General features: G+C 45.7%; 58 protein-coding genes and 1 pseudogene (1 of these 59 running past the window's edge). 5 read left to right on the forward strand and 54 right to left on the reverse strand.

Translation table 11 applies throughout. The features are described from left to right. Positions 1 to 109 precede the first annotated feature (109 nt). From JJQ88_RS10460 to mce, 5 genes are all read right to left on the reverse strand, one after another. Positions 110 to 763 (reverse strand): FMN-dependent NADH-azoreductase, encoded by a 654-nt coding sequence (locus JJQ88_RS10460; RefSeq protein WP_210365841.1) that lies wholly within the window; start codon positions 761 to 763, stop codon positions 110 to 112. Positions 764 to 965: 202 nt separating this feature from the next. Then, positions 966 to 1,445, reverse strand: a complete 480-nt coding sequence (locus tag JJQ88_RS10465) for a chemotaxis protein CheW (RefSeq protein ID WP_210365842.1) — start codon at positions 1,443 to 1,445, stop codon at positions 966 to 968. 129 nt (positions 1,446 to 1,574) lie between these two features. After that, positions 1,575 to 2,696 carry a tripeptidase T gene (locus JJQ88_RS10470; protein ID WP_210365843.1) on the reverse strand — a complete coding sequence of 374 codons (1,122 nt, stop codon included), beginning with the start codon at positions 2,694 to 2,696 and terminating at the stop codon, positions 1,575 to 1,577. Positions 2,697 to 2,770: 74 nt separating this feature from the next. Next, positions 2,771 to 4,321 (reverse strand): acyl-CoA carboxylase subunit beta, encoded by a 1,551-nt coding sequence (locus JJQ88_RS10475; protein WP_210365975.1) that lies wholly within the window; start codon positions 4,319 to 4,321, stop codon positions 2,771 to 2,773. A 1-nt stretch (position 4,322) separates the two neighbouring features. Next, the gene (gene mce / locus JJQ88_RS10480) at positions 4,323 to 4,736 is read right to left on the reverse strand and encodes a methylmalonyl-CoA epimerase (protein WP_210365844.1); all 414 of its coding nucleotides are present in this window, start codon (positions 4,734 to 4,736) and stop codon (positions 4,323 to 4,325) included. Between the two features lie 157 nt (positions 4,737 to 4,893). Here mce and prli42 point away from each other — a divergent pair, with 157 nt between their 5' ends. Further along, positions 4,894 to 4,989: a stressosome-associated protein Prli42 gene (gene prli42, locus JJQ88_RS10485; RefSeq protein ID WP_210365845.1), complete on the forward strand. Its 96-nt coding sequence runs from the start codon at positions 4,894 to 4,896 to the stop codon at positions 4,987 to 4,989. Between the two features lie 66 nt (positions 4,990 to 5,055). Here prli42 and JJQ88_RS10490 read toward each other — a convergent pair whose 3' ends face one another. From JJQ88_RS10490 to JJQ88_RS10510, 5 genes are all read right to left on the reverse strand, one after another. After that, entirely contained in the window at positions 5,056 to 5,571 is a 516-nt protein-coding gene (locus tag JJQ88_RS10490) for a L,D-transpeptidase (protein ID WP_210365846.1), read from the reverse strand. A gap of 23 nt (positions 5,572 to 5,594) precedes the next feature. Then, a complete protein-coding gene (locus tag JJQ88_RS10495) occupies positions 5,595 to 6,596 on the reverse strand; it encodes an aromatic acid exporter family protein (protein ID WP_210365847.1) in 1,002 nt (333 codons plus the stop codon). 241 nt (positions 6,597 to 6,837) lie between these two features. Continuing rightward, the gene (locus tag JJQ88_RS10500) at positions 6,838 to 7,560 is read right to left on the reverse strand and encodes an amino acid ABC transporter ATP-binding protein (RefSeq protein WP_210365848.1); all 723 of its coding nucleotides are present in this window, start codon (positions 7,558 to 7,560) and stop codon (positions 6,838 to 6,840) included. Continuing rightward, on the reverse strand, positions 7,553 to 8,212 hold the full coding sequence (locus JJQ88_RS10505; RefSeq protein WP_210365849.1) for an amino acid ABC transporter permease: 660 nt from the start codon (positions 8,210 to 8,212) through the stop codon (positions 7,553 to 7,555). The genes JJQ88_RS10500 and JJQ88_RS10505 overlap by 8 nt, the downstream gene beginning before the upstream one ends. An 82-nt stretch (positions 8,213 to 8,294) precedes the next feature. Then, complete coding sequence (locus tag JJQ88_RS10510) at positions 8,295 to 9,083, reverse strand: transporter substrate-binding domain-containing protein (protein ID WP_210365850.1); 789 nt, start codon at positions 9,081 to 9,083, stop codon at positions 8,295 to 8,297. A gap of 357 nt (positions 9,084 to 9,440) precedes the next feature. Here JJQ88_RS10510 and JJQ88_RS10515 point away from each other — a divergent pair, with 357 nt between their 5' ends. Together JJQ88_RS10515 and JJQ88_RS21860 are read left to right on the forward strand one after the other, a co-directional pair. Beyond that, positions 9,441 to 9,671: a glutaredoxin family protein gene (locus JJQ88_RS10515; RefSeq protein WP_210365851.1), complete on the forward strand. Its 231-nt coding sequence runs from the start codon at positions 9,441 to 9,443 to the stop codon at positions 9,669 to 9,671. Positions 9,672 to 9,923: 252 nt separating this feature from the next. After that, positions 9,924 to 11,111 (forward strand): annotated as a pseudogene (locus JJQ88_RS21860) (translocation protein TolB). Between the two features lie 282 nt (positions 11,112 to 11,393). On the opposite strand, the gene JJQ88_RS10525 reads toward JJQ88_RS21860, so the two are convergent. From JJQ88_RS10525 to JJQ88_RS10580, 12 genes are all read right to left on the reverse strand, one after another. Continuing rightward, entirely contained in the window at positions 11,394 to 11,831 is a 438-nt protein-coding gene (locus JJQ88_RS10525; RefSeq protein WP_210365852.1) for a BrxA/BrxB family bacilliredoxin, read from the reverse strand. 330 nt (positions 11,832 to 12,161) lie between these two features. Then, positions 12,162 to 13,295: a methylmalonyl Co-A mutase-associated GTPase MeaB gene (meaB, locus tag JJQ88_RS10530; RefSeq protein ID WP_210365853.1), complete on the reverse strand. Its 1,134-nt coding sequence runs from the start codon at positions 13,293 to 13,295 to the stop codon at positions 12,162 to 12,164. Beyond that, positions 13,295 to 15,457 carry a methylmalonyl-CoA mutase gene (scpA, locus tag JJQ88_RS10535; protein ID WP_210365854.1) on the reverse strand — a complete coding sequence of 721 codons (2,163 nt, stop codon included), beginning with the start codon at positions 15,455 to 15,457 and terminating at the stop codon, positions 13,295 to 13,297. The genes meaB and scpA overlap by 1 nt, the downstream gene beginning before the upstream one ends. Then, complete coding sequence (locus JJQ88_RS10540; protein WP_246861065.1) at positions 15,444 to 17,393, reverse strand: methylmalonyl-CoA mutase family protein; 1,950 nt, start codon at positions 17,391 to 17,393, stop codon at positions 15,444 to 15,446. Before JJQ88_RS10540 ends, scpA begins: the two co-directional genes overlap by 14 nt. 483 nt (positions 17,394 to 17,876) lie before the next feature. Continuing rightward, positions 17,877 to 19,190 carry a dihydrolipoamide acetyltransferase family protein gene (locus tag JJQ88_RS10545; RefSeq protein WP_210365856.1) on the reverse strand — a complete coding sequence of 438 codons (1,314 nt, stop codon included), beginning with the start codon at positions 19,188 to 19,190 and terminating at the stop codon, positions 17,877 to 17,879. Positions 19,191 to 19,234: 44 nt separating this feature from the next. After that, entirely contained in the window at positions 19,235 to 20,218 is a 984-nt protein-coding gene (locus JJQ88_RS10550; RefSeq protein ID WP_210365857.1) for an alpha-ketoacid dehydrogenase subunit beta, read from the reverse strand. Between the two features lie 12 nt (positions 20,219 to 20,230). Next, positions 20,231 to 21,226 carry a thiamine pyrophosphate-dependent dehydrogenase E1 component subunit alpha gene (locus JJQ88_RS10555; protein WP_210365858.1) on the reverse strand — a complete coding sequence of 332 codons (996 nt, stop codon included), beginning with the start codon at positions 21,224 to 21,226 and terminating at the stop codon, positions 20,231 to 20,233. 30 nt (positions 21,227 to 21,256) lie between these two features. Then, a complete protein-coding gene (lpdA, locus tag JJQ88_RS10560; RefSeq protein ID WP_210365859.1) occupies positions 21,257 to 22,678 on the reverse strand; it encodes a dihydrolipoyl dehydrogenase in 1,422 nt (473 codons plus the stop codon). Between the two features lie 12 nt (positions 22,679 to 22,690). Continuing rightward, entirely contained in the window at positions 22,691 to 23,788 is a 1,098-nt protein-coding gene (buk, locus tag JJQ88_RS10565; RefSeq protein WP_210365860.1) for a butyrate kinase, read from the reverse strand. Between the two features lie 129 nt (positions 23,789 to 23,917). Further along, on the reverse strand, positions 23,918 to 25,012 hold the full coding sequence (bcd, locus tag JJQ88_RS10570) for a branched-chain amino acid dehydrogenase (RefSeq protein WP_210365861.1): 1,095 nt from the start codon (positions 25,010 to 25,012) through the stop codon (positions 23,918 to 23,920). 32 nt (positions 25,013 to 25,044) lie between these two features. After that, entirely contained in the window at positions 25,045 to 25,950 is a 906-nt protein-coding gene (yqiS, locus tag JJQ88_RS10575) for a phosphate butyryltransferase (RefSeq protein WP_210365862.1), read from the reverse strand. Positions 25,951 to 26,076: 126 nt separating this feature from the next. Further along, on the reverse strand, positions 26,077 to 28,146 hold the full coding sequence (locus tag JJQ88_RS10580; RefSeq protein WP_210365863.1) for a sigma 54-interacting transcriptional regulator: 2,070 nt from the start codon (positions 28,144 to 28,146) through the stop codon (positions 26,077 to 26,079). A gap of 161 nt (positions 28,147 to 28,307) precedes the next feature. On the opposite strand from JJQ88_RS10580, the gene JJQ88_RS10585 reads away from it, so the two are divergent. Beyond that, positions 28,308 to 28,568 (forward strand): DUF2627 domain-containing protein, encoded by a 261-nt coding sequence (locus JJQ88_RS10585; protein ID WP_210365864.1) that lies wholly within the window; start codon positions 28,308 to 28,310, stop codon positions 28,566 to 28,568. Between the two features lie 4 nt (positions 28,569 to 28,572). Here the strand turns inward: JJQ88_RS10585 and JJQ88_RS10590 are convergent, their stop codons facing one another. The 24 genes from JJQ88_RS10590 to spoIIIAA all read right to left on the reverse strand — a co-directional run bounded on the left by JJQ88_RS10590 (position 28,573) and on the right by spoIIIAA (position 50,628). Further along, positions 28,573 to 29,304, reverse strand: coding sequence for a glycerophosphodiester phosphodiesterase (locus tag JJQ88_RS10590; RefSeq protein ID WP_210365865.1), 732 nt, complete (start codon positions 29,302 to 29,304; stop codon positions 28,573 to 28,575). A gap of 460 nt (positions 29,305 to 29,764) precedes the next feature. Then, positions 29,765 to 30,559, reverse strand: coding sequence for a sporulation transcription factor Spo0A (spo0A, locus tag JJQ88_RS10595; protein ID WP_210365866.1), 795 nt, complete (start codon positions 30,557 to 30,559; stop codon positions 29,765 to 29,767). 269 nt (positions 30,560 to 30,828) lie between these two features. After that, positions 30,829 to 32,121, reverse strand: coding sequence for a SpoIVB peptidase (gene spoIVB, locus JJQ88_RS10600; protein ID WP_481748295.1), 1,293 nt, complete (start codon positions 32,119 to 32,121; stop codon positions 30,829 to 30,831). A gap of 120 nt (positions 32,122 to 32,241) precedes the next feature. Next, on the reverse strand, positions 32,242 to 33,933 hold the full coding sequence (gene recN / locus JJQ88_RS10605; RefSeq protein WP_210365867.1) for a DNA repair protein RecN: 1,692 nt from the start codon (positions 33,931 to 33,933) through the stop codon (positions 32,242 to 32,244). A gap of 16 nt (positions 33,934 to 33,949) precedes the next feature. Continuing rightward, positions 33,950 to 34,399, reverse strand: coding sequence for a transcriptional regulator AhrC/ArgR (gene ahrC / locus JJQ88_RS10610; RefSeq protein WP_210365868.1), 450 nt, complete (start codon positions 34,397 to 34,399; stop codon positions 33,950 to 33,952). Positions 34,400 to 34,942: 543 nt separating this feature from the next. Beyond that, positions 34,943 to 35,785, reverse strand: coding sequence for a TlyA family RNA methyltransferase (locus tag JJQ88_RS10615; protein WP_210365869.1), 843 nt, complete (start codon positions 35,783 to 35,785; stop codon positions 34,943 to 34,945). 3 nt (positions 35,786 to 35,788) lie between these two features. After that, the gene (gene dxs, locus JJQ88_RS10620; protein WP_210365870.1) at positions 35,789 to 37,681 is read right to left on the reverse strand and encodes a 1-deoxy-D-xylulose-5-phosphate synthase; all 1,893 of its coding nucleotides are present in this window, start codon (positions 37,679 to 37,681) and stop codon (positions 35,789 to 35,791) included. A gap of 204 nt (positions 37,682 to 37,885) precedes the next feature. Continuing rightward, on the reverse strand, positions 37,886 to 38,779 hold the full coding sequence (locus JJQ88_RS10625; RefSeq protein WP_481748296.1) for a polyprenyl synthetase family protein: 894 nt from the start codon (positions 38,777 to 38,779) through the stop codon (positions 37,886 to 37,888). Positions 38,780 to 38,781: 2 nt separating this feature from the next. Next, on the reverse strand, positions 38,782 to 39,015 hold the full coding sequence (locus JJQ88_RS10630) for an exodeoxyribonuclease VII small subunit (protein ID WP_210365871.1): 234 nt from the start codon (positions 39,013 to 39,015) through the stop codon (positions 38,782 to 38,784). Then, a complete protein-coding gene (gene xseA, locus JJQ88_RS10635; protein WP_210365872.1) occupies positions 39,005 to 40,363 on the reverse strand; it encodes an exodeoxyribonuclease VII large subunit in 1,359 nt (452 codons plus the stop codon). Before xseA ends, JJQ88_RS10630 begins: the two co-directional genes overlap by 11 nt. 199 nt (positions 40,364 to 40,562) lie before the next feature. Then, positions 40,563 to 41,435 (reverse strand): bifunctional methylenetetrahydrofolate dehydrogenase/methenyltetrahydrofolate cyclohydrolase FolD, encoded by an 873-nt coding sequence (folD, locus tag JJQ88_RS10640; protein ID WP_210365873.1) that lies wholly within the window; start codon positions 41,433 to 41,435, stop codon positions 40,563 to 40,565. Between the two features lie 44 nt (positions 41,436 to 41,479). Continuing rightward, a complete protein-coding gene (gene nusB, locus JJQ88_RS10645; protein WP_210365874.1) occupies positions 41,480 to 41,872 on the reverse strand; it encodes a transcription antitermination factor NusB in 393 nt (130 codons plus the stop codon). 521 nt (positions 41,873 to 42,393) lie between these two features. After that, the gene (locus JJQ88_RS10650) at positions 42,394 to 42,804 is read right to left on the reverse strand and encodes an Asp23/Gls24 family envelope stress response protein (protein ID WP_210365875.1); all 411 of its coding nucleotides are present in this window, start codon (positions 42,802 to 42,804) and stop codon (positions 42,394 to 42,396) included. Positions 42,805 to 42,818: 14 nt separating this feature from the next. Next, entirely contained in the window at positions 42,819 to 44,174 is a 1,356-nt protein-coding gene (gene accC, locus JJQ88_RS10655) for an acetyl-CoA carboxylase biotin carboxylase subunit (RefSeq protein WP_210365876.1), read from the reverse strand. Positions 44,175 to 44,186: 12 nt separating this feature from the next. Next, positions 44,187 to 44,708 carry an acetyl-CoA carboxylase biotin carboxyl carrier protein gene (gene accB, locus JJQ88_RS10660; protein ID WP_210365877.1) on the reverse strand — a complete coding sequence of 174 codons (522 nt, stop codon included), beginning with the start codon at positions 44,706 to 44,708 and terminating at the stop codon, positions 44,187 to 44,189. Positions 44,709 to 45,160: 452 nt separating this feature from the next. Then, on the reverse strand, positions 45,161 to 45,376 hold the full coding sequence (locus JJQ88_RS10665) for a hypothetical protein (RefSeq protein ID WP_210365878.1): 216 nt from the start codon (positions 45,374 to 45,376) through the stop codon (positions 45,161 to 45,163). Between the two features lie 106 nt (positions 45,377 to 45,482). Beyond that, on the reverse strand, positions 45,483 to 46,031 hold the full coding sequence (locus JJQ88_RS10670; protein WP_210365879.1) for a SpoIIIAH-like family protein: 549 nt from the start codon (positions 46,029 to 46,031) through the stop codon (positions 45,483 to 45,485). Between the two features lie 3 nt (positions 46,032 to 46,034). Continuing rightward, positions 46,035 to 46,700 (reverse strand): stage III sporulation protein AG, encoded by a 666-nt coding sequence (gene spoIIIAG, locus JJQ88_RS10675; RefSeq protein ID WP_210365880.1) that lies wholly within the window; start codon positions 46,698 to 46,700, stop codon positions 46,035 to 46,037. Next, positions 46,690 to 47,319, reverse strand: a complete 630-nt coding sequence (spoIIIAF, locus tag JJQ88_RS10680) for a stage III sporulation protein AF (protein ID WP_210365881.1) — start codon at positions 47,317 to 47,319, stop codon at positions 46,690 to 46,692. The genes spoIIIAG and spoIIIAF overlap by 11 nt, the downstream gene beginning before the upstream one ends. A gap of 10 nt (positions 47,320 to 47,329) precedes the next feature. Further along, positions 47,330 to 48,529 (reverse strand): stage III sporulation protein AE, encoded by a 1,200-nt coding sequence (spoIIIAE, locus tag JJQ88_RS10685; protein ID WP_210365882.1) that lies wholly within the window; start codon positions 48,527 to 48,529, stop codon positions 47,330 to 47,332. A 28-nt stretch (positions 48,530 to 48,557) separates the two neighbouring features. Continuing rightward, positions 48,558 to 48,947 (reverse strand): stage III sporulation protein AD, encoded by a 390-nt coding sequence (spoIIIAD, locus tag JJQ88_RS10690; RefSeq protein WP_210365978.1) that lies wholly within the window; start codon positions 48,945 to 48,947, stop codon positions 48,558 to 48,560. A gap of 15 nt (positions 48,948 to 48,962) precedes the next feature. Continuing rightward, on the reverse strand, positions 48,963 to 49,169 hold the full coding sequence (gene spoIIIAC, locus JJQ88_RS10695; RefSeq protein ID WP_210365883.1) for a stage III sporulation protein AC: 207 nt from the start codon (positions 49,167 to 49,169) through the stop codon (positions 48,963 to 48,965). A gap of 19 nt (positions 49,170 to 49,188) precedes the next feature. Continuing rightward, complete coding sequence (gene spoIIIAB / locus JJQ88_RS10700; RefSeq protein WP_210365884.1) at positions 49,189 to 49,704, reverse strand: stage III sporulation protein SpoIIIAB; 516 nt, start codon at positions 49,702 to 49,704, stop codon at positions 49,189 to 49,191. After that, positions 49,705 to 50,628 (reverse strand): stage III sporulation protein AA, encoded by a 924-nt coding sequence (gene spoIIIAA, locus JJQ88_RS10705; protein WP_210365885.1) that lies wholly within the window; start codon positions 50,626 to 50,628, stop codon positions 49,705 to 49,707. Positions 50,629 to 51,024: 396 nt separating this feature from the next. On the opposite strand from spoIIIAA, the gene JJQ88_RS10710 reads away from it, so the two are divergent. Continuing rightward, positions 51,025 to 51,675, forward strand: coding sequence for an SIMPL domain-containing protein (locus JJQ88_RS10710; protein ID WP_210365886.1), 651 nt, complete (start codon positions 51,025 to 51,027; stop codon positions 51,673 to 51,675). Positions 51,676 to 52,045: 370 nt separating this feature from the next. Here JJQ88_RS10710 and JJQ88_RS10715 read toward each other — a convergent pair whose 3' ends face one another. The 8 genes in view from JJQ88_RS10715 to JJQ88_RS10750 are tightly spaced (at most 45 nt apart) and all read right to left on the reverse strand, a layout consistent with a single transcriptional unit that may run on beyond the window. Then, positions 52,046 to 52,558, reverse strand: a complete 513-nt coding sequence (locus JJQ88_RS10715; protein WP_210365887.1) for a TlpA family protein disulfide reductase — start codon at positions 52,556 to 52,558, stop codon at positions 52,046 to 52,048. A 45-nt stretch (positions 52,559 to 52,603) separates the two neighbouring features. Further along, on the reverse strand, positions 52,604 to 52,729 hold the full coding sequence (locus JJQ88_RS10720; RefSeq protein WP_210365888.1) for a CcmD family protein: 126 nt from the start codon (positions 52,727 to 52,729) through the stop codon (positions 52,604 to 52,606). A gap of 12 nt (positions 52,730 to 52,741) precedes the next feature. Further along, complete coding sequence (locus tag JJQ88_RS10725; RefSeq protein WP_246861066.1) at positions 52,742 to 53,503, reverse strand: cytochrome c biogenesis protein; 762 nt, start codon at positions 53,501 to 53,503, stop codon at positions 52,742 to 52,744. A gap of 2 nt (positions 53,504 to 53,505) precedes the next feature. Continuing rightward, positions 53,506 to 54,186, reverse strand: coding sequence for a heme exporter protein CcmB (locus tag JJQ88_RS10730; RefSeq protein WP_210365889.1), 681 nt, complete (start codon positions 54,184 to 54,186; stop codon positions 53,506 to 53,508). Then, positions 54,183 to 54,887, reverse strand: a complete 705-nt coding sequence (ccmA, locus tag JJQ88_RS10735; RefSeq protein WP_210365890.1) for a heme ABC exporter ATP-binding protein CcmA — start codon at positions 54,885 to 54,887, stop codon at positions 54,183 to 54,185. Before ccmA ends, JJQ88_RS10730 begins: the two co-directional genes overlap by 4 nt. 18 nt (positions 54,888 to 54,905) lie before the next feature. After that, complete coding sequence (locus JJQ88_RS10740; protein WP_210365891.1) at positions 54,906 to 55,904, reverse strand: SHOCT domain-containing protein; 999 nt, start codon at positions 55,902 to 55,904, stop codon at positions 54,906 to 54,908. Further along, positions 55,905 to 56,276: a hypothetical protein gene (locus tag JJQ88_RS10745; RefSeq protein ID WP_210365892.1), complete on the reverse strand. Its 372-nt coding sequence runs from the start codon at positions 56,274 to 56,276 to the stop codon at positions 55,905 to 55,907. A gap of 41 nt (positions 56,277 to 56,317) precedes the next feature. Continuing rightward, positions 56,318 to 57,671, reverse strand: partial view of a heme lyase CcmF/NrfE family subunit gene (locus tag JJQ88_RS10750; protein ID WP_210365893.1) — the 3' portion only. The gene runs 629 nt beyond the window's last position; the window shows 1,354 of its 1,983 coding nt (coding positions 630-1,983); its start codon lies off the right edge, out of view; it ends in the stop codon at positions 56,318 to 56,320.

The following is a 57,671-nucleotide window of genomic DNA, read 5'->3' on the forward strand; positions in this document are numbered from 1 at the left end:
TCCTTTGAAAAATCCGATGAAATCCAAAAAGGGGTTCGGAATGAGAGCATTCCGAACCCCTTTTGTCTACAAACTGAGGTCCCCTAAAGGGACCTGTTTTATCCTGCCATCATTCTTCTGATGCCATTCTCTTTGCTGTTTCAACGGCCAGCCGCTTCGCTTTCTCCATGATTTCCGGAGCTTGTTCAGGAAAATGGTCCATTCCCTCCGCAACCAAGGAATCCATCACTTCCATGCCAAGGAACCCAAGTGCTTTCCGGAGATATCTATCTCCAAACTCATACTCAGCCATCGGCCCGGTGGAGTATATCCCGCCGCGTGTCTGGATGTGGACTGCTTTTCTGTCCGTAAGCAGTCCTTCCGGGCCATGTTCCTTATTCGTGAACGTTTTATCGACAATGAATAAATTATCCATGAATGCCTTCAAGACGGCTGGAGCGCCGAGATTCCAAAGCGGTGTCACGAAAACATAATAATCAGCATCAATGAATCTGTCTGCAAGCTCATGCATCCTCGTTATCTTTTCTTGCTCAACCATGGTAAGCTGATCGAATGTTTTCCCCATGAACGACAGTTTTGCCCTGGCATATAAGAGGTCCATATCGATTTCAGGAATATCCATATCATAAAGATGCATCCTGACAATTTCGGTTTCCGGCTTTTCCTTTGTGAATGCTTCGAGAAATGCCTCCCCGATTTGCGCTCCTTTTGATAGAGCAGCAGAAGTCTTCGGATTTGCAGTAATATACAACAATTTCGGCATTGCTGTCTCCGCCCTTCAATTGAAATTTTTGGGATTAATATAATTATAGTAACGAATATTAATTTGTTCAGAATTGAACAATAAGTGACGATTCCGAACTTTATGTGAATGCCAGCCCATTATTCTTTAAAAGGCATTCACATTGCGAACCATCAAAAAGGCAACCCGATCGGATGATCAGCTTGCCTTTTTCCTATACTTATCAAACTTCCTGTTGGTGCAGCTCATTCATATAATCTTTGATTTGCTTGATCCCTTCCAGCGATTCAATCAGCGATTCCGGATCCAGCACCATGATCATCCGTTTGTCGAAGCTGGCGACACCAGTAATGAATCCGGTCTTTTGATAAGCAATCAAACCAGGCTGTTTCAACTGGTCTTCCGAGATTTCAAGGATTTCCTTCGCGTCCTTGACAAGGATACCTATCGATATCCCGCTTGTCTGCAAGACAATCAATTTCGTTTTATCATTGGTTTTGATATCACGGTCATAAAGCACTTTTTCCAAGTCGATTACAGGGATCAATTCCCCCCTTACCTTTGCAAGCCCTGTCACATACTCTGGCATGTGAGGCACTGCCGTCATCCCATCAAGCTTTTCGATTGAAATGACATAGAGGATCGGAAAAGCGTACTCCTCTTTACCTGCCTGGAAAACGACCGTCTTACTGTGATCAACCATTGAGTTCACACCCTTTACGAATATCTGTCAATTCTTCTATCAACAATATACCATTTATTTCCCTTTAACATAAGACAGTTTAGGTTATGAATATAAAAGAGCCTCCATTTGCTGGAGACTCTCCTATTCTTATTGGGCAGCAACTTCTTTGATAAGCGCAATGACCATTTCACCAAGTTTTTCAAGCTCTTCAATTGGCATTCTTTCATTCGTCGTGTGTATTTCTTCATAACCGACTGCCAGGTTGACTGTCGGCACTCCAAACCCGGCAATGATATTGGCATCGCTTCCGCCGCCGCTGTGGAGCAGTTCACAGTTCCTGCCAATCTTCGCCGCGGCTTTCTTTGCAAGCTCAACCACGAGATCGCCTTCGCCGAATTTGAAACCAGGATACATGACCTGCACGTCAACATCTGCCTTGCCGCCCATTTCCTGTGCGGCTGATTCGAATGCATCCTTCATTTTCTTTACTTGGGCTTCCATCTTATCTGGCACTAAAGAGCGGGCTTCCGCAAGGATCTCAACGAGGTCGCAGACGATATTCGTCTGTGTGCCGCCCTGGAAGCGCCCAATATTGGCCGTTGTTTCCTGGTCAATGCGTCCAAGCGGCATCCTTGCAACAGCTTTGGCCGCAATCGTGATTGCTGAAATCCCTTTTTCAGGCGCCACGCCTGCATGCGCAGTTTTTCCGTGGATGACAGCAGCGATTTTTGCTTGTGTAGGCGCAGCCACAACAATATTCCCAACCTTCCCATCACTGTCAAGCGCATAGCCATATTTAGCCTTGACAAGCTTAGGATCAAGGACTTTGGCACCCACGAGTCCGGATTCTTCCCCGACGGTGATGATGAATTGGATGGTGCCATGCGGGATCGATTGTTCCTTCAAAACACGGACCGTTTCCAGCATAACGGCCAATCCTGCCTTATCATCCGCTCCCAGGATCGTGGTCCCGTCTGTGATGACATAGCCATCCTTGATCGAAGGCTTGACACCATTGGCAGGAACGACTGTATCCATATGAGAAGTAAAATAAATTGGATCAACGCCTTCCTTTGTTCCTTCAAGCGTGCAAATCAGGTTGCCTGCACCATGGCCAGTTTGCGCGGTCGTGTCATCCTCAAACACATCGACCCCCAAATCCGTGAATTTTTTCTTGAGGACACGGGCGATTTCCGCTTCATGTTTTGTTTCTGAATCAATTTGGACAAGCTCCAAAAATTCGTTCAACAAGCGTTCTTTATTTATCATTCAAGCCGACCTCCAAATATGTATATACTACTTGAGTATACCGTTAAATGATTTCCATCGGCAAATACAAAATATCATAGCGGGATGTTTCCATGCTTTTTACCCGGCCGGTCCTCTTTTTTCGTCCAAAGCATCTCAAGGGCCTGGATGAGTTTGATCCTTGTATCGCGCGGGTCAATGACATCATCGACCATTCCCTGGCTTGCAGCGACATATGGATTGGCGAATTTTTCACGGTATTCATCGATTTTTTGCTGGCGTGTCTGTTCCGGGTTTTCGCTGTTTTGGATTTCCCTTGCAAAGATGATGTTCGCTGCTCCCTGTGGTCCCATGACAGCTATTTCGGCATTCGGCCATGCGAATACCAGATCTGCGCCGATCGATTTACTGTTCAAAGCTACATATGCCCCTCCATAAGCTTTCCTGAGAATGACGGTCAACTTCGGGACAGTAGCCTCTGAGTATGCATAAAGGATTTTCGCCCCGTGGCGAATGATCCCGCCGTGTTCCTGCTTGATCCCAGGGAAGAAACCTGTAACGTCTTCAAAGGTGATGATCGGGATATTGAAGGAGTCACAGAACCTGATAAACCTGGATGCTTTATCAGAAGAATCGATATCGAGGCCACCCGCCATCACTTTAGGCTGATTGCAGACGAGCCCTACGACTTCACCCTTGATCCTTGCAAGCCCGATGACAATGTTCTTTGCAAAATCCTTCTGGATCTCAAGGAAAGAATCGGCATCGACAACCTGTTCAATCACCTTTCGTACATCGTACGGCCTGATCGCATCAAAGGGGATGATGTCCGTTAAATCCGGACGGTAATCATCTGTCCCGTCCGCTTCAAGGCGAGGCGGTTTCTCCTCATAATTTTGCGGCAAATAGCTTAACAGTGTACGGACCTGCTGGAGTGTTTCTTCTTCCGATTGTCCGTGGAAATGGGCGTTGCCACTGATCGTATTATGGACAATCGCACCGCCAAGGTCCTCAGCAGTGATTTTCTCGCCCGTTACTGTTTCGATTACCTTCGGCCCCGTAATGAACATCTGGCTCGTTTTTTCAACCATAAAGACAAAATCGGTAATTGCTGGAGAATAAACAGCGCCGCCTGCACACGGCCCCATGATGACTGAAATTTGGGGGATCACTCCAGAATAGATCGAATTGCGGTAAAAAATTTGACCGTAGCCATCGAGTGAAACAACGCCTTCCTGGATCCTCGCACCCCCTGAATCATTAAGGCCGATGAAGGGTGCTCCATTTTTAGCGGCAAGGTCCATGACATTGGCGATTTTCTTTGCATGCATTTCACCAAGGGCGCCTCCGAAAACGGTGAAATCCTGGGAAAATAAATAAATCGGCCGCCCATTCACTTTGCCGTAACCCGTAACGACACCGTCCCCGGGACCTTTTTGATTTTCGAGTCCGAAGTCCTTGCTCCTGTGCTGGATGAATGGATTCAATTCAACGAAACTGCCTGGGTCGACAAGCAGGTCGATCCGTTCCCGGGCAGTCAGTTTTCCCTTTTCATGCTGCTTTTCAATTCGTTCATCGCCGCCGCCAAGTTCAATCTCCCTGCGACGGTCATACAATTCATTAAGTTTCTCGTAGATATCCACCAATTCATTCAGCCTCCCTGTCTTTCTCACAAAGTTCAAACAAAACGCTTCCTGTCGATTTAGGATGTATGAAAGCCACTTTCGCTCCGCCCGCACCTCTTTTTGGTTCATCCTGGATCATTCGGATTCCTTTTTGCTTGATGTCATTGATCCGTTCCTGGATAGAATCCACTCCCAAAGCAACATGGTGGATGCCTTCACCTTTTTTCTCGATGAAGCGGGCGATAGCGCTTTCATCCGATGTTGGCTCCAGGAGCTCGATCTTTGTGTCCCCGGCTTTCAGGAACGCAACCTTTACCTTTTCACTCTCCACCTCTTCCACTCCCAACATGGGAAGCTTAAGGATGTCCGTATAAAAAGGGAGGGCTTGTGCGAGCGATCTCACTGCAATCCCGATATGGTCCACTTTTTTAATCATGCTAATCCCTCCAAATACTATTCAAACATATTTTAAATGATTTAAATATTCAATACAATTGTCACAAATCCTTCTTAATTAAAACTGTTGTTGATTTACCTCCCAAAATGTAAAATAATATAAAAAGGATTCGCAGCAATGGAAGGGGGATTTCTTTATGCGTAAGCGCAATACCAGGAAGGTTGTCGTGTATCTTATGCTTTTTGCCATGCTTGCTTCAACCCTTCTGATGGGGATTTCAACATTTTTATAAACGGGGAAAGGACTGTCAGCGACAGTCCTTTTTTATGCGCATAATGTTGAAACGTTCACCGCTTTTTTATTTTCTGATGGCCCCGTGCTCGACTGCCAATTCCAGGTAGCTTCTGGATGAAGTGGTCACAAGTATTTTCGTTCCCAAAGGGATGTAGTCGTACAATGATTCAACCGCTTCATTCTGCAGCCTGATGCATCCCTGGGATACTCTTTTGCCGATACTTGATGGATCATTCGTACCGTGGATTCCATAGATCCTTCCATCCGTCCCCCTGGCATCGAATCCAATCCACCTGCTTCCGAGCGGATTTTCCGGGCTGCCCCCTGGAATATCCTTTTTACGGTAGTATGGATGCTGCGCCTTGACGGTGACCGTGAACAAGCCTTCAGGTGTAAGGTTATCGGTTGTTCCGGTTGCGGCGCCGACGACAGTCTGGACCCTGTTCCCATTGATGAAGGCGACTTCATTCGTCTGTTTATTCACTATGATGAATGGATCACCCGGGAGCGGATTCGGTCCAAGCGGCCAGATCGGCGAGAATGCTAAAGCGAGCAGCAAAACAGAAATGAATCCTTGCATACTCAACCTCCAAGAGTTTTTTGTTAGTTTGCTCCGGAAAATTCTTTTTCATTCCTGCTCTTTTCTATCCTTAACCCTTTGAACGACTTTTTCAGCAACAGGTATTGCTCCAATTCGTTCACAATATTTAGCAGCGCTGCCCTCGCTTCGAATTCTTCTCTTGTCCTGGGAAGCTCCATATTCTCGAATTCCGACTTCATCCTCAACAATTTCTCAAGATAGAAGAGGGATGTGTTGCCAGGATTGATTCCTTTAGCGAGCCTTTCTATGAATTCAGCAACCATCTGCTCCTGCTCCACCTGATGATGGATCGAAGTCGCAGCTGGAAGGATGCGCTCAATGATTTCGAATTGTTTTTCCCTGATTTTAAAGTATTGATAGTACAAATCTTCATCTCGGGTGAAATGGTTTTCAACATCCTGGAAAGAAAGCATTTTCGCCTTTTCAATCAAACTTGCCGTCTCTGTCAGTTCATGGCCGTCCCAGCTGCTGTCGTGAGTACGCAAATAAAACGCGATTTCCTTGAAAATCATCCTGAAATGATCTTCGATTTCTCTTTGGTATTCTTCCAATTTGTTATCGACGCTCGGCATATAAAGGTTCATCACCAAAGCGACGCCAATCCCGACTGTGATGATTCCGAGTTCATTCAAAAGCAGTTCACCGGTCACACTTCCGGCAGAATAGATATGGAGGATAATGACACTGCTCGATACGATTCCTTCCCTTGCTCCTGCCATGACTACAGTGGGAATGAAAAAAAGCATCATGAGGCCGATCACAATAGGATGATACATGATTCCTTCAAAGAATACGGCTGAGAACCCCATCGCAATGATGCAAGCAAAGAAGCGGTGCCATGAAGCACGGAGCGATCTTTTTTTTGTAACCTGGATGCAAAGGATCGTAAGGATCCCAGCAGAAACATAATTCCCAAAACCGAAGGCTTCGGCAATCATGATCGAGAGCGCCGTCCCCAGTGCCGTTTTCAAGGTTCTATAGCCAATTCTGAATTTCTTGGACATTATTATCCGGACTCCTATCTAAATTAACACTTCGTTTAAAACCAACGCACTTTCATAGCTGTATGAAATAGCCATTTCGATTCCATCACAGTTCCTTTTTTGGAAAGCAGGGCTTGGTGCATCCCCGATTCCCTATTTCCTATATTACCGAAGCAAAAAAATAAAATGATCATACCATCAATGATATGATCATTTTACAATTTTACCAGATTGAAAAGCCAATACAAAAGACAACCTGCCTTTAAAGCATTTTTTCAAGGAATTCCTTTGCCCTGACACTTTCCGGGCTGCTGAAAAATTCGGCTGGAGGTGCGTCCTCCACCAAAACCCCGCCGTCAAGGAAAAGGACCCTGTCAGCAACTTCACGAGCGAAGCCCATCTCATGGGTCACGATCGCCATCGTCATCCCAGTATGCGCCAGCGATTTCATAACTTCCAGAACTTCTTTGACCATTTCGGGATCTAGTGCTGAAGTGGGTTCATCGAACAGCATGACTTCGGGATTCATCGCAAGCGCGCGCGCGATGGCAACCCGCTGCTTTTGCCCACCGGAAAGCCTGCTTGGATACTCATTCGCTTTCTCGGACAACCCCACCTTTTCTAATAGGGCAAGCCCCTGCTGCTCAGCATCGCTCCTTGACTGTCCTTTGACCTTTATTGGTGCATATGTGATGTTTTGGAGGACCGTCATATGCGGGAAAAGGTGGAAGTGCTGGAATACCATACCGACATTTTCCCTAACTTTATGGATGTTTGTTTTACTATCTGTCACTTCAACGGACCCAATCATGATTTTTCCGCTTGTCGGCTTTTCCAAAAGGTTCATGCAGCGCAGGAAGGTTGATTTGCCTGAACCCGATGGCCCGATGATCGCTACGACTTCCCCGTTTTCAATCGTAGTCGAAATTCCTTTTAACACTTTCAGCTTCCCAAATGACTTATGAAGGTCGTTTACTTTAATCACTTTGTCTCATTCTCCTTTCAATTGCCTTCCCAATCACAGTCAAGGAGATCACCATCAGATAATAGATGAGTCCAGCGAAGATCATCGGTTCGAAAAACCTGTATTGTTCCCCGCCGACAATATAGGACCTTCGCATAATATCATCCACGGCAATGACAGTCACAATTGCCGATTCCTTTGTCAGTGTAATGAACTCAATCATCAAAGCTGGCAGGATATTTTTCATCGCTTGTGGAAGGATGATATCCCGCATCATCCTTGTACCAGGTACACCAAGTGCCATAGCCGCCTCCCTTTGCCCTTTATCCACCGCCAGGATGCCTGCCCGAATGATCTCGGAAATGTAGGCAGCAGAATTTAGCGAGAATGAGACGACTGCGGCCGTATAGGCATCAATCTGGAATCCCAATATTTGAGGAGACCCATAGTAGATGATCATGACCTGCAATATCAACGGCGTACCGCGGAACACCGAGGTATAAATATCAGCAAACCAGTTCAACGCCCTGGAACGGCTGATTTTAAAAATGGCAAGGACAATGCCAAAGGCAAAGCCAAGCAGCCCCGCTACCAGGACGATTTTCAGTGTGACGCCAATCCCCTTCAAAATGTAAGGCATCGAAGGGACGATGGCGGTAAAATCAAGATTCATAGATTAACAGCCCTCTCTGACAATGACTTTGAAAAGAAAGGCGTCCAGAAGGCAAGAGCATTCTGGACGCCTCGTTCCAATCTTACTTTTCTCCACCGAACCATTTAACGACAAGCTTGTCCACTTCACCGTTTTCCATTTTTTCCTTGAGTACTTTATTGAATTCTTCTGTCAACTCGCTGTCTTTCGGAAAAGCAATCGCGGAACCAGCTTCTTCTTCCGAGTCTTCGAGTGTGAAGCCTGCAAGGTCCGGATTGTTCTTGAAGTAACCAGCTGCGACCGTATCTTCAATGATAGCAGCATCGATCCGCCCTGCCTTAATTTCCTGGACTAATTCAGGGATCCGGTTCCTTTTTTCAATTTTGATTTTCATTTCCTTGGCAATTTCCTTTGCCTTGTCTTCCTGGATCGAAGAAAGCTGGACACCCAGTGTCTTTCCGTCAAGGTCCTCGATTGACTCAATTTTGCTGTCCTTTGACGAAACGATCATATGCTTAGCAGTATAGTAAACATCTGAAAAGTCAACGCTCTTCTTACGCTTCTCTGTTGGTGTCATCCCGGCCATTACTAAGTCTACCTGATCAGCCTGGATTGCTGCGATCAATCCATTGAACTCCATATCCTTCACTTCTACCTCGTATCCGAGTTCCCCTGCGACCAAGTTTGCCAAGTCAATGTCAAAACCAATGATTTTGTCGCTTTTTGCCGTATCCACATATTCAAATGGAGGATAGTCAGCAGATGTACCCATCACTAATTCTTTCTTTTTTCCTCCATTTTCTCCCGAATTTTTATCATTGTTTGTTCCGCATGCCGCCAAAATTCCAATTATGAACATGCCAATCAGAAAAATAAATAGTCCCTTTTTCATTTCTGTTTCCCCCTGTTTTTATGCAAAAATATGAATGTATTAGTTAGAAATACGGTTTATTTATGCGTATTAACTAATAATTATTAACTAAGTTGTATTTTAACACAAAGTTATAATTATGCAAATATATTTTTAAATATAAATAAAAAATTGTCCATATCATGTTTTTCTTCAAATTCGGGGGTAATGTATTCTTGTGATTTTCCTCTTTATATGCAGGATTCCTCCAGGACTGTTTTTTTTCTGATAAAAAAGGGAAAAACATAGATACATCCCAGTTATTTTTATAACGGCAGGGCCAATGGACAGCATTATTGGGATGAGTCCTATATACACTTTGATAAGGAGGCAGGCAGGATGAACGATATTACTGTTTATACAACCAACACTTGACCGTACTGCACAATGATGAAAGAATTCCTTGAGTCTCAAGGATTAAACTACAAAGAAGTTAATGTGCAGTTGGATCCGATAGCTGCCCAAAGGCTAGTCGAGGAAACCGGGCAGATGGGGGTTCCCCAGACGAAAATTAATGGCCACTGGGTCCTTGGCTTCGACCCTGAAACACTGATGCAGCATGTAAAATAGTTGTGCCTAAAGCTTGTGGACAATGTCTAGTCTTTCTGGACGAGTCCGCAGGCTTTTTTCGTTTAATAAAGGCAGAACTGTCAAGCTTGCATTCCTTGTGAAAAGGAAAAACCACTTTCCATTATTGAATGAATCGGAATTCAAGGCTGAGGGTCTCGCGGAAAATGGAAAACAGCAGCAGAATTTTCAATCTCTGTTTGGCTATCCTAAAGGGAGGAGGGGTGATATTGAAACTTCGGATAATATTCATGAATGATCATTTTCATCCATTTTTATTCAACGATTATTGTATCTGCAGGAACCACTCTCCAGGCGGCATTTATCCGTGACCATCAATTATGGTTCAAAAAGGAAGATGAAGAAATCCAAATCACAACGGATCGATATGCCCGTTCACCCAAGTGGTCCTATGATGGCCGGTTCATTGCATATATCGATGGCGGAGTGAACGGTAAAGACTCCAATTTGTTCATTTATGACACCAAGGAAAAAGAAAACTACCAGCCATACGGCAGCACCTCAACGTTTGACTTCAAATGGTCACCCGTCAAAAATCAATTAGCCTTTACAGACCAAGGTCTGTTGCAAGTTACCAAAACCAGGATGGCCGCCCTCACGGATTTGAAAATGTCTGATTAGGTGTTAGCGGCTTTGAATGGTATCCGGATGGGAAAGACTTTATCGTTTCCTCGCAACCCTGTTTACAACCGACTGGATGGGGTCCTGTGCACCTTTATCGAATTCCGGTTGATGCTAAATTTACTGCTGGAAAAGTAAAGGCTTTCTATACAATCCAAACGAAGGATCCAGATTTATTTGCCATTACAGCCAATCATTTCAAATGGAGCCCGGATGGAAACTGGGTCAGTTTTTTAGCTATTCCTACCGCTTCCCTGGCAGCAGACAGTAATCTACTATATGTCATTACTTCAAAAGGAGAAAAGTTCCATGTTGCAGGCAGAATGTTAGGATACGATGACTGGATGAAGTGGGCTTCTTCAGCCAATCAACTAGCCTTTATTTCTGGTGAAGGAAGGTTTCTTGTTGAAAACAAGAAAACCACGATTTTAACTATTCCTCTTTTCATGCAGAAAAAGGAATATACTCCAAACGGGTATGTCGACCTTGATTTGGAATGGTACTCTCCAGCAAAAGGAATCGTGGCTCGCGCCAAAGAGAACAAGGAGTGGAAGGAAGGGACCATCCCGACGATGCTCACTACACTTTTTGCCGTAGACATTAAACAGAAGAACAAAACAAATCACTTTTCCGGGGAAGGGTGAATTTGACGAAGATCCCAAAACAACTGGTTCTTATCTTGCGTGAGTTCGAAGGAAAGAAAAAGTTGGTCAGGCTGATGTTTCGGTAAAGGATGGAATTAGCGGACAAGAATATTTATGGATAAAGAAAGTTGATGCATCACCAGTCTTGTTGCATTGAAACCAGGAATGGAACCCAGTACATTGACGGACATGAATCGATGACGTTTGATCAAAAGGGCAGTTCCGCTCCAGTCGCTTATTTCCGTGGTGGCTCTCTGTATTATGCGCCATCGTGTATCCTGCCCATCTTTGGCAGGATATTGGATGGGCTTCCATGAGATGGAAAAGGGTTCAGAATGAAATCATCCCGAACCCTTTTTCTCAACAAAAGGAACGCTTGCAAACCAGTTTTTTTATTACGCAATATTTGTTGGCCAAACCGTTATGGATAATGATTTTCTTATATTTCCTCGCAATACTCTTCGAACGCCTGCTGAAGCTTGTTCACGACCTCCATTGGGTCATGCCCTTCAATCTCGTGGCGTTCGATCATTGTACATAGTTTGCCGTCCTTCAACAGGGCAAAGGATGGGGATGATGGCGGATAGCCTGTGAAATAGCTTCTTGCCTTTTCCGTCGCCTCCTTGTCCTGGCCGGCAAATACGGTAACAAGCTGGTCGGGCCGCTTATCGTAATGGAGAGCATGTGCCGCAGCTGGGCGGGCGATGCCTCCAGCACAGCCACAGACTGAGTTCACCATTACAAGGGTTGTTCCTTTCTTTGCGAAAGCCTGATCGACTTCTTCACTCGCCGTTAACTCTGTATATCCAGCGGCCACGATTTCCTGGCGCGCCTGGCGGACTACATCATTCATAAAAAAATTAAAATCCATGCTCATGCATACTCTCTCCTCTGCTGGAAAATGATCTCGTACAACACAATCATACCAATTTATAATTTTTTTTCAAAGTATGTTTAACTGTAAGGGGGACCGGGAAAGGTATGAGTACAGCTAGATCCATACCCCTAAACTCCCTAGATGAAGGACAGCGGCATGTGTACCGCTGTCCACTTTTTTTGCTATGGAGGTTTGTTTTTCTAATGTCTATGTTAAAGACCAGTGTTGATTTTTGAAAAATGCCTGTGGACTGGAGTGGAAATCAACAATCAAATTTAACATAGCCTTTTAATAATAATAGATAAAAAAAGGCTGCCCGCATGGCAGCCTTTAATTTTTGGAACCGAAGAACGATGTGAACAATTCGTCTACAGCGGATGCAACTGGCCGGGTTCCGGAAATGACCTCATTTTCAACCTTCGGCAGCAGCAACTTAATGGCCGGATGATGAAAAAAGTTCGCTTGCAGCTGATCGATGATCATTTCATGCAGCCACTCCTTCGTCTGGAGCCGGCGGCGGTCATTGAATACCCCGCTGGATTTTGTCGTGCTGACAAAACGATTCACCGCCTCCCATATATCCTCAATCCCTTTATTTAAAAGTGCGGAGCTTGTCAGTGCACGCGATTCCCAGCCGACTGTCGAGGGCTGGAGGAAATGGAGGATCCGGTTATATTCCTCTTTCGTCTTCTTTGCCGCCTGCTCATTTGGACCATCCGCTTTATTGACGATTACCGCGTCCGCAAGTTCCATGATCCCCTTCTTCATTCCCTGCAGTTCATCGCCGGCGCCTGTAAGTACGAGGAGCATGAAAAAATCGACCATGTTCCTGACGATCACTTCACTTTGGCCGACCCCTACAGTTTCAACCAGGATGACATCAAAACCCGCTGCCTCACAGACAAGCATCGTCTCACGTGTTTTTCGATGAACCCCGCCGAGCTTTCCGCCGGATGGAGAGGGCCGTATGAACGCCCGTGGATTTTTAGACAGGCTTTCCATCCGAGTCTTGTCTCCGAGAATGCTTCCTCCCGTCAGGCTTGATGTAGGATCAACAGCAAGGACAGCAACCCTATGCCCAAGATTGCATAAATGCGTACCGAAGCTTTCAATGAAAGTGCTCTTGCCTGCGCCAGGAACACCTGTTATCCCGATTCTTATTGATTTTCCTGCATAAGGAAGCAGAAATTTCAGCAAGGTTTGAGCAGACTCGAAATCATGTTCCGCATTGCTTTCGATCAAGGTAATCCCGCGAGCAAGAGCTGTCCTGCTTCCATTTTTGATATCAGCCGCAAGCTGCTCAGCATTTATGCTGCGCCCACTGCCTTTTTTGACAAATCGGCCCGGTTTTCGTAAATCCGCTTCATTTAACCTGCCATCCTGTTCCACTCCCTGCTTCACAATGCTGGAAAAGGAATCTTCTTTACCCGGTTCAAACCATTCCGGCCTTTTTTCATCAGCCATTAATTTGACACTTCCTCATAGCCAAGACGGTCATAAATCGTCCTCAGTACTTTTTGGGCCGCAACCGGGATGACTGTGCCCGGCCCAAAGATTGCGCTTGCCCCATTGTCATATAAATATTGATAATCTTGCGCGGGGATGACCCCTCCCACGATTACGACGATGTCTTCGCGGCCAAGCTTCTTCAACTCTTTTATGAGCAGCGGAAGCAAGGTTTTATGTCCCGCAGCGAGCGAGCTGATGCCAATGGCATGGACGTCGTTTTCGACTGCCTGGATCGCAGTTTCCGCTGGTGTTTGGAATAGCGGGCCGATATCGACATCGAATCCGAGGTCCGCGAATGCGGTGGATATGACCTTTGCCCCGCGGTCATGTCCATCCTGTCCCATTTTCGCGATCATGATTCGAGGTCTTCGCCCTTCATTTTCCAAAAACTCGTCTGTAAGGCGTTTCACTTCGGAAATTTCTTCCTCATTCGAGAATGCTGAACTGTAGACACCGCTGATTGACCGGATGACCGCTTTATGCCTTCCTGCCGCCCTTTCCACCGCATCGGAAATCTCACCCAGCGTTGCCCGTTCCCTTGCAGCCTGGACCGCAAGCTCCAGCAGGTTCCCGTTCCCGGTTTCGGCAGCCTTCGCAAGAGCATCCAGTGCTTGTGCCACTTTTTCATCATCCCGGTTATCCTTCAATTCATTGAGACGCGTAATTTGCTTGTTGCGGACAGCTGTATTGTCAATATCAAGAATATCTAAAGGATCTTCCTGATCAAGCCTGTATTGATTTACGCCGATGATCGTTTCTTTTCCAGAATCAATCTGCGCCTGCCTTCTTGCGGCAGCTTCTTCGATCCTCATTTTTGGCAGGCCAGTTTCAATAGCTTTAGCCATCCCGCCAAGGCTTTCAATTTCTTCAATGTGCTCCCAGGCCCGGTCAATCAATGACTTTGTCAGGCTTTCGACATAATGGCTGCCGGCCCATGGGTCAATGACCTTGGTGATTTCCGTTTCTTCCTGAAGATATAACTGGGTGTTCCTGGCAATCCTCGCGGAGAAATCGGTCGGCAAAGCAATGGCCTCATCCAGCGCATTCGTATGGAGCGACTGGGTGTGTCCCATGGCGGCTGCATGGGCTTCAATCAGCGTCCTGATCACATTGTTGAATGGATCCTGCTCAGTCAAGCTCCAGCCTGACGTTTGTGAATGGGTCCGGAGCGCCATAGTTTTTTCATTCTTCGGATCGAAGGCTTTCATCATTTTCGCCCAGATGAAACGGGCTGCTCTCATTTTAGCCACTTCCATGAAGTAATTCATGCCGATTGCCCAGAAAAATGACAGCCTTGGTGCGAATGAGTCGATACCGATGCCTGCCTTTAAACCTGTCCTTACATATTCAAGGCCATCGGCAAGCGTATAGGCAAGCTCGATGTCAGCCGGAGCGCCAGCTTCCTGCATATGGTACCCCGAAATGCTGATCGAGTTGAATTTCGGCATGTATTTTGACGTGTATTCAAAAATATCGGCAATGATTTTCATCGACATTTCCGGCGGATAGATATACGTATTCCGGACCATATATTCCTTGAGTATATCATTCTGGATTGTTCCTGAAAGTTTATCCTGTGTCACTCCCTGTTCTTCTGCCGTGACGATGAAAAAAGCCATGATTGGCAAAACAGCGCCATTCATCGTCATGGAGACAGACATCTGGTCAAGCGGGATGCCATCGAAAAGGATTTTCATATCCAGGATTGAATCGATCGCTACTCCCGCCTTACCGACATCCCCTTCAACCCGGGGGTGATCAGAATCATATCCCCGGTGTGTCGCGAGATCAAAAGCTACAGACAGGCCTTTTTGTCCCATTTCCAGATTTCTCCTGTAGAAGGCATTGCTCTCTTCAGCTGTCGAAAATCCTGCATATTGACGGACAGTCCATGGCCGGTTCACGTACATGGCAGGATAAGGCCCTCTTGTGAATGGAGGAAGACCAGGCAGGCTTGCCGCATGCTCTGCATCGCCTGCATCGTTCCCGGTATACAGCGGCTTGATCCTGATATTCTCATTTGTGTTAAAAAGCTGGCTGTCGCCAAATTCCGGCACAGAAACCTGGTCCCCTCCATTATCGAATAGTCGGACCTTAGTAAAATCAGGCTTTTTCATCTGCTGCTACCTCCATTTCATCCAGCATCGAAGTCAGGATTTCATGGACATCGCTCTTAATATGGATAAAACCTTCAACGCCCGCTTCCTTCCATTCCTCGATTTCCTTTCCATCCGGCAAGCCGGCAACAAACAATTGAAGCTCGGGATACTTCCTTTTCATTTCAACTGCGATCTGCACTCCATTTTGAGCATAATCTTCTGCGGAACCGCAAATGACAAACTGTTTGCCGCCTTGTGTTTCAATGAAGCTCCCAGCTTCCTCCGATGAGCAGATTTCCTTACTACGTTCGGTATGGATCCCGCCAGCTGCCATCATGCCCGAGATGAAATCAGCCCTAGCTTTATGGTTTTTCAGTGAGCCCAGGCATATTAACCCAACGATTGGCTTCAAGCCCGTCATCCTTTCAAGGCGGATTGCCCTGAAACGAAGCTGTTCAAACGGCTCGGCCAGCCTCTCCTCCATAAGGGGAGGAAAGTCGGCACCATCTTCCAGTTTGTTGAACGATTCTGCCAATCCTTCCTGAAGTGTGGCCATCATCTTGATTTCGGAAAGTTGGCCGTCCATAAAGAACGTCTGTTCAGTATGCTTGTCCGGTTCCTCCGGATGATCGGATAGATTGGCATATACATTCGTCCCTATAATGCTTTTCTTACGCTTATGGATATCCTTCTTGCGGAGTTCAGCCATGTTCCTTATGATGGTTTGAAGCCATCCTGATTTCAAAGCTTCATATATGCCTCCGCGGCTGTCGATTTCCAGGAAAAGCTCCCATGATTTTTCCGCTAGCTGGTTTGTGATGGTTTCAATGTACCATGCACCGCCTGCGGGATCCGCAACCCTTTCAAGTTGGGCTTCAGATTTTAAAATAAGCTGGGTGTTCCTGGCTATCCTTTCCCCAAAAGAATCAGTTTTCCCAGCAGCCTCAGCAAATGTGCCAGTGTGCAGGTACTGAATGCCTCCAAGGACAGCTGCAAAAGCTTCATTCCCGACCCTGAGCATGTTCACATATGGATCGAACACGGTCTTGGTATAAGCGGAAGTTTCCGCGGAAATCACCATTTTTCGATCTGGCTCGGCAGCCCCGAATGCCTCGACTGCCTTCGACCATAACAGCCGGGCAGCCCTTAGTTTTGCAGTTTCCATGAAAAAGTTCGAACCAACGGAAAAATTGAAAACGAACTTCGATAGTGCCCGCTCCAAATCCCACCCATTTTCCAACAGCCTTTGAAGCAGGTAAACGCCGGTAGAAACCGCTATTGCCAGCTCCTGCACCGCGTTCGCGCCACTGTTATGGTACGGGGAGGCATTGACAAGCACTGTCTTCAATTCAGGCATCAACTCATCAGCTTCCTCCAGCATGCTGGACCAACTCATATAAAACGCGTTTTCCTCTTTTGGGAGCCCGCCGGCAACACTTGCTTCCGCAACAGGATCAGATCCAATGAAACCCGTAAGTGTTTTTCCGGAAACCCTTTCGGCACTTGAAACAACTGCAAGCATAGGCCCCTGAAGAAATCCGGCATTCAGGCTGAATGGGAAGTCGCTCCCGACCCTTTCCACGAAAGATGCCAGCTTTTTGTTATCTTCAAACAAACTGGGTTTTACCTCAAAAGCAATCGCTGTCTGTCCTTTGGAAAGTGCCAGTTTCAATTTTCCTTCAAGCTCATCAAGTGATTTGTAAGAAAGACGATTGGCAACCTTCCACGGGTCGGTTTGGTAGCCCAGTTTCTCGATTCCCCGCCTGAAACCCTTCTCGCCAGGCTGGCCACAGCCCTCATTATCCTTCACGTCTTCTGCTGTATAGAATGGCTTGAGGACGATATTTTCATATGTATCTGTGTAAAGGGAATCCAGCGATTTCCCTTTGAGAGACGCGGATGCTTTTGCTTCCCAATCCTCCAGCGCCGGTTTTTGAAAAGAGGTTGTTTTCATCGATTCTATTCCCATACTTCACTGTCCTGGAGTACGGACAGCCTGCCCTCCTTCATCCTTGGATAATTTTGAAAAATCTAATTTTTCTTTTCTTCTTTATTTTATTATAATGCTGCTCATCTAGCAACGCACGGGTCCAGCAAGAAAATTCCATGCCTTTTCTAGGTAAAGAAAGCCGATTCTATAAGAAAAGCGCGTAACTCTTTTGTCAGCAAGTCAGCGTGAACAGGCAAAAGACGAGCCGTAAGGAGGCTGCTCTCTCCCACCAGGCTGCTCCGCCAAGAAGAAAGCGCTCTTGCTGCCTTGCGATACGGTGTGAGCAGAAGGACCAATTTATTCAGCTTAGTCCTGCGAATTTTTTTTGGTATTGCTTATGACTGCCGGGCTTGGCACTTGTAACAGGATATTTCTCATTGGTGATTTTATATTTTCCTCTCTCATAAAAAAATCCGCTGCTGAATAGGCAGCGGATTATAACCAACCTTAATAAATGGATGTGTTCCCCTTTGAGGTATTCTCCAAAATCTCTTTCACCCTCTGGAGGAAGCGGCCGCACACGAGGCCATCAAGGACACGATGGTCCAGGGATAAGCACAGATTGACCATATCCCTGACCGCAATCATGCCGTTGTTCATAACGACTGGACGCTTGACGATCGATTCCACCTGAAGGATGGCTGCCTGCGGATAGTTGATGATACCCATTGACTGGACGGAGCCAAAAGAACCTGTATTGTTGACAGTGAATGTTCCGCCTTGCATGTCCTCGGAACGAAGTTTGCCTGCACGGACTTTTTGGGCCATTTCCGTTATTTCCCGCGCGATGCCCTTGATTGTTTTTTCATCTGCGTTCTTTATGACCGGAACGAATAACGCATCATCCGTCGCAACAGCAATCGAGATATTGATTTCTTTCTTCTGGACGATCTTGTCCCCTGCCCACATCGAATTAACTTGCGGGAATTCTTTCAGCGCCTGGGCTGCTGCTTTCACAAAGAAAGCAAAGAATGTCAAATTGAATCCTTCTTTTTTCTTGAATTCATCCTTGATGTCATTCCTGTATTCCACAAGGTTCGTCACATCGACTTCGACCATTGTCCATGCATGCGGGGCTTCGTGCTTGCTTCTCAGCATGTTGGCCGCAATGGCCTTGCGGACGCCAGTGACAGGTATTTCGATGTCCCCTGCAGTCACCGGAACTGACAATGCCTGCGGCTGGGATGTTGAAGCCGCTGGCTCGGATTGCTGGGCTGGCTGTGAAGGGGCCTGTTGTTCAACAGCTGGCTGTTCCTTTTTGGAAGCATTTGCCGCATGCTGCGGGATACTGCCTGTCTCGATCAGTTTCAACAAGTCTTTTCTTGTGATGCGTCCGCCGGCACCGCTTCCATTGACCTGGCTGAGGTCGATATTATTCTCCTCGGCAAGCTTAAGGACAGCAGGAGAGTACCGTGCTTTATTCCCTTCATTTGCCACAGGGGCCTGGGACTGAGGATCGCTGTCTTGCTCTGCTTCAGCAGCAGGGTTTGATTCTGCACTATCCGGAGCTGCACCGCCGCCATCTATTTCAATCGTACAGATGATTTCGCCAACTTCCAGAGTGTCTCCTTCGTTTGCGATCAATTCCTTGATCGTTCCTGTAAAGGATGATGGGACTTCTGCATTCACTTTGTCTGTCATCACCTCTGCGAGCGGATCGTATTTATTAACATTGTCGCCGACAGAAACCAGCCATTTGCTGATCGTACCTTCTGTTACACTTTCTCCTAATTGAGGCATCTTGATTTGTTCGATTGCCAAAGGTTGACCCTCCTCTTCCGATTCATATCCATTATCCGTTCACGTTAAAATTCGGCAAGCTCTCTCATCGCCTTTTCCACTTTATCAGGGTTGATCATGAAAAACTTCTCCATTGTTGGGGCATAAGGCATCGCAGGGACATCCGGGCCTGCTAACCTCTTGATAGGAGCATCCAGCTCGAACAAGCAGTTCTCAGCGATGATCGCAGAGACCTCGCTCATGATGCTGCCTTCTTTGTTGTCCTCTGTCACAAGCAGGACTTTTCCTGTTTTCGAAGCAGCCTCGATAATGGCTTCTTTGTCCAAAGGATAGACAGTCCTCAAGTCAAGGATATGCGAGGTTATGCCATCCTTGGCCAATCGCTCTGCTGCCTGAAGGGCAAAGTGAACAGCGAGGCCATATGTGATGACTGTTATGTCTTCTCCCTCACGCTTCACGTCCGCCTTGCCAATTGGAAGGACATAATCATCCTCGGGTACTTCTCCCTTGATCAGCCGATAGGCACGCTTATGCTCAAAGAACAATACTGGATCTTCATCCCTGATTGCGGCTTTCAAAAGCCCCTTAACATCGTATGGAGTCGAAGGCATGACAATCTTCAATCCCGGCTGATTCGCGAATACTGCCTCAACCGACTGCGAGTGGTATAAAGCGCCGTGCACTCCGCCTCCATAAGGAGCACGGATGACCATCGGACAGCTCCAGTCATTATTGGAGCGGTATCGTATCCTTGCTGCCTCAGAAATGATCTGGTTCACGGCAGGCATGATAAAATCAGCAAACTGCATTTCTGCAATCGGGCGCATCCCGTACATGGCAGCCCCGATCCCGACACCGGCTATAGCCGATTCAGCAAGTGGCGCATCAATCACCCGTTCCTCCCCAAATCGATCGTAGAGGCCCTGGGTTGCTTTGAATACTCCGCCTTTCTTTCCGACGTCTTCTCCAAGAACAAAAACTCTTGGGTCTCTTTCCATCTCTTCTTTTATTGCCAATGTTACTGCATCTATATAAGAAATAACCGCCATCCTTGTTCCCCCTTACTCTTGAGCGTATACATATTTTAAGGCGTGTTCCGGCTCTGCATATGGTGCGTTTTCAGCATAGTCCGTAGCTTCATTGACCATTTTCATGATTTTATCATTGATTTCTTTTTCGGTGTCATCATTCATGATCCCATTTTCCTTAAGATAAGCACCGAATGTGATGATCGGGTCATTTGATTTAGCCTTGGCGACTTCATCAGGGGCACGATAGCTCCTATCATCGTCATCCGAGGAGTGAGGAGTCAGACGGTAGGAGACCGCCTCAATCAATGATGGGCCTTCCCCTCGGCGTCCGCGGTCAGCGGCTTCCTTGACAGCCTGATATACCTCAAGAGGGTCATTCCCATTCACCGTAACCCCGGGCATGCCATAGCCAATTGCCCTGTCAGACACTCTCTCGGCGGCAACCTGCTTCTCGTATGGAACCGAAATCGCGTATTTATTGTTTTCAACCATGAAGATGACAGGCAGCTTATGGACTCCGGCAAAGTTTGCACCTTCGTGGAAATCCCCCTGGTTTGATGAACCTTCACCAAAAGTAACGAAAGTAACCAGGTCCTTCTTTTCCATCCTCCCTGCAAGGGCAATTCCAACTGCATGAGGAACCTGCGTTGTTACAGGGGAAGATCCGGTCACGATCCTATTTTTCTTTTGCCCGAAATGGCCTGGCATCTGGCGGCCGCCTGAGTTAGGGTCTTCCGCTTTGGCAAAACCGGAAAGCATCAGATCTTTTGCAGTCATGCCAAAAGTTAAGACCACGCCCATGTCCCTATAGTACGGAAGAACATAATCCTTTTCCCGGTCCAGTGCGAACGCGGCGCCTACCTGCGCGGCCTCCTGCCCTTGGCAGGAAATCACGAACGGGATTTTCCCGGCGCGGTTCAGCAGCCACATCCGCTCATCAAGCCGGCGTGCAAGCAGCATTGTTTCATACATTTCCAAAACTTTCTCATCACTTAAACCAAGTGCAGCGTGACGGTTTTCTGCCATCGTTATACCTCCCAATTGTTCGTATTGCTCTTAAGAATGGATCGCAAGGCCATCAACAGCCAATGCGGCTTCACCAATCGCCTCGGATAGCGTCGGATGCGGATGGATTGTATGGGAAACTTCCCAAGGAGTGGCATCCAATACCTTTGCGAGTCCTGCTTCGGATATCATATCGGTGACATGAGGTCCGATCATGTGGACGCCAAGGATATCGTCGGTATTTTTATCAGCGACGATCTTGACAAAACCATCTGTCTCCCCATAGACAAGTGCTTTCCCGATTGCCTTGAACGAGAATTTCCCTACTTTCACTTCAAAGCCTTTTTCAATCGCTTCATCTTCGGTAAGACCGACGCTCGAAGCCTCTGGAGAGCTGTAGATACATTTGGATACGAGCGAATAGTCGATCGGCCGAGGCTCTTTTCCGGTGATATGTTCAACAGCCACTATTCCTTCATGTGACGCAACATGGGCCAGCTGCAGTCCGCCAATCACGTCCCCGATTGCGTAGATATGTGATTCCTTCGTCTGGAAAAATTCGTTGGTCTGGATGAAGCCTTTCTCAAGCTGGATTTCAGTATTTTCAAGACCGATGCCCTCTACGTTTGCCTGTCGTCCGACAGAAACGAGCAATTTGTCTGCAGTAAATTCCTTTTGTTCCCCCTTGATTTCTGCGCTGATGGTCACACTGCCGTTTTTTTGGAGGGTTTCTGGAAGCACTTTTGCTCCCGTGACGATTTTGACGCCTTTTTTCTTCATTGCTCTCTGCATTTCTTTCGAAACTTCCCTATCTTCTGTAGGGACGATCCGGTCAGCATATTCGATGACCGTTACTGATACGCCAAAGTCAGCAAGCATCGAAGCCCACTCGATTCCGATCACGCCGCCTCCGACGATGATGATTGATTCCGGAAGTTCTTCCATCTCTAGAGCTTCATCTGATGTCATGATGTATTCGCCATCAGCCTCAAGTCCTTGCAATGTCCTTGGCCTTGATCCAGTCGCGATAATCACATTCTTTGGAATGAGCATTTCGTTCTCTTCGCCATTATTCATTTCGACAGAGACCGTTCCAGGCATTGGCGAAAAAATCGAAGGGCCGAGGATACGCCCGTAACCTTCGAATACATCGATTTTCCCCTGCTTCATCAAATGCTGGACACCTTTGTGCAGTTGGGAGACAATCTTGCCTTTGCGTTCCTGTACCTTTGTGAATTTTACACCGACATCTCCTGTTGTAATGCCGAAATCTTCGCTCTTCTTGGCTGTAGCATAAACTTCCGCGCTTCTTAACAGCGCCTTGCTTGGTATACAGCCCTTATGGAGGCATGTCCCGCCAAGCTTGCCCTTTTCGACTATAGCAGTCTTCAACCCTAGCTGCGAAGCACGGATAGCCGCAACATATCCTCCTGTACCGCCGCCGATTATGACCAAATCGTATTCCTCTGCCATCTCTATCGCTCCTTAAAATCGATTTCCGTTTCCCGGATATTCTTTTACAGCTTCTTCACCGCGTAGAATTCTCAACGCCCCTTCCGACAGTGCTTGCAATTCATTCTCACCTGGTTTGACAATTACATCAGCGATCCAGTCGATCCGTTCCGAAATATCCCTTACGAACTCTTTTCCATATGCAAGCCCTCCAGTCAAGATAATCGCATCCACTTTTCCGGCAAGGACTGCGCTTGCGGAGCCTATTTCCTTGGCAACCTGGTATGCCATTGCCTTGTACACCCGTCTTGCCTTTTCATTGCCCTGCTCGATCATTTTTTCGACCTTAATCGCATCATTTGTCCCAAGATACCCTACAAGGCCACCCTGACCGACGAGCTTCTTCATAATCTCTTCTCGATAATAATCCCCAGAATAGCAAAGTGTGACAAGATCACCTGCTGGGACTGTACCGGCACGTTCCGGGCTGAATGGGCCCTCGCCGTGAAGTCCGTTATTAACATCGATTACCCTCCCCATTTTATGGGCGCCGACAGTGATTCCGCCACCAAGGTGGGTAACGATCAGGTTCGTTTCCTCATATTTCTTCCCAAACTCGCGTGCGACCCTTCGGGCAACTGCCTTTTGATTCAAAGCATGAAAGATGCTTTTTCTTTCAATCAATGAAAAACCCGAGATCCGGGCAATCGGATCGAGCTCGTCAACTACAACTGGATCGACGATATAGGAAGGAATATTCAGACCAGTGGCGATTTCATATGCCAGGATGCCGCCTAAATTTGAAGCATGCTGGCCTGAATAGCCGGCACGCAAATCAGCAAGCATTTTGCCGTTTACTGCATAGGTTCCGCCTTCTATTGGCCTCAGAAGACCTCCGCGCCCGCAAACAGCGCTTAGTTTCGAAATATTGATTCCTTCCATATCGAGCGTTTCCAGTATCATGTTTTTCCTGAATTCGTACTGATCGATGATTGTTTCAAATGAATTCGTTAATGCAGCATCATGGCGGATGGTTTTCTCCATTACGGAAACTTCATTATCAAAGACTCCGATTTTCGTTGATGTAGAACCTGGGTTTATCACTAGAATCCGATATTCTGTTTGTTGCACACAATGTTACCTCCAATTTAATAACGGACCTCATCCGGCTATCCGTATAAACCATCAAATTCCAATTTGGAAACAGCAAGGGCGCCGAATGACAGATTCAGCGCTCTTGCTGCTTATGCCTTTTCGATTTTATCGGCGGCTCAAGATGTGGTGGCCATTCTGAAGGAATTGGCTGCGTGAATTCCGCATTCTTTCGATACGCTCTTCTGCCATCAGGTCTGCGGCTTTATAGGTAGGGATTCCATCCCTCTTTGCAATCTCGATTACTTTTTCGATATTGTTGTAAATCGTTTCAACCTTCTTCAGGGCCCGTTCGCTGTTATAGCCATAAAGTTCATCGGCAACGTTGATGACGCCTCCGGCATTGATGACATAGTCCGGAGCATAGACAATTCCTAGTTCATGGATCAAATCTCCATGCTTCGTTTCCTTCAATTGGTTGTTTGCTGACCCAGCAATTACCTTTGCCTTCAACTGGGGAATTGTTTCATCATTGATGACCGCACCAAGTGCGCATGGAGCATAAATGTCACATTCAACTCCATATATTTCATCTGGCTCCACTGCCTTTGCACCGAAATCATCGACAGCTCTTTGGACAGCTTCCTTGTTAATGTCTGTTACGATCAGTTGCGCGCCTTCTTCATGGAGGTGGCGGCAAAGAGTGTAAGCAACGTTCCCTACCCCTTGGACAGCAACCGTCTTTCCTTCGAGTGAATCTGTTCCGTATGCTTCTTTGGCCGCCGCCTTCATTCCTCTATATACGCCATAAGCTGTTACCGGGGATGGGTTTCCGGAAGATCCGAATGCCGGGGAAATACCCGTGACAAAGTCTGTTTCTTCATGGATCATGTCCATATCCGCAACTGTTGTGCCGACATCCTCAGCAGTGATATACCTTCCGTTCAAACCCTGTACATAGCGGCCAAATGCACGGAACATTTCTTCATTCTTATCCTTGCGCGGGTCACCGATGATCACCGTTTTGCCTCCGCCAAGATTCAAGCCTGCAGCAGCATTTTTATATGTCATTCCTTTCGCAAGGCGCAGCGCGTCTTCAATCGCTGCTTCTTCGGACTCATAGGTCCACATCCGGGTGCCGCCAAGCGCCGGCCCAAGAGTCGTATCATGAATGGCAATGATTGCTTTCAATCCCGATTGTTTATCCTGGCAAAATACCACCTGCTCGTAGTCATACTGTTCAAGATACTTAAAGATTTCCATTCCTTTTTCCTCCCCTTATATATGTAGAGTGATTATTTTGATGCAGAGCATAACGCCAAAGCAAGAGAATACAGCTTGCTTTCGGCAGTGTCTGCCCTGGACGTCAACACGATTGGGGCCATTGCGCCGGCTATCACTGCACCAACCTTTGCATTGGCAAAATAAATCAATGATTTATATAGGACATTGCCAACTTCAATGGCAGGGACAAGCAGAATATCGGCCATTCCGGCAACCTCGCTGCTGATTCCTTTGTGTTCTGCAGCAGTCTTTGACACGGCATTGTCAAGGGCAAGGGGGCCATCGATGATGCAGCCTTTAATCTGTCCGCGCTTGTTCATCATAGATAGGGCAGCCGCATCAAGAGTTGCCTGCATGGCCGGATTGACCGTTTCTACTGCCGCCAGTGGTGCAACTCTTGGATACTCGATCCCGATTGATTGAGCAACCTTTACTGCATTTTTCACGATTTGCACTTTTTGCTCCAAATCAGGAGAAATATTCATCGCAGCATCTGTCACAATCGTGAACCTGTCGTATCCTGGCACTTCAAAGACTGCAACATGAGACAGGACTGCTCCAGTCCTCAAACCATATTCCTTGTTCAGGACAGCTTTCAAAATAGAAGCCGTCGGGATGTTTCCCTTCATTAAAACATTTGCTTCGTCCGACTTGACTGCTTTCACAGACATTTCCGCTGCAATATTAGTATCCCGGGCAGAGATGATTTTAATCGCATCATGATCAAGCAGTTCCCGATGTTCCGATGAAATGATTCTCTTGATTTCTTCATCATTTCCGAATAAAAGGAAGTCAGCTAGATTGTGATTGACTGCTTCTGCGACCGCTTCCACTACTTCGGCATCTTCCGCTGCAGCAACTGCAACTGTCTTTCTCCCGGCTTGTGATGCCTTTTTAAGCAGCAATTCCAATTCCATGTTTGCCTTCAACCCTTTCCTTTAATGGCGCATCACCCAAGTATTTTATAATGCAAGAACCGTGCCAAATCAAAAACATGAAAGCGCTTTATTTCTCCCACAAAACATTCTGCAATATTTTGCGCACTATGAATTATTTTGCATGCTAAAGATTTCAATTTTATACTTTTCTATTTTATAGTATAAATTGCGGACGGAGACACCAAGCATTTTTGCGGCTTTCGTTTTATTGCCATCTACCCTGTTAAGTGTTTCCCTGATGATTTTTTCTTCATGCTTTTCCATTTGGGATGTTAATGTTTCGGACACCGGGAATGAGTCCATTTTTTTCTGTGACTCCTTCGGCACACTTCCCTGTAAATCAGGCAAATGTTCTGCATCAATGATTGTTTCGTTAAAATTCAGGAAGATGATGGCTCTGCCAAGCACATTTTCCAATTCCCTTACATTGCCGGGCCAATCATAGTCCATCAGTTTTTTTATCGCCCGGTCTGTAACTCCCTCGACGTTTCGCCCATAATCCTGATTAATCTTATGAATCAATCTTTCGCACAGCAGCGGGATGTCTTCTTTCCTGCGCCTTAATGGCGGAATGTGGATTGGCATCCTATTTAGCCGGTAATATAAATCTTCGCGGAAATTACCATTGGCAATCCCTTTTTCCAGGTTCATGTTCGTGGCGGCTATCACCCTTACATTGATTTGAACAGCCTTTGTACCGCCAACCCGGACAATCTCATTCTCCTGAAGGACCCTTAACAGCTTGGCCTGTGTGTTGGCAGGCAACTCGCCAATTTCATCAAGGAAAATACTGCCGTTATTCGCCTCTTCGAAAAAACCGCGTTTGCCTCCTCTTTTAGCACCGGAAAAAGCTCCTTCTTCATAACCAAAAAGTTCGCTTTCAAGCAACGACTCAGAGATGGCTGCACAATTCACCCTTATGAACTTATTGAATTTGCGGTCACTGGCATTATGGATGGCATGGGCGAACAGCTCTTTTCCGGTACCTGATTCACCTCTTAATAAAACAGTTGCAGGCGTTTTAGCCCCAAGCTTTGCCTGTTCAATGGGAATAGTCATTTCCTCGGATTGACCAATTATATCTTCAAACGAATACTTCGCTTCCAACGTCCTGATGATCTGTCTGGCACGGTTAAGTTCCCGACTGAGATTCTTGATTTCTGACACATCGTGGATCACCCCTACGCTCCCCTTCAAGATTCCATCGACAATGATTGGGGCGACATTGACAACTACTTCTTTCTTATTCGGTCCAACCCTCATGGCTGCGCCTCTTACCGGCCGTCTTGTCTTCAGTACTTTCATATGCATGCTTTCACCTTCGGAAATATCAGCTGTCGCCGGCTTGCCAATGACTTCCTCTTCCTTCAGTCCGGTAATCCGTGTGTAAGCCGGATTGATCATCAGACCGCGGCCGTTCTCGTCTACGACCGAAATGGCTTCATCGCTGGAATGGATAATCGCCTGGAGCATCGTCTGGATTTCCTTAAGGTCCGTGATTTCCTCAGCAAGGTCAACTACTTCTGTTATGTCTTTAAAAACTGCAAATGCACCGATCAATTGATCATCCGCATCCAATATCGGTATTCTTGTCGTAATGATTTTCGAACCATTACCCAGCTCGAACTCCTGGTTATTCTCAACCTTCCTTGTCGTCAAAATCCTGGGCAGTTGGCTTGATGGGATGACTTCCAAAACGTGTTTCCCCTCTGCTTCCCGCTTTGGTATCCCAACGATTTTTTCGGCGCTCTTGTTAAACAGCGTAATAATTCCTTCAGTGTTGATCACAATCATTCCATCGCCTGTCGAGTTGAAAATCAAATTATGTTCATATGTAATCTTTCTCAGCGTCTGGATTAAATCTTCTTTCTCTTCAAGGAGCATGGCCAGAAGGAACGCAACACTGCCGGGGATCAAAACAGTGTTCTTGCTCCGGGCATCCCGCAATTCCCGAAAAACCTGCTCATCACCTGTCACTTCAATGATGATATCAAGATCATCAGATAAGAAATGCCGCCAATCGGTCCCAATTCGAATCCCTTCTTTTTTTGCGGCTTTGATTCCTGGCGCCGATGGATTGAGATCGACTACAGCTGTTATTTCAGCTGTCCTTTTAAATATGTCAAGGATCGCCATCCCGCCTTTTCCCGCTCCAACAATCAATATTTTTTGCATATTATCCTCCAATTACCCGGAAAAATATTTCACACCTTGCGTATATAGCCTGCAATATTCTTCAGGTCCATTGTAAATGTTTTTGACAGCCTTGACAAATTTCGTTATTGTTTTATCATTTAGGCGAGAAGAAATTATTTATTTGCGAAGGGAAATCATCCATGACAAGGATCATTGCACTCATCATCATGCTGATACCAGGATTTATCGCAGCATTGGGGATTAAATTGATGCGCGATATGGTATTTGGCATTTTGCAGTCACCATTTCCATACTTATGGCTCCAATTCCTCGCAGGACTTGTTTTTTTCCTTGCAGGTTTAGGCTTTGTGGCCGGGTTCATTCTCCACAGAGATCGAAAAAAGAATAAAGTCCAGGCAATCTTCAGGATTCCGGACAGCAAAAAACAAAACAGGCCATGACACATCAGGCCTGTTTTGCTTTTCTTTTAATTTTCCTTGCCTTAACCGGGTCATCCGTTATCACAGCACTGCAATCAACCTTGAAAAGCCGCTCAAGTTCCAGCTCACTGTTCACAGTGTACGGCCGTATTTTTATCCCATGTTCATTTGAAGCGAGGATGATTTCGTCCTTTGCTGCCCGATAATGAGGATGGAAGCCCTTTGCCCCGATGGACTCCGCATAAATCCATGGCATATACAGCCCTTCTGCCAGCAAAGGGGCAATCTCAATTTCCGGGGCAATCCTGCTGCAATATACGATGCTATAATGATTGAAGGATGAGAGGATGATCCTTTCAGACAAATTGAATTCCCTTACCATAGAAACAACCATTTCCTCCATCCCTTTGTAAGGAAATACCCCATTCTTCAGCTCGATATTGCAAAACAATTCCGTTCCGGATACCCAGTCGAGAACCTCTCTTAACGCAGGAATAGGCTCCTTTGCAGAATCGGCACCATGGAATCCCGCATCCAGTCTCCGGAGTTCAGATAAAGTGAAATCCTTGACGAAACCTGATCCATCTGTTGTCCGGTCAACTTTTTCATCATGAATGACAACAAGGCTGCCGTCTTTCGCCATTTGCACATCAAGCTCGATCCCATCCGCTCCGGCTTTTTCCGCCTCGGAAAATGCTTTCATTGTATTTTCTGGAAAAGCAGCTTTATATCCACGATGAGCGAAAATGTGTGTCACATGCAATCACACCTTTATCAAAAAAATTTGGAAGTTAAATTAAGGCTCCAGCGGCTTTCTTGATCGAACATGGATGGTCAAAGAATCCGTTCCGCGAGAAAAGTCCTGAATCATCCGTCCTGCCGCCAAGTGCATTGTCTTTTGACCCGGTCTGACTTTCACAAACTCGCAATGGCGCCTATGGTAAAAATAAAAGACCAACGCAGTCATTGGCCTTTTATCATCTTCTATTTCTGTTTCCTTCCATGCTCTCTCTTTCAACTTAGCACAGGGGAATGTTCTTAGGCACCCGGAGGTACTCCCTGCTCCGGATTTTCCATTAGTATTATCTCAACACAGCCTGGAGGTTAAGCAATTTTATTTTCAATCTGAGTTACATGCACTATGCTTCCATTCAGCATTGATAACAAAAACGATCTTCGTTTTTATAAATATTATGATGATTTCAAGCCTAACTCTTTCAAGAAGCTTTATGCTCAAGACGCAATTTGTCCGCAACCATCGCGATGAATTCGGAATTCGTCGGCTTTGCCTTGGACATCGAAACGGTGTAACCAAACAAGGAAGAAATTGAATCAATATTTCCTCTGTTCCATGCAACTTCTATAGCATGGCGGATCGCACGTTCCACACGGCTCGCTGTCGTATTGAATTTCTTGGCAATATCAGGATAGAGAACCTTCGTGATTGAGCCAAGAAGTTCAATATCGTTATAAACCATGGAAATCGCCTCCCTTAAATACATATATCCCTTGATGTGGGCAGGGACACCAATTTCATGGATGATGCTCGTGATACTGGCATCAAGATTCTTGGGCTTTGACTCAGTGTTCGATCTTCCGTAATTGAGTGAAGAGGACTTCCTGCCCGAGGTTTTTGCCTTGCCGCTAACCTGGCGGATATGCCCCGCAAGGTTATCCATATCGAAAGGTTTTAGAATGAAATAAGAAGCACCAAGCTCTACCGCTTTTTTTGTTACGTCTTCCTGACCAAAAGCAGTCAGCATGATCACGTTCGGGATGATAGCCTTCTCCATATCCCTTAGTTTCTCAAGCACTGCAAGCCCATCCAAATGAGGCATGATGATGTCCAGCAGCATGACGTCCGGATTTGTATCTTCAAGCATTTCCAGACATTCCTGGCCATTATGCGCAACCCCTACAACTTCCATATCATCCTGTGAAGAAATATATTCCTCCAGAAGCCTCACTAATTCTCTGTTATCATCAACGACGCTCACTTTAATTTTGTTCACTGCTTGGTTCCTCCTCAATCCGATATAATCACATTTTTTATTCTCTAATTCCTATTCTAAATGACTAATTCGACAATGCAACAGAAATTCCTCTTATTTTTAATTTTTTCTTGAAAATGCAATATTTTCTATTGATTGCTCTTGTTTCCTTCGTTTTTCGACTTATTTCGTCAGTTGACAAGAAGAATGATGGAGTTTTGTCGAATTTTCTTTATATTTTTGAATTATCCACAAAAAATGGCGGCAGCTGCCGCCATTTAATCCATGATTTAACTCGCTTGTTCTCTCGGTTTTTCATAAATATCGATTCCGGCTTCATTCAGCATCCATTCGATATGGACACCATACCCACTGGTTGGATCGTTCACAAAAACATGTGTGACAGCGCCAATCAGCTTGTTGTCCTGGATAATCGGACTCCCGCTCATTCCCTGGACAATGCCCCCGGTTTTTTCAAGGAGCTCCGGGTCTGTAACTTTGATGACCATTCCCTTTGTTGCAGGGAATTTTTGTGGAATCGTGCTGACGATTTCAATGTCAAAAAGCTTCACTTCATCGTTGTTCACAACTGTTAAAATCTTTGCAGGCCCTTCTTTCACCTGATGGGAAAGAGCAATTTGAAGCGGCCTATCAAAAACGCCATTTTTAATATCTTTGTTCAATTCACCAAAAATCCCAAAAGGGCTGTTCCTTTTAATATTCCCGATGATTTCCCTGTCAGAAGAAAATCGTGCCAGTTTCTCTCCCGGATCGCCTTTTCCGCCTTTTTCAATCGAAGTCACTGTGGAGCGGACAATCTGCCCATCTTCGACGACAATCGGCTTTTTCGTATCCATATCGGATATCACATGGCCGAGGGCTCCATATTTTTTTGATTCAGGATGATAAAATGTCATCGTCCCTATTCCGGCAGCCGAATCCCGGATATACAATCCGAGTTTATAAATACTTTCATGAACATCTTTTTTGGGCTGGATACGGGCTTTAATCTTTTCGTTCTCTCTTTTCAGCACGAGGTCCAAAGGCTTGCCATCCTGTCCTGCCTTTTTTACAATTTCACCAACATCAGCAAGTTTTTCAATTTGGCTGCCATTGATTTCAGTGATGATATCACCTTTTTGGACTCCGGCTTTTTCTCCCGGAGAAACTTTGCCTTCTTCCGCCTGTACTTGGTGGTGTCCGACCACAAGAACACCGATTGTATTCAATTTCACACCGATTGACTGTCCTCCCGGCATAACCCTGAAGTCCTTTAAAACATTCACATCGACTTTTTTCACAGGGAAACCAGCAAGCTCCAGAACCATTTCATTCTTTCCCGGTTCTTTTGCTTCCAGAGCCACAAGCTTTCCTTTTCGCTCAACTGCTATGCTTGAATTCCCTTCCGGGGCAGAAGCAGATACCGAGCTTGCCGGAAAATCAAATTTTTGACCCTCGAACAGGGTTATATCACCTGGAATTGACAAGTATTCATGTACTGGTTTAGCAAAGCCTAAAGCAATTAATGAAACAAGGAGAATTCCACCAATTAATTTTCTGAGAAAATCACTTTTCAAATCCATTCACTCTCCTCGCTTCTTGTCCACACACACATCGAAATGGCTACATCTTTAATTTTGCCTCGAGCCGTTGCATTTATAACCTGTATAACAATAAAAAAGCTACCCTTTATGGATAGCTTTTCAAGTCACAGCTTTCATTTTATGCGCAAGCTCCAGAAGTTCTTCTGCATGCTGCCTTGTCAGGTCGGTAATTTCCACTCCAGAAATCATCCTGCCGATTTCTTTTGCTTTTTCGTCCCTCGTTAGCGGTGTCACCGATGTCTTCGTCCGTCCATTCCTGATTTCCTTTGCGATATACAAGTGTGTGTCGGCCATTGCGGCAACTTGTGGAAGATGGGATATGCAAAGCACCTGTGATCCTGTCGAGACGTTATAGATCTTTTCGGCGATTGATTGGGCCACACGACCGCTGACCCCGGTATCCACTTCATCGAAAATGATCGAGGTAACACCCTGATGCTTGGAAAAGATACTTTTAAGCGCAAGCATGATCCGCGACAGTTCTCCGCCAGAAGCAATTTTGGACAGGGGCTTCACAGGCTCTCCGGGATTGGTTGAAATGTAAAACTCCACCTTATCCACACCGTTCTTTTGGAAGTTATCTGGATCTGATTGGATTTTTAATTCGAAAATCGCTTTTTCCATATACAGTTCCTTAAGTTCTTTATGGATAAGTTTCGTTAATTTCTTCGCCCATTTTTTACGTGTTTCCGTTAATTGCTCTGCTTCAAGCTGCAAATCTTTTTTCAGGGAAGCAAGCTCTTTCTCTAATTGGCCAATATGGACCTCTTTATTTTCCAGCGTCTCAATTTCTTCTTCGATTTTGGATGCATATTCGAGGATTTCTTCTATCGTCCTGCCATATTTTCTTTTCAGCTGGTTGATTTCATTTAGCCTCTCCTCAATTTCATTGAGGCGCTGCGGGTCGTATTCAAGAGAGTCAAGTTCATTCCGAATCGTCCTTGCTGCATCTTCCAGAGTGTAGAAGCTGTTGGATACAGACTCTGCCACCGCCTGATAGGCTGGGTCAAGTTCTGAGGCAGTTTGCATATTATCCATGACCATCGCAATCCAGTCGAGTCCCTTCTGCTCACCTTGCAGGGCTGAATAACTCGTTTGGATGCTTTCAAAGATCCGCTCGAAATTGGCAAGCTTCCGTTTTTCCTCGGACAAATCATCATCTTCATTGATTTTTAAGTCGGCAGATTGGATTTCATCCAGCTGGAATTGAATCAAGTCAAGGCGGTGGGCCATTTGCTGTTCGTTTTCACTTAAGTTCTTCAATTTCTTCTGTGTCAGTTCAAATGACCTGTATACTTGCTGATATCCTGCGAGATCCGGTTCAATTTCCTCTGAACCAAATTGGTCCAGGAGGATGATATGCTTGGTTTCATCCATGAGTTCCTGATGTTCGTGCTGGCCATGGATGTCGATCAGTGTGGAACCCACTTCTCTCAATACCGCGATGGTGACAAGCTTCCCATTTATCCGGCATACACTTTTGCCGTTCCTGGAAATGTCCCTTCGCAGCACAACCATGCCATCTTCTATATCAATCCCGAATTCGGATGCCTTCGTGTAACATGGATGGTTTTCTCCTTCAATGAAGAACAAGCCTTCAATTTCAGCTTTATCTTCTCCATGGCGGACAAATTCCGAGGAGCCCCTGCCGCCGACTAGAAGATGGATCGCATCGATAATGATCGATTTCCCTGCGCCTGTTTCTCCAGTCAGTACGGTCAACCCTTTCTTAAAGGATATTGACAGATTTTCGATTATTGCGAAATTGCTTATCGATAATTCATTTAACAAGCGACCGTCACCCCATTTACAGCATTTCAAGGAAACGATTCGCAATCACTTCCGTGTCATCCGGTGAACGGCAAATGATCAAGATGGTATCGTCTCCGCAAATTGTTCCAAGTATATCATCCCAGTCGAGATTATCAATCAATGCACCGATTGCATTAGCGTTCCCAGGCAAAGTCTTCATGACCAATAAATGCCCCGCATGGTCGATTCTCACGAAGGCATCCACCAGCGCCCTTTTGAGCTTTTGCAATGGGTTGAAACGCTGGTCGGCAGGCAGGCTGTATTTATACCTTCCATCAATCAAAGGCACCTTAACAAGGTGCAGCTCTTTGATATCCCTTGAGACAGTAGCCTGGGTGACATTGAAACCAGCACTTTTCAAACGGTCAACAAGCTCGTCCTGTGTCTCAATGTCTTTGCTGGCAATCAGTTCGCGAATTTTAATATGTCGTTGTCCTTTATTCATCCTTTTCACCTCTATAAATGCATCCAACACATCTTTTCTTATAAATATTTATACTCATATGTTAGCCGATTTCTCCAGATTGTACAATCATTGGTGGCTGTCAGTCAGTAGGATTTGAAAGAAATTGACAAAACATCGAACGAAATATGTATGGTACATGCATGATCTTCCCTATTAAGCAAGTCCTTATACCAAGGAGCCACAAACCGGTTTGCTGCAATTATCCGTGACCGCTTCCGCCTGTTCTACTTTAAACAGAATTACCAGTCCTGCGGAAAAGTAGTCAACACATCACGTCGTACGGCTTATGCGGCTTGGATAAAACATATGAGCAGACTGGCCGCGAAAACAACTTTGCCTCCATGTTATTTTCCTCGACACTCCCCAAGTTGTCATAAGAATGCGGCTCAGCCCGGAACATTTACTTTTCCGGACTGTTTCCATTACCGCAGCTTCGCAGATAAGCAAGCCAGAGATGGAAGAAATAGCTGGAGGCGGACAGTGTGCATGCATTTGCCCCAAAAAAAAATAGGCATTTAATGCCTATTCTTCATGGGTTTGTTTTGTTTTCAGCTCGCGGTGGGCTTCCGAAACCACATCCTGAGGAGGAGTTCTGAACAAGAGCTGTCCTTTTTCTTTGGGATTGTTCCATTGAAGGTGAAGGAGGAATTCGATATTCCCGTCGCCTCCAGTGATAGGCGAGTAAGAAAGATCGCAAACATCATAACCTTCGCCAAGCGCAAACTGGATGATCCGTTCAAGGACCTCTAGATGCACTTTCTTGTCCCTAACAATGCCTTTTTTTCCGACTTGTTCACGCCCAGCCTCGAATTGCGGTTTAACCAGGGCGACAATGTCGCTGCCCGTCGCCAGCAATTTTTTCAAAACCGGCAGGATGAGACGCAATGAAATGAACGAGACATCGATGCTTGCGAAGTCCGGTATTCCGCGCGTCAAATCTTCTGGCTTCACATAACGGAAATTTGTCCTCTCCATTACGATAACCCTTTCATCCTGGCGAAGTTTCCATGCCAGCTGATTATAGCCAACATCCAGTGCATAGGACTTTTTCGCTCCGTTTTGGAGGGCACAATCGGTGAAGCCGCCCGTGGATGCCCCAATATCGAGCAATGTCTTTCCTGTAATATCCAGTTGAAAAACCTTCAGGGCTTTCTCCATTTTAAGTCCGCCCCTGCTGACATATGGGAGCGCATTCCCTTTCACGGTCAGGGGAATGTCACTGTTCACCTTCTCACCTGGCTTATCAAGCCTGGATTCATTTGAATAGACAAGTCCTGCCATGATAGTCCGCTTGGCCTTTTCCCTCGTATCCGCGAGGCCCCTTTCAACAAGGAGTACATCCAATCTTTCCTTTTTGTTCTTCATTTATTACGCCCTTTTTTGTTTTTGCCTTGCGAGCCTTTGGATCCGCAAAACAACATCATCTTTTGTCATTCCGATTTCCCTCAGCAGTTCATCGACACTACCGTGTTCAATGAATTGATCCGGGATTCCCATACGGTCTATTTCGGCTTTATGGAAGCCGAGCTCCTGTGCAGTCTCAAGGATATAGCTTCCGAATCCTCCCTGGAGTACGGCTTCTTCGATAGTCAATATCGGGATATTTTCCATAAAGATGCTTGTAAGCATTTTTTCATCAAGTGGTTTAATAAAACGCGCATTTACAACGCGGACTGAAATCCCCTGCTTTTCCAAGGTTTCAGCCGCTTCGAGAGCCATTGGGATGGTTGTGCCAAATGTCAGGATGGCGGCATCGTCACCTTCCCGCAAGACTTCCCATGTCCCGATTGGAAGTGCCTTAAGCTCTTCATCCATAGGCACTCCGAGGCCATTGCCACGAGGATAACGCATGGCAATCGGCCCCTCATCATATGCTAGGGCTGTATAAACCATGTGCTGCCCTTCGTTTTCATCCTTAGGCATCATTAATACCATATTCGGAAGATGCCTTAAAAACGCGATATCAAAAACGCCCTGGTGTGTCTCTCCATCAGCTCCAACCAGTCCTGCTCGATCAATGCCGATGAAGACGTTCAGGTTCTGGCGGCAGATGTCATGGACAACCTGGTCATACGCACGCTGCAGGAAGGTTGAATAAATGGCTAAAAATGGCTTCATGTCCTGGGTTGCAAGCCCGGCAGCAAAGGTCGCAGCATGCTGCTCTGCGATGCCCACATCAATCATCCTGTCTGGGAATTCACTAGCGAACCCCTCCAGTTTGGAACCCACTGGCATTGCAGGGGTGATTGCGACTACCCGGCTATCGGTGCGGGCGATTTTCCTTACCGTTTCACTGACCAGCTTGCTCCATGCAGGCGGGGCGGATTTTGGCTTGACGAAGTCCCCGGTGTCCATCTTGTAAGGACCAGTGCCATGCCAAGTGCCGATCCTATCCGTTTCGGCAGGGGTAAATCCTTTCCCTTTCTTGGTGATCACATGCAAGAGTACTGGACCCTCCTGCTTTTTAGCATAATTAAGATTCTCGAATAGATTCTCGTAATTATGTCCATCTACTGGGCCAAGATAGGTGAATCCCAATTCTTCAAAGAATATGCCGGATACAAATAAATATTTCAAGCTATCCTTTATTCTTTCGGCAGTTGCCGCTAATTGAGAGCCTACCGCAGGCACCTTTTTCAAAAGATATTCAAGCTCGTCCTTGACCCAATGATATTTCCCCGCAGTCCTTAGACGGCCAAGGACGTTGTGCAAGGCACCGACATTAGGGGCTATTGACATCTCATTGTCATTCAGGATGACAATGAGTTTCTTTTTCTCGTGCCCGATATGATTCAATGCTTCAAGGGCCATTCCCCCTGTAAGAGCTCCATCACCGATGATGGGGACGATATGGGAATGCTCGCCTTTCAGGTCCCTTGCGATCGCCATGCCCATTGCGGCTGAAAGGGAGGTAGAGCTATGGCCAGTTTCCCAGACATCATGTTCACTTTCGACCATTTTCGGGAATCCGCATAATCCTTTATACTGTCTTAGAGTATCGAAATCACATGCCCTTCCAGTCAATATTTTATGAACATATGACTGATGACCAACATCCCAGATCAATTTATCCTTCGGACTGTCAAAGCATTTATGCAATGCTATCGTGAGCTCCACAACACCCAGATTTGGGCCGATATGCCCTCCTGTCACTGATAATTTTTCGATCAAAAACTGCCGAATCTCCCCGCTTAATGTTTCCAGTTCCTTAATGGAAAGGTTTTTTAAGAAGGAAGGGTCTTTTATTGATAAAAGATCCATTCCGGACCACTCACTTTCATTTCTGACTTATTTTCCGTGTATTGTTTAACATTATTGTTAAGAAGTTGTTATTAATAACATATATTAAGTAAAACATTCTTTTCAAGCCAAAGCACAAAATTGTAAGAAAAAAGCCGCCAACACAGTTGTGCTGACAGCAAATTATACCATATAATCACGCCACCCTCAATATTGCTTCCGGTTTTAATGGTCTCTTAATCCAATCAAGTCCGTGATAGCCAACAGCATGTCAGCTTCCAGGCCTGTGTGTGAAACCGACTTTTTAGCCTGATGCAAATGGTCCCGTAGTGCCGCTTTTGCCCCCTCCATGCCGAGGATGGCTGGATATGTTCCTTTATTGTTCCCTTTATCGCTGCCTACAGGTTTCCCGATTACCACTTCACTTCCCTCCACATCAAGAATATCATCCCTGATCTGGAAGGCGAGACCGATATGATAGGCGAATCTTGCAAGGATTTGTTTCTGTTCTTCATTGGCTCCTGCAAGCTCGGCTCCTGCAATGATACTGTATTCTAGCAGCTTTCCAGTCTTATTTATATGGATGTATTCCAGGTCTTCGAGGGGGAGCTGCCTCCCTTCCCCTTCCATATCAGCCACCTGCCCGCCTACCATGCCGGCTGCTCCTGCTGCATTGGACAAACCTTCTATTAAAGACAGCTTAACATCTGCAGGGGCAATCGAGTCAGGAATCCGGGCAAGCATGCCAAAGCTCAATGTTAGGAGGGCATCCCCTGCAAGGATAGCGGTTGCTTCGCCAAATACCTTGTGGTTGGTTGGCTTGCCTCTCCTTAAATCGTCATCATCCATGCTCGGAAGATCATCATGGATCAGAGAATAGGTATGCACCATTTCGATTGCGGCAGCTGCATCCTTGCCAATTTCAGGGTTTTTCCCGAATGCTTCAATCACAGCGAACAATAAAAGCGGCCGGATCCTTTTCCCGCCGGCTTCAAGCGAATATAGCATCGCTTCTGCAAGGTTCCTGGGGGTATCAAGACCGGATACAGCCTCATGGAGCCGCTCTTCGACTAGCCTTTTGTATTTGTTAGTAAACATTTCAAGTGCGCTTTTAGCCAAGACTATTCCTCCTCATTAATGGAGAAGCTTTCAGTCCGTCCATCTTCTGTTATGATCTGCGCCAGCTGGTCTTCAACATTTTTAAGCTTATCATGGCATAGCTTGGAAAGTTCCATCCCTTTTTTATAAATGGAAATCGCTTCTTCGAGAGGAACATCCCCCTCCTCAAGCTTTTCAACGATCATCTCCAGCTGATCCATAGCCTGTTCAAACGTTAGTTTCTGCTCATCTGCCATCCTTTGCACTCTCCTCGGTTTTTGTAACGATACAATGCAGCCTTCCATCTGAAAGCTGTACATAGATTTTACGATTGGTCTGGATTTGTGAAACCTTTTTGATCAGCTTGTCATCTTCAGTATAGACAAGGCTGTATCCCCTATCCATGATTTTTAACGGATTCAACGCATCCATAGTCGCAACTACGGCATTATATTCTTTTTGTTTTTCAGAAAAAATAGAAGTCATCGCTCTGTTCAAAGCCCGATTGAGCATTCCATGCTTTTCAGCAGAGCTCTTTTTCAATTCTTCCGGGTGGCTGCGTTTAAGCCGTTTATCCAAAACAAGCAGGTCTTCGGCTTTGCGTGAATAAAGCTTATCTGCCCCCCGCTTTAAAGCTTCGGTCATTTTGTCAACCTGTTCAAGCTTCTGTTCGTATAGTTTTCTTGGATAACGGAAAGCATACGACTTTATCAGGCGCTGGTAGCGGTCCTGCTGGAAGGCGATTTTTTCCCTCATGGCACGGAGGATCCTGGTTTCACGATTCATCACCCGTTCCATCAATTCCTGTATGTGCGGGACTGCAAGTTCTGCAGCACCTGTTGGAGTCGGCGCCCTTAAATCGGCCACGAAGTCAGCAATGGTAAAGTCTGTCTCATGGCCGACCGCTGAAATGACCGGAATCGCAGACGAAAAAATCGCCCTTGCCACTGCCTCTTCATTGAATGACCATAATTCCTCGATCGAGCCTCCGCCGCGGCCAACAATTAGGACATCGACTTCTCCACGGTCATTCGCATGCTCGATCGCGCGGACAATCGATTCAGCTCCCCGCTCTCCCTGGACTAGAGCCGGAAAAATCATGATTTTCGTAATCGGGTACCTTCTCTTGATCGTCGTCAGGATATCCCTTATCGCAGCACCTGTCGGTGAGGTAATTATCCCTATAGCCCTTGGGAATTTCGGAATTGGTTTTTTATGCTTTGGAGAGAAAAGACCTTCCTGCTCCAGGCTTTTCTTCAATTGTTCATAAGCGACAAACAATTCTCCGACTCCGTCGGTCTTCATTTCCTTTATGTATACCTGATATTGCCCGCTTCCCTCATATACGGTGATATCTCCCCTTACCAGCACTTTCATGCCATTTTCCGGCTTGAATTTTAACGTGCGGTTATAGCTTGAAAACATGATGGCAAGGATCCTTGCCTTTTCATCCTTAAGCGTAAAATACATATGGCCGCTCGAATGCTGTTTGAAGTTCGATATTTCACCTTTAATATAAACACCTTGAAGATGGGGATCCGCATCGAATTTTCTTTTTATGTATTTTGTTAAAGCACTGACGGATAAATAACGCTGCTGTTCCATGTTAAACTCCTTTGCCGAACAATTTGCCTAAGAAATGGGCCAGGCACCTTGACTGGACAAATTTCGAAGTACCAGATATGAATGCTGGTCTTAATAAAAAAACTGCCTATATCCATTATAAATTCAGAATCTCGATTCGTCACCCAGCTTCAGTGGATCCAGAGTTCCAAAATATAAAAAGATATAGACAGCATCTCACTTACCGTGATGAATTTTGAAGCTTATTCAAATGGTTTTTTGCTGACTTCATGGTATTGAACATCAGCATGGCGATTGTCATCGGTCCAACGCCGCCTGGAACAGGGGTAATGTATCCCGCCTTTTCTTTCACTTCTTCAAAAGCAACATCCCCGCACAGCTTCCCTTCCGAGTTCCTGTTCATTCCGACATCGATTACGACAGCACCTGGCTTGATGTGCTCAGCCGTAATCAAATCCGCCTTGCCAACTGCCGCCACAACCACATCCGCCTGCCTGGTTTGCTCTGCTAAATCCTTTGTCCTGGAATGGCAATATGTAACGGTTGCATTTTCATTTAAAAACAACTGGCCGGCAGGCTTTCCGACAATATTGCTTCGGCCAACAACGACCACATGCTTCCCTGAAAGCTCCATCCCTATTTCTTTCATCATCACCATCACTCCAAAAGGGGTGCAAGGCAAGAAAGCATCCTGTCCAGTCATCATCCTGCCAATATTCAATGGATGGAAACCATCAACATCCTTTTCAGGAGAAATCGCTTCAATCAGCTTCTTCTCGTTTATATGATCCGGAAGGGGAAGCTGGACAAGGATTCCATGGATGCTTGGATCCTCGTTCAGTTCGTCAATTTTGGCCAATAGCTCCTTCTCGCTGATCGAGGTCGGATATTCAATCAAAACATTGTGCATCCCCAGCTCTTTGGCTGTCTTTTGCTTATTGTTGACATAGGTTCTGGATGCCTGATTATCTCCTACAAGAATGACGGCAAGACCAGGGACGATCCCCCGTTTTCTCAGCTCTTCAACCTGATGTGTTATTTCGTTCCTTTTCTTTTTGGCAATTTCTTTTCCATCAATGATAACAGCAGCCATACATGTTCCCCCTTAATTGTATAGAAAGATCCAACCTGTCTTATTCATGAAATGCCCTGTTTGACTTTGGACAGGACACCATTTATGAATCGGCTAGATTGGTCATCTCCATATAATTTGGCAATTTCAATCGCTTCATCAAGTACCACATTTGCGGGTACTTCATCCGCACAAAACTTCAGCTCATAAACCGCCAGCCTGAGAAGATTCCTGTCAACAGCAGCTAGCCTGTCAAGTGACCACTTCTCCAAATAACCCTTGATTTCAGCATCGATTTCCTGCAAATGTCCGACTGTTCCATGGACAAGTTTGTCTAAATATTCATCTCCTTGCTCATGTTCCAAGACATGCTCGATTGCATCCGCAGTGTCTGCCTTGCTTATATCAATCTGGAATAAGGCTTGCAATGCCTTTTCCCGTGCTGTTCTTCTTTTCATTTAGTCCTTAGCTCCTTTACGGCTTGTCTGATTCTAACAAAATAATAGCATATCATACTTCTGTACGCATGGTTTCCTATTATTTTTCACTCTTTTGAAAAAGTTAATCAAAACAAGTGAAATATGATTCCACGTGGAGACGTCCAAGGCTTTTCCCGGTAACCTCCGGAGCGAAAGTTGTCAGCATATTGATATCCGCTCTACTCTGCCAAGAAGGACTGATCTCAAAGATCCATTTTGATACCATCATAATCCGTTTTTCTGCAGGAGTTTCTTGGACTTTTTCCAAAGGCAGCGGTATGCTTTGTTGTGGGACTCCTCGCCTGCCTTCTTGCAGGAAGCTTATGCAAGGCCAACTTCCCCAGCTTTCCTTGCAAGATACTGCTCGCCTGGAAGTTTCTATATATAGAAATGCGAAAGCATTTTAGAATAGACCTTTTTACTCAAAAGCGGGTTTGGCATAGTATTGAAAAAAACGCAAAAAAACCAAAGGCATCCAGTTTAATGCCTTTGGCCATGTATTACACTTCCTGTTCGACTTCCATTTCGGGCTTCTGGTTTTCGAATTGGATTCCAACTACGTGGATATTTACTTCCTTAGCCTCCAGCGCCGTCATGTTCATAAGTGCCTGGCGGATGTTATCCTGGATTTCCTGAGCTACTGAAGGAATGGAAACACCAAACTTCATGACACAATAAACGTCAACCTTGATGCCTTCCTCAGCTAATTCTACCTTGACACCTTTGCCGTGATTTTTCTTTCCAAGCCTTTCGACTACGCCAGCCGCAAAGCTGCCGCGCATTTGGGTAACACCCTCCACTTCGGATGCTGCGATACCGGCAATAACCTCGATTACCTCTGGAGCAATCTCCACCTTGCCAAGACCGTTCTCATCATAGCTCATCTCCAGTAAATGCTGATATTCACTCATGGCTTGACCTCCTTTTATCCCTCTGACATGATGTTATACATTTCTAAAAACTTCGTATTGAACTGCCCTTCGACGAATTTTTCATGATTAAGGAGTTTCAGATGGAACGGAATCGTAGTATGGACTCCTTCAACCACAAACTCGCTTAGAGCTCTTTTCATACGGTCAATCGCTTCCTCCCGGCTGTTTCCGTATGTAATGACTTTCGCAATCATTGAATCGTAATAAGGCGGGATCGAATAGCCGGGATATGCCGCTGAGTCTATTCTAACACCAAAACCGCCCGGTGGGAGATACATTTTTATCTTACCAGCTGATGGCATGAAATTTTTAGCAGGATTTTCGGCATTGATCCTGCACTCGATCGCCCAGCCATTAAATTGGACGTCTTCCTGCTTGATGTTAAGTCTCTCGCCTGAAGCGATTTTGATTTGCTCCTTGATTAGATCGACTCCTGTCACCATTTCTGTTACAGGATGTTCAACCTGTATCCTTGTATTCATTTCCATGAAATAAAACTTGCGATTGCGGTAATCGTAAATGAATTCAACTGTTCCGGCACCAGAATAATCAACCGCTTGGGCAGCTTTTACTGCTGCCTCGCCCATTTCTGCCCGGATTTCTCCATCGAGAGCAGGAGAAGGTGTTTCCTCCAGCAGCTTCTGAAGCCTCCTTTGGATCGAGCAATCTCGTTCTCCGAGATGGATTGTATTTCCATAACCGTCTGCAAGCACCTGGATTTCTACATGGCGGAAATCCTCGATGTATTTTTCTATATATACACCTGGATTTCCAAAAGCCGTCATGGCTTCCTGCTGGGTTATATTAATACCCTTGATCAGTTCCTGTTCAGAACGGGCTACACGGATTCCCTTACCTCCCCCGCCTGCAGTCGCCTTAATGATGACCGGATAGCCGATTTCATTCGCCAGCTTGACGGCATCGTCGGTATTCTCGATGATTCCCTGGGAACCAGGCACAATTGGGACATTTGCGAGCTTCATTGTCTCCCGGGCGACATCCTTTGTTCCCATTTTTTGGATTGCTTCCGGCGATGGCCCTACAAATGTGATATTGCATTCCCTGCAAAGCTCCGCGAAATCGGCATTTTCAGCAAGGAAGCCGTACCCAGGATGGATGGCCTCGCAACCAGTCAATTTTGCCACACTGATGATGTTCGTGAAATTCAAATAGCTGTCCTTGGATAACTTTGGTCCAATGCAGTAGGCTTCGTCAGCCAGCTGGACATGCAGCGATTCCCTGTCGGCTTCTGAAAAGACGGCAACGGATTCGACTCCAAGTTCCCTGCAGGCGCGGATAACCCGGACGGCAATTTCTCCCCTGTTGGCTATCAATACTTTTTTTATCATTCTATTCGCTCCTTATTCAGGCTTAACCAGGAATAAAGGCTGGCCGTATTCAACAAGCTGGCCATCCTTTACTAGGATTTCAACGATTTCCCCATTCACTTCGGCCTCGATCTCATTGAACAGTTTCATCGCTTCGACGATGCAGACAACGGAATCTTTGGTAACCTTCGATCCTTGCTTCACATATGGATCAGCATCCGGTGACGAAGATTGATAGAAGGTACCAACCATTGGAGAAACGATTTTATGTAAGTTTGAAGTATCCGGTTGTTCTTCCTGCTTAACTTCTTGTTCAGCGGAGTTTTCTGCCTTCGGTTCCGCTACGGCAGCTTGCTGCACGGCAGGAACTGGCTGAGGAGATGAAGCAACAGATACTGGAGATGGAACCTGTGCTTGCATAAACTCAGCGGCATTCTTTGCACCGCCATTCTTCTTCATTTTAATCTTTGACCCTTCATACTCGTATGAAAATTCATCAATGCTCGATTGATCGACCAGCTTAATCAATTCTCTAATTTCTTGTACTTTTAACATTGTGGGCACCCCTTGTCCATATTAAGAATTAAGACTAGATACTAATACTATACGATAATACTATGTGCAAATTCAATATATCAGAAAGATTCTCATCCTTCTTTCCCATTCTAATATTTTCTGAAAAAAAAGGGAATTCATACGACATGATTCCCAAGATTTTTCTTTGATATCCATATTTTTCACAACCTGAAGGTTCGGGAAATAGTTGGGGTTTCTAACTAGCAGGACCCTGAAGAAAAAATTTCCTGGATGATTCTTCGACCATTGTTTCGGCAGTTCTAGCAACGGTTATAAGAAATGGTGATGATGATTGATCTTGCCGTCCTACGCACGATCATTATGGGTGTCAAGCTTGGCCTATGAGTCTTGAAACGGAGATGGTGAACTTAAAGTTGAATGAAAACAATTTTAAGAGGATCACTGAAATAAAAGAACGTTTTTACGATTTTTCAACTCGGTATCCTTCCAGTTCCATCCGTTTCAGTCAGTTCCTTTTTCGGTAGCCCGTGCAAAGCTGTGTGGATGGCTTCCTCAAGATAAGATAGTTGCCTTTTTTCATCAGTGGGGCGCTTATTTCGGGAATACCTCTTTAAGATCTCTCTTATTTTAATTAGCGCTCGCCGTTTTGGCACTATCGTTCCCGTTCTTCCTTTTCCACCACCCATTTGGGCACCATCCCTCACCGGCCTGGTCACTCAAGAGAACTCGTTCATTTCCATAAAAAAGGGCTGCCAAAGATCATATATGATGACCTTTGAACAGCCTTATTTGTTATTTTACTGGTTCGAATTGGACGGCAACTAGCTGGAAAGCTCCAAGTTCAGTCCTTACCATCTGGATGATTTCATTTGCAGCGGATGCAGAATGTTCTTTCGCCTTTACAGTGATCCGAACCTTTTCACCATCTGCGCGTACCAGGGCATCCTCATAGCCAAGAGAAGTAATCAGGGTTTCAAGTATCGCCTCCTTTTGGGAAATTTCATCAAGCTTATTCATTTTGTCGATTGCAGCGCTCCGTTCCTCTGCAGGCAAATCAGTAGTAGCGGCTAATGTCTGTAGCTCTTCCTTCTGCTTAGTCCTTTGTTCTTCAACCTTCATGCGCAAGGCTTCGAACTTTTCATCGTTCGCAATCCCGGAAATCACTGTTGCTCCATCCTTCGATTGGGTCGTGGACATTTCTTTATTTTCACTCTTCTTTTCTTCTAAGGAAGCTAGATCCGTACCTTTCTGCTGTTCTGGAGATGTAATGTAATATACGGATAAAACGACCACCAGGCTTAACATTGTCAACAACCATACAGTTTGCTTTTTTAGTAACATCTATTAATCCCCCTTTGTTTTTTTTGGCATTACTGCCACTCGATGGTTTGGTACGCCCAAGGACCTTGTGACGGCCTCGATGATCCACCTTTTTATTTGGATATTTTCAGCACCCTTTGCCACTACAAGGACACCTCTTATCTCGGGCTTTTTTGTTTCGAGGACGACTGGCACTTCTTTTTCCCCATTACGGATGATCACAAGCTGCTCATCCTGGGAAGCGTCCTCGACTTTCCTCCTGCCGCCTTCACGGTCCGTTTCGTCTGTTGTCTGAGACTGGATGACCGTGTTTTTTTCAAGCACTTTTTTTTCTGTAGCGTCTACATTGACAAATACATCTACTTCTCCTACACCATTGATACCCTCAAGCATGTCTTTGAGCTGATTCTCGTATGTCTTTTCATACTCAGAGATCAAATCATTTCCATCTGATTTCTTATGGCCGAAAACTGCAGTGTCCTCTTCGGATTCGTCTGTTTTCATGGCTGGCAAAGATCCATTGTCTTGTTTGCTGCCGCCGAGGAGGTTCCCCATCATCATGATGGCAGTACCAAAGAGCAAAACCAGAATAAGGTATTGATATTTCCCGTTTAATTTCTTTTCCGGAGGCCCTTCTTTATTTGCAAGCAGGTTCTTCAGCCAATTAATTGGCCCTTTTTCATTGCCCACTACTTTCCTTCCCCCCCTCTATCACGATTTGAATCGATGTTTCAGGAACATTCCATTTCTCTGACAGAAGAGAAGATATTTGATCTATATTCCTAGAGGTTTGTTTTGATGGAAGGGGCGCATTGGTATCAATTTCTACTTCTCTTACTACTGCCACAGCCTCACCCTCACCCTGGGATTCTCTCAAATACACTTTGAGGGATTGAAGGTTTTCAGGGAAAGTCCGCTGATCCTGTTCATTTACTTTGATTTCGATATCGGCAATTTCCATTCCTTGCTGTTCCATCAACTCCTCCTCCACAGCCGACCTTAATTGGACAGCCATTGTTTCTAAAATATATGCATGCTGGGATGCTTGTATTTCTTTTTTCTTAAATTCTATTGAACTTTTTAACTTTTCCTGGCCATTGTTTCCAATCTGACCAATTGAAGCAATTGCTGTTTCAAAATCTGAAGTGAAAAGTTTCATGACAGGTGTCAGGATGATTGCAATCAAGATCAAACCAGTGACAATTTTGGTGTATTTTTGAAAGCTTGAATTCGGTAGCAGCATATCCAATACGGTCGCAAGGAGGATGAAGACGATGATATTCGTAACCCATTCTTTTATGAATTCCATTTTTCTCCCCCTACCTGACCATCATCGTTAAATTGCCCGCTGCAATGATGACTGTAATGGTAAGAAAAAACATCAATGATACGATCCCAAGTGCTGCGAATACATAGATGATGCTTTTACTGATGACGTCAAGGCAGGTTATGACTGGCCCGCCGCCAAGTGGCTGCAGGATGGCAGCGGAGAATTTATAGATGAATGCCACCATGAGGATTTTTACTGCCGGAAAAGCCGCGATGATCAGCAGAACCGCCACACCCGCTATGCCAACTGTGTTCTTCAGCAAGAGAGATGCGCTGACGACCGTGTCAGCTGCATCTGTGAAAACCCTTCCGATTACGGGCACAAAATTTCCAGTAATGAACTTGGCTGTCTTTATCGTTACACCATCCGTGATTGCAGCAGATGCTCCCTGGACGGAAATGACACCAAGGAACACAGTAAGGAAGATGCCGAGGAGACCAACGCTCCAATTCCGTAGCATAGCAGCGAGCTGAGTTACTTTATAATGTTCCGTAAGGATACTGACAATTCCCAAAAGAGCTGACAGAAACAATAAAGGGAGCACCACATACTGGATGAACAGCCCGCTTGTATTCATCATGAATAGGATGACGGGATGAAAGAACGCCGCCGAAATCACGCCGCCTGATGTCGCCATCAAGGCTAGCAGCAGCGGAATCAGCGCGAGGATGAATTGAATCATCGTCCCAATAGCATCATTCGTATAATCCATAACCACCTTAAAGCTATTGAGGGCGATGATGATCAACACCATGAATACAATCGAGTATGCTACCTTGCTGATGGCACTTTTCTCGAACGAATTCTGCAATGTCTGGAGGAACATGCTGAAAACAGTCAGCAGGATCAACGTTCCAAGAAGCTTGCCATTTGCAATGAATTCGTGGAATGCAAACCGGATGATGCCATTCAGCCATTCCTTCATTGATAACTTCTTTTCTCCGCTGATAAAGTCATATAAACTGCCCTTTTGGCTTTCTGGCAAAAAACCATTATATTTATCAAGAATGTCTTCCCAGAATCCCTTCAAATCCTCAATATCAAGTGTTTCAAGCTGGGATTTGGCGATTTGGCCGGGATTTGCAATCTGATTCGCTTCATCATTTCCCCCGGCAGCTTGTACTCCATGAGCGCTCGAATAAAACAGGATGAGGACGGTGCAGAAAATGAACTTCAACCATTGCTCCATATTTTCACCTCGTATTAACAAGTCTTGGTCAGCCGGGAATCAGCCTGATGATTGTTTCAATCATGACAGTCAGGATTGGAATCGCCATTGCCAGAATCAGGATCTTCCCACCTAATTCAATCTTTGAAGCGATTGCCCCCTGGCCTGCGTCTTTCGTGATTTGTGCTGCAAACTCCGCAATATAGGCAATGCCGATGATTTTCAGGATGGTCTCTACGTATACAATATTGACTCGCGCGTTGGCTGCAAGCTTCTGGATCATAAAAATAATCTGATAGATTTGATCGACCAGGAATAGAAAGATGGCTGATCCGGTAAAAACAATCAGCAAGAAAGCAAATGTTGGTTTTTGTTCCTTCACAATCAAAGCGAGAAAGGTGGCGATCAGGGCAACACCTGTTATTTGCAGGATTTCAATGACATACCCCCTCCTTTATCCCTGGAATAGGAATACAGATTTGATCTTTTGAAAAAGGTCGTCAACAATCGACGCTACCATGAACAGGATGTATATGAATCCGATCAATGTCACCCATTGGGCATATTCCTTCTTTCCAACTTGATCGAGAATCGTATGCAAAAACGCCACAATGATGCCAACACCCGCTATTTTAAAAATGATATCCACTTCCAGGCCCATCTTCTTCTCCTCCTAAACGCTACATCAATAAGATGATTAGTAATAAGCCAGATAGAAATCCGATGCTTTTGACCATTTTTTCGTATTTCATCTGTTTTTCGAATGCATCTGTTTCTTCTCTTTCCAGATGGGAAATCGTGAGCAGAATCTGCTTTTGCTGTGAATGCCTGTCATGTCTACCGAGAGTTTCGCCAAACTGTTTCATGATTTCGAACTCCCCCTGCTTGAAGGCCGTGAATTTCCATACTTCTGACAAGCTCTCTTCCCAAGCTGTTTTTACGGTCGTTTCCGATTCAGTCAGTTTTTTTGAAAAAGCTTCGAAAAACCAGGACAATGGCCTCGAGAGCTGGGCCGCTAGTTTTCTCGAGGCCTCATGCAGCGGAGTGTGGCCATACATGATTTCAGCTTCAAGTGACTGCAGCGCTGACTTCAACAGCCTGAGCTGTCTGGGACGTTCACTTAAATGCCTTGATGCCTCAAAACCTGTCCACGTAGTCGCCAGGATGATCAACACAGCACCGATCATTTTCACCATTTAGGTCACCATCACTTTCGGCTGGATTCCAGCGCCGTTTGCATCTCGGATGCATTTCACCTTCCCGGGACCTGCCAACCTTGAAAGTTCTATATATCTATCAAAAATACCCATCTCTATAATCGGCTTCAAAATCGGACGCTTCCTGACTTCTTCCAACGATTCACCATGAGTGGTCATCATTAACTTAATGCCAGCGTTCACAGCTTCGAGAATCGCTTCCCCATCTTCACGGCGGCCGATTTCATCGACTAGGAGGACATCGGGGCTCATCGACCGGATCATCATCATCATTCCTTCAGCCTTTGGGCAGGAGTCAAGTATATCGACCCTTGGGCCAAAGGTCAGCTGAGGAATGCCTTTCACACATCCAGCTATCTCCGATCTTTCATCGACGATTCCCGCCTTTTGTGGAGGAACCTTCTGACTGCATGTCCCTCCTGAGATGATCCTTGCGATATCTCTGAGAAGGGTTGTCTTCCCTGTCTGCGGGGGACCGATGATCATCGTGTGCTTCCATCCATTCCGATATAAAAAAGGGACAAGCGGATCGGCAATCCCGATTTTTTCCCTGGCGATCCTGAAGTTAAAGGATGAAACGTCCCTGATTGCCTTTACTGCCCCATTTTCCAGGATCACCTTGCCTGCTAATCCTACCCTATGGCCACCGGCAATCGTGATATATCCGCGTTTCAGTTCTTCTTCGAGGGTGTACATGGAAAAATGTCCAAGCTTGTTCAAAAGCTGGACAGCATCCTCAGGCTGGACGATGTACGGCAAAAATTCTGGATTCCCCCTGACCATGATTTCCAACGGCCGGCTGATCCGGATCCGTACTTCTTCCATCCCGTTTTGAATAGCGGGAGGTACCGTCTCAAGGTTTTCGGCAATCCGTTTCGGCAAAAAAGACAAGATTTGCTCCATGAATGTTCCCCCCCTATCAAGCACTTACTAAATATGTATGCCTGCTTGGCCACTTTATGACCGGGTGAAACGTGAACAAAATATTAAGCTACTCTCGTAAACGGGCAACTTCTACCGTTCCCAATAAAACGGCCCGCTCTCCGCTGAGAGTTCGGTAAGCCTCCCCCAACACACCGTAACTTTCGGATCAGCCCTATCCCGCTGATTTTGCCGGACACTGTTCATCCTTCTCTAAGCTGATCGAGGGAAATGTAGCGCTAATTTCAAAGAGGCTCACACCTTTCGTTATCCTCCAACATTTTTCAATAAAACAACAATCTTTTCGAAAAGAGCCAAATAATCCGAATACGGTCATAGATATAGATAGACGGATCATTATTTATGGGGGGATTAATCATGGATACAGAAACGAATACTGGAAGGGAAGGCGCCATGAAAATCACTGTGACAGGAGAAGGGACAGCTGTGGCCATTCCAGACATGGCGACTGCGATAGTCGGAGTGCGGACAGAAAAGGGAGTCCTTCAGGAAGCACAGCTGGACAATGCGAAAATAGCCAACGATATGATTGCTTCCCTGCTTAGGCTCGGGTTAATGAAAGAAGACTTGAAAACGGCTGATTACAGGATTGATCCGATTTATAGTTATGAGGGCGGTAAGCAGGAATTCCAGGGGTATCGGGTAACCAACCTTTTTTCAATCACAATCCGGAACGTCGGGAATTTGGGGAGAGTCATTGACACGGCAGTGAGAAGCGGCGTCAATGAAGTCATGAATATTCAGTTCGCGGCTTCAGATCAAAAAGCCTATTATCAACATGCTCTATCACTTGCTGTTATGGATTCCGATAGAAAAGCCAGGACAATTGCAGCAACCATCGGAAAAGCGAATCAACTTTATCCATTGTCCATGACGGAAGAAAATCGGATGGCAGTTCCTGTTCCCAGGCTTACTGCTTCGTTTGAAGGAAGCGCTGGCAGCACACCAATCGAACCGGGGAAACTCGAAATTAATGCTGCGGTTACTGCCATATATATTGTCAAATAACGAATGCGCATGCGCTTTAACAAGAAGGAAATGAACGAATGACTGTCCTTTGGTGATACTATCATCAGCCCGTCCAAGGGCAAGTCCACCAAGCTTATGCATGTCGCCGAGGATGCCGTTCCACTCCAAAGCTGCTGACCCGAGTCTGCATCAAAGCCTATTTGAGTTTTCCTGGCAAACGAAGGAGCAAGCTTACCCCTGAGCACCAAACCGGCTTGCTCCCCGGGCTCATTGCTATCGACTCCTGCACGCGAAAAACGAAACTGAAAACGGTGGTTGATGGCATTGGAACAGGACATGTATCCAGGTGAAACAAACATACTGTCCAATTCGGCACAAAAAGCCGGGCTTATCGCACCGGCTTTATAAATCAATTGTATTTAGCTGCCATTTGATATAATTCATTCTTTGTAACGGGCCCCTTATAATGTTCCCGGATAATCCCGTTCTTGTCGATCACAAAAGTCTCTGGCTGGCCGATCACCCCATATTTCTTCGCTACATCCTGTTTGTAATCGAATAAATATTGCGATGTGGTCTTATGTTGGTTGATGAACTTCCTTACCCTGTCTTTTGTTTCCCCTAAGTCGATGATCAAAAGTTTGAAATCACCGCCGTATTCCTGTTCGAAAGCTTCAAGCTCCGGTGCTTCATCAACACATGGCCCGCACCATGTCGCAAAATAGTTGAGGATGGTTACCTGTCCGGCATATTGAGAAAGCTTGACCTCTTCCCCGTCCAGGCTTTCCAATTCAAAATCATAAGCCTTCTCACCGATCCCGGCGGCCGTTTCCCCTTTGTTCAGGCTCAGGGCAAAGTAAGTAAAGGCACCGATGACGAGGAGCAAAATCCCCATTTTTATATATTTACTCTTACTGGCCATTGGTATTTCCTCCTGGCTCATTGCAGTAATGTGGTGCAATATCTTCTATTGATCAAATTGCTTTAGAAATTCAATCTCTTTTAACAGCTTCGCATGTCTCTTTCCAAGGACCAAAATGTAGGCAAACATGATGATCCAAACCAGGGAATAAGCTGCCATCAAATACCCCATTTGAACTCCCTCCTATCTTTCAAGTTTCTCCCTTACCTTTTCTTTATACTGGCTGACTGTAAGCTTCATCTTTTCAAGCTCCACCCCTTTGCGCAGCAAAAAGGCAGAGAAAACCGCCATGGCGAGAATCGTAACCAGCAGAGTTATAAGCATTTCAGGCGCGATTCCACCGCCATTCTGGCCAGGACCATCGCCGAAGACGATCGGATGGAATTTCGATTGCCACCACCTGATCGAGAAAAAGACAATTGGAACATCGACAAAGCCAATGATCCCAAAGACCGCTGCAAGCCTGGCTTTCTTTTCCCATATTCCATCCATTTGCCTGATCATGATATAAGCTAAATAAATGAACCAGAGGATCAATGTGGTGGTAAGTCTTGGCTCCCACGCCCACCATGTATTCCAGGAGGATTTGGCCCAGATTGGCCCGGTTGCCAATACGATCGTTGTCAGGACGACGCCGACTTCAGCGGAAACAAAGGCATAGATATCGTAAATTCGCTTCCGCTTCATTAAAAACAGGATACTGAATATAAACACAACCAGGAAGGCCAGGAATGCACTTGATGCGGATGCCACATGGATATAAAAGATTTTCTGGACTATTCCCATTGTTTTTTCAACCGGTGACCAGATAAAAATTAAATAAAATGAAATGAGAAGCAATCCCATAGAAACGCCGAGCAGGATTCTGTCCATGCCCTGCTTTTTGCCGGTTTGCTGGACGGACAGCGATTGCGCCATTTCGTTCCGTACTGCACTCGCTTTCATCTTCACACCTCCAATACATAGTCAATAAGCAGGAAACATAATACAAAAAAGATGACATCATAAGCTGCGATCAATTGAATCCAGGATATCGCACTCGCCATTTTTTCCATGTTGGACATGATGATTTTTGTAGCCTGAACAGCTCCAATCAGAATAGGGCTTGTGATCGGGAATAAAAGAAGCGGCAGAAGCATTTCACTGCTCTTCGAATTTGATGCCAGCGCGGCAAGGAATGTTCCAATGCTGATAAAGCCAAAACTTCCGATGAGCAGGACAAGAATGAAATGCAGAATGCTGCCAATTGAATGGAAATCGAACAACAGGAGCAAGAAAGGAATGGAAATGATCTCAACTACCATAATCATCACCATATTCGCCATCAGCTTCCCAAGATAGATACTGCTCGGCTCCAGCGGTAAAATCAGCAGCCCTTGCATCGTGTCATTTTTTTGCTCCGATACAAAGGATCGGTTCAGTCCAAGGATTCCAGCGAAGATGATAATGACCCAGATGATTCCAGGGATGACTGCCTTCGTCGTATTTACAGATGGATCGAATGCAAAGCTGAAGACAAGGATAACGAGTCCTGCAAAAATCACCATTGTCCCTAAGACCTGCCGGGTTTTCAGTTCGGAATACAAATCCTTCCTGGCGATGAGCATGGCAGTCTTAAAATAATTCATGACACCGCCTCCGTCAATTTCAAATACAGTTCAGTCAAAATATCCTCGTTTTTTTGCATAAGCGTAAAATCCTCGGCAACCTTTCCTTGCTTGATTATGACCGCCCTGTCACAAATTTCAGCCGCCTGCTTCATATCATGTGTGACCATCAAAGTTGTTGTCCCTTTTTCTTTCATTGATTGAATCACTTCATTGAGGGTGGCAATCGCCCCCTGATCAAGTCCCGTATGGGGCTCATCAAGCAACAGGAGTTCTGGATTATGGATGATGGCCCTGGCAATGGCTACTCTTTGGATCATCCCCCTCGAAAAATTCTTTACTGGCTCGTTCTGAAAATACGACAGTCCTACCTGGCCAATAAGCTCGGCTGCCCGTTTGCGGGGATCCGGAATACCATAAGCCGCACCATAAAATACCAGGTTCTCAAGCGGGGAATACTGATCATACAATAAACTTGAGTGCGGCAGATAACCGAGCAGCTTCTTGATTTCATGCACGTGCCGTTTCCATTCGAGGCCATTGATTTCCACTGACCCAGTTGTCGGCTTCATCAATGTCGCTATCACTTTCAGGATTGTGCTCTTACCAGCGCCGTTTGGACCGAGAATTGCAACCGTCTCTCCTTTTTTGATGCTTAAATCGATTCCCCGGAGGATCAGTTTATCATCTGCCTGTTTTGTCAGTCCTTTGATTTCAATCATCCACAGCCCTCCTTCCTGTTATTCTACGAATGTACGTAAGCTGAGCTTCACCTGGACAAGGTGTTCCTTGTAGGCAGCTAACTTTGCCTGGTATTCTTCTTCCTTCACCTCACCTCTAGAATACCTGTCTTCCAATTCCAAAATTCGATCCATGATAGCCGTTTGCCTCGCTAACAACTGTTTGAATAATTGTTCTTCTTTGTCTCCATCGATGGCTTGGTCCTTCTGCCTCGCTTTCCATTTGAAATAAGAATAATAGCCAATGCCGGCAGCAAGGATCGTTCCAAGGACAATCATCAGGATATGGGGATTGAACTTTTTCAATGGAGATTGGTACCATAGACGCACATGTCCCGGGTTATGGAATTCAGGCGATTTCCTTGTGACATTTTCTGTGCTTGCCTGATCTGAAGTTGTTGCTGCCTCTGCTTCTGTATCGGCTTCTTCAGGAACAGGCTGGTTCGTTTTATCATGGACTAGCTTTATTTCCTGTCCCGCCTTGACTCCCTCGACATTATATAGCCAGAAGTTTTTTCCTTCGAACTGCATCAAGCCTGCGTTGCTGCTCTTGGCACCTTCGATCACAAGGCTTCCTTCCCCTTCTGGAATCAATACCTGCATAACCTGGATAGGATAATCCAGCGTTATATTCACCGGTACACCCTCAGGCATCATGTAAGTGAACGGGACGATCTGTGTTTCTTTTGGAGGGATTGGTTTTTCCGTAGCAAAGCCCTTCCCAGTAGCCTTGGCTCCGAGGGTTTCATCCTGTACCGCGAGATTCATTGCCCCTGGCGGAAGGAGGATTTCAAGTACGGTTTCCCCTTCGCCAGCTCCTTTATACTCTTCATCCCCAGCATTCGTATAATTCACCATATGTTTGACCTGGATGTTCCCCTCATCCGAAGGGTCAATGACAATGTAATGCATGTCAACAGTCAAATTGTCTGCCATTGCCTGTGCGATTCCCACTGGGAGAATAGCAATGAAAAGGAGGAGCATGATTGTTCTTTTCATTCAACTCCCACCCTTTTCTTCTTTATGCTGTTGCATTGCCTGCTGAATCTCTCTTTCCACTTCCGCAAGCAAATCTTCATCGATTTTCGCCTTTTCTGGCTCCGCTTCATTTTTCATTACAGCTGCTACCTGCGCTTCATATTGTTTCTTCAATGCTATATAATCCTTTGTCGATAACTTTTCCATTTTGTACTCGAACTCTAATTCATTCAACGTTGTCAAGAGCACTTCTTTTTCACTGGGAGCATAATTGCTGTGCGATTTTACTGTCAACAAGGAATTCCATTGAAAAATCGGCGCTAAAACAAGGAACAGGCACCCAAGAGCCAATACAGCAGTAACTAGCATTGAAATGACTGAAATTTCCTCCATACTGTTCACATCCTATAAAACTTATTTCAAGCCTTTGCATTCTAGGCGACCTCTCTGGCTGCTCCTGTATATTTAGGTGTGATGCTCTGATACCGGCCATTCCAGACAGCAAACATGGAACCAATGACAAGCAAGATTGAGCCAGCCCAGATCCAGTTCATCATCGGGTTCACTTTCACGATGAAGGTAGCTGTTCCGTCCTCTTCCCAGGTACTGAGGACAATGTACAAGTCTTCGGCAATTGAGCTGATCAGCGCAACTTCAGATGATGGCTCCTCCCAATTCCCGTAAAAAACTTTTTCAGGATGGTAAATGCCAAGTTTTTTGCCATCCTTGAATACCGTCATATTGGCAAAAACGATATCATTGATTCCCTCTGTCCTTTGGTCCAGACCTTCATAGGTAATCCTGTAATCTTTTATATCGATGGATTCCCCAAGTTTAAGAGTTTTCATTGTTTCAGTATCATAGTTTTGTGATCCTATGATCCCCATCGCTATGAAGGCAATCCCGATATGGACAATATAGCCTCCATACCTCCGGCGGTTTTTCACCATGAGTCTGTATAAGGCAAGCAGGGGCATTTCTCCAGTCATTTTCCGCCTTGCCCTCACCCCTCTGTAAAACTCCAGATAATGAGTGATGAATAAAAATACAATGACCCCGTATCCGATGACAGCCCAGGCTTTTTGCATACCCAGCACTACCATCAATGTCATGCCGACTATACTCAGGAATGCAGGAAGCAGGAAATTCTTCTGCAGATTTTTCATGGAAGATTTCTGCCATGCAAGCAAAGGGCAGACAGCCATCACAAACATCATCGATAACAATATTGGCGCTTCCACTTTATTGAAAAAAGGGATTCCGACCGTCACTTTCGTTCCCCGGACCGCTTCGGAGACGAGGGGGAAAATCGTGCCCCAAAAAACGGCAAATGCTGCACCTACGAGCAGGAGATTATTGATCAAGAAACTGGACTCTTTTGAGATGAAAGACTGAAATTGCCCCGCACTCTGTTTGATCAAGTTATAGCGGCTCATGACGACATACAATGCCCCGATGACAGCCACTCCCATGAAAATCAGGAAGTACATGCCAAGGTTCGAATCTGCGAATGCGTGGACAGAAGTAAGCACGCCGCTTCTTACAAGGAAAGTTCCGAAAAGGGTAAGCGCATAGGAAATCACGATCAAACTGATGTTCCAGACCTTAAGCATGTTCTTGCGTTCCTGAATCATGACGGAATGCAGGAAAGCCGTTGTGGTCAGCCAGGGCATGAACGACGCGTTTTCAACCGGATCCCAGGCCCAATAACCGCCCCAGCCAAGCTCAACATACGCCCACTGCCCTCCAAGGATGTTACCGAGACTCAGGAACAGCCAGGCGACAATT

It is taken from the genome of Bacillus sp. REN3, from assembly GCF_017912555.1.
Taxonomy (GTDB): Bacteria; Bacillota; Bacilli; order Bacillales; family Cytobacillaceae; genus Mesobacillus.

Bases quoted from the DNA above. Each gene is read 5' to 3' on its own strand.
- JJQ88_RS10525 (WP_210365852.1), bottom strand. From the start codon at position 11,831: ATGAGCATGGATTTTAATTTTTTTATGAATGATGTAGTCCGCCAGGCG.
- meaB (WP_210365853.1), bottom strand. From the start codon at position 13,295: ATGGCTGATGAAAAAAGGCCGGAATGGTTTGAACCGGGTAAAGAAGAT.
- spoIVB (WP_481748295.1), bottom strand. From the start codon at position 32,121: ATGGATTTGAAAAGTGATTTTCTCAGAAAATTAATTGGTGGAATTCTC.
- prli42 (WP_210365845.1), top strand. From the start codon at position 4,894: ATGCGTAAGCGCAATACCAGGAAGGTTGTCGTGTATCTTATGCTTTTT.
- spoIIIAA (WP_210365885.1), bottom strand. From the start codon at position 50,628: ATGGAGCAAATCTTGTCTTTTTTGCCGAAACGGATTGCCGAAAACCTT.
- JJQ88_RS10745 (WP_210365892.1), bottom strand. From the start codon at position 56,276: ATGGAGGAAATTTCAGTCATTTCAATGCTAGTTACTGCTGTATTGGCT.
- JJQ88_RS10725 (WP_246861066.1), bottom strand. From the start codon at position 53,503: ATGAAAGCGAGTGCAGTACGGAACGAAATGGCGCAATCGCTGTCCGTC.
- xseA (WP_210365872.1), bottom strand. From the start codon at position 40,363: ATGGAACAGCAGCGTTATTTATCCGTCAGTGCTTTAACAAAATACATA.
- JJQ88_RS10510 (WP_210365850.1), bottom strand. From the start codon at position 9,083: ATGAAAAAGGGACTATTTATTTTTCTGATTGGCATGTTCATAATTGGA.
- JJQ88_RS10465 (WP_210365842.1), bottom strand. From the start codon at position 1,445: ATGGTTGATCACAGTAAGACGGTCGTTTTCCAGGCAGGTAAAGAGGAG.
- yqiS (WP_210365862.1), bottom strand. From the start codon at position 25,950: ATGGAATTGGAATTGCTGCTTAAAAAGGCATCACAAGCCGGGAGAAAG.
- spoIIIAE (WP_210365882.1), bottom strand. From the start codon at position 48,529: ATGGAGCAATGGTTGAAGTTCATTTTCTGCACCGTCCTCATCCTGTTT.
- JJQ88_RS10505 (WP_210365849.1), bottom strand. From the start codon at position 8,212: ATGAATCTTGATTTTACCGCCATCGTCCCTTCGATGCCTTACATTTTG.
- JJQ88_RS10580 (WP_210365863.1), bottom strand. From the start codon at position 28,146: ATGCAAAAAATATTGATTGTTGGAGCGGGAAAAGGCGGGATGGCGATC.
- scpA (WP_210365854.1), bottom strand. From the start codon at position 15,457: ATGAAAAAGCCTGATTTTACTAAGGTCCGACTATTCGATAATGGAGGG.
- JJQ88_RS10740 (WP_210365891.1), bottom strand. From the start codon at position 55,904: ATGAAAAGAACAATCATGCTCCTCCTTTTCATTGCTATTCTCCCAGTG.
- JJQ88_RS10555 (WP_210365858.1), bottom strand. From the start codon at position 21,226: ATGGCAGAAAACCGTCACGCTGCACTTGGTTTAAGTGATGAGAAAGTT.
- nusB (WP_210365874.1), bottom strand. From the start codon at position 41,872: ATGAAAAGAAGAACAGCACGGGAAAAGGCATTGCAAGCCTTATTCCAG.
- accC (WP_210365876.1), bottom strand. From the start codon at position 44,174: ATGATAAAAAAAGTATTGATAGCCAACAGGGGAGAAATTGCCGTCCGG.
- JJQ88_RS10615 (WP_210365869.1), bottom strand. From the start codon at position 35,785: ATGAAGAACAAAAAGGAAAGATTGGATGTACTCCTTGTTGAAAGGGGC.
- JJQ88_RS10495 (WP_210365847.1), bottom strand. From the start codon at position 6,596: ATGTCCAAGAAATTCAGAATTGGCTATAGAACCTTGAAAACGGCACTG.
- JJQ88_RS10670 (WP_210365879.1), bottom strand. From the start codon at position 46,031: ATGTTACTAAAAAAGCAAACTGTATGGTTGTTGACAATGTTAAGCCTG.
- JJQ88_RS10720 (WP_210365888.1), bottom strand. From the start codon at position 52,729: ATGGGGTATTTGATGGCAGCTTATTCCCTGGTTTGGATCATCATGTTT.
- JJQ88_RS10665 (WP_210365878.1), bottom strand. From the start codon at position 45,376: ATGGGTGGTGGAAAAGGAAGAACGGGAACGATAGTGCCAAAACGGCGA.
- accB (WP_210365877.1), bottom strand. From the start codon at position 44,708: ATGTTAAAAGTACAAGAAATTAGAGAATTGATTAAGCTGGTCGATCAA.
- mce (WP_210365844.1), bottom strand. From the start codon at position 4,736: ATGATTAAAAAAGTGGACCATATCGGGATTGCAGTGAGATCGCTCGCA.
- bcd (WP_210365861.1), bottom strand. From the start codon at position 25,012: ATGGAAATCTTTAAGTATCTTGAACAGTATGACTACGAGCAGGTGGTA.
- JJQ88_RS10585 (WP_210365864.1), top strand. From the start codon at position 28,308: ATGACAAGGATCATTGCACTCATCATCATGCTGATACCAGGATTTATC.
- JJQ88_RS10715 (WP_210365887.1), bottom strand. From the start codon at position 52,558: ATGGCCAGTAAGAGTAAATATATAAAAATGGGGATTTTGCTCCTCGTC.
- ahrC (WP_210365868.1), bottom strand. From the start codon at position 34,399: ATGAATAAAGGACAACGACATATTAAAATTCGCGAACTGATTGCCAGC.
- JJQ88_RS10540 (WP_246861065.1), bottom strand. From the start codon at position 17,393: ATGAAAACAACCTCTTTTCAAAAACCGGCGCTGGAGGATTGGGAAGCA.
- spoIIIAF (WP_210365881.1), bottom strand. From the start codon at position 47,319: ATGGAATTCATAAAAGAATGGGTTACGAATATCATCGTCTTCATCCTC.
- JJQ88_RS10490 (WP_210365846.1), bottom strand. From the start codon at position 5,571: ATGCAAGGATTCATTTCTGTTTTGCTGCTCGCTTTAGCATTCTCGCCG.
- ccmA (WP_210365890.1), bottom strand. From the start codon at position 54,887: ATGATTGAAATCAAAGGACTGACAAAACAGGCAGATGATAAACTGATC.
- JJQ88_RS10650 (WP_210365875.1), bottom strand. From the start codon at position 42,804: ATGAGTGAATATCAGCATTTACTGGAGATGAGCTATGATGAGAACGGT.
- JJQ88_RS10630 (WP_210365871.1), bottom strand. From the start codon at position 39,015: ATGGCAGATGAGCAGAAACTAACGTTTGAACAGGCTATGGATCAGCTG.
- spoIIIAC (WP_210365883.1), bottom strand. From the start codon at position 49,169: ATGGGCCTGGAAGTGGATATCATTTTTAAAATAGCGGGTGTTGGCATC.
- lpdA (WP_210365859.1), bottom strand. From the start codon at position 22,678: ATGGCAGAGGAATACGATTTGGTCATAATCGGCGGCGGTACAGGAGGA.
- JJQ88_RS10470 (WP_210365843.1), bottom strand. From the start codon at position 2,696: ATGATAAATAAAGAACGCTTGTTGAACGAATTTTTGGAGCTTGTCCAA.
- JJQ88_RS10730 (WP_210365889.1), bottom strand. From the start codon at position 54,186: ATGAATTATTTTAAGACTGCCATGCTCATCGCCAGGAAGGATTTGTAT.
- folD (WP_210365873.1), bottom strand. From the start codon at position 41,435: ATGGCTGCTGTTATCATTGATGGAAAAGAAATTGCCAAAAAGAAAAGG.
- JJQ88_RS10550 (WP_210365857.1), bottom strand. From the start codon at position 20,218: ATGGCGGTTATTTCTTATATAGATGCAGTAACATTGGCAATAAAAGAA.
- spoIIIAB (WP_210365884.1), bottom strand. From the start codon at position 49,704: ATGGTGAAAATGATCGGTGCTGTGTTGATCATCCTGGCGACTACGTGG.
- dxs (WP_210365870.1), bottom strand. From the start codon at position 37,681: ATGGATCTTTTATCAATAAAAGACCCTTCCTTCTTAAAAAACCTTTCC.
- JJQ88_RS10710 (WP_210365886.1), top strand. From the start codon at position 51,025: ATGGATACAGAAACGAATACTGGAAGGGAAGGCGCCATGAAAATCACT.
- JJQ88_RS10460 (WP_210365841.1), bottom strand. From the start codon at position 763: ATGCCGAAATTGTTGTATATTACTGCAAATCCGAAGACTTCTGCTGCT.